At 69.3% G+C, this 56,885-nt stretch carries 47 protein-coding genes, 1 tRNA gene, 2 rRNA genes and 1 pseudogene (2 of these 51 only partly in view); 29 read left to right on the top strand and 22 right to left on the bottom strand.

All coding sequences use genetic code 11. The features are described 5' to 3' along the window. From OG254_RS35255 to OG254_RS35270, 4 genes are all read left to right on the top strand, one after another. Positions 1 to 2,905, top strand: a 23S ribosomal RNA gene (locus tag OG254_RS35255) (it extends 216 nt beyond the left edge of the window). Positions 2,906 to 2,992: 87 nt separating this feature from the next. Next, a 5S ribosomal RNA gene (gene rrf, locus OG254_RS35260) occupies positions 2,993 to 3,109 on the top strand. A gap of 113 nt (positions 3,110 to 3,222) precedes the next feature. Then, complete coding sequence (locus OG254_RS35265) at positions 3,223 to 3,885, top strand: DegT/DnrJ/EryC1/StrS family aminotransferase (RefSeq protein WP_351201483.1); 663 nt, start codon at positions 3,223 to 3,225, stop codon at positions 3,883 to 3,885. A gap of 76 nt (positions 3,886 to 3,961) precedes the next feature. Then, a tRNA-Thr gene (locus OG254_RS35270) sits at positions 3,962 to 4,037 on the top strand. Between the two features lie 58 nt (positions 4,038 to 4,095). Here the strand turns inward: OG254_RS35270 and OG254_RS35275 are convergent. Continuing rightward, complete coding sequence (locus OG254_RS35275) at positions 4,096 to 6,840, bottom strand: SpoIIE family protein phosphatase (protein WP_405589953.1); 2,745 nt, start codon at positions 6,838 to 6,840, stop codon at positions 4,096 to 4,098. A gap of 378 nt (positions 6,841 to 7,218) precedes the next feature. On the opposite strand from OG254_RS35275, the gene OG254_RS35280 reads away from it, so the two are divergent. The 9 genes from OG254_RS35280 (at position 7,219) to OG254_RS35320 (ending at position 21,624) form a co-directional block, all read left to right on the top strand. Then, the gene (locus tag OG254_RS35280) at positions 7,219 to 12,696 is read left to right on the top strand and encodes a HAMP domain-containing protein (protein ID WP_405589956.1); all 5,478 of its coding nucleotides are present in this window, start codon (positions 7,219 to 7,221) and stop codon (positions 12,694 to 12,696) included. 244 nt (positions 12,697 to 12,940) lie between these two features. Next, positions 12,941 to 13,624: a two-component system response regulator gene (locus OG254_RS35285; RefSeq protein ID WP_147994119.1), complete on the top strand. Its 684-nt coding sequence runs from the start codon at positions 12,941 to 12,943 to the stop codon at positions 13,622 to 13,624. Between the two features lie 161 nt (positions 13,625 to 13,785). Beyond that, a complete protein-coding gene (locus OG254_RS35290) occupies positions 13,786 to 16,524 on the top strand; it encodes a DNA translocase FtsK (protein WP_405589960.1) in 2,739 nt (912 codons plus the stop codon). A 284-nt stretch (positions 16,525 to 16,808) separates the two neighbouring features. Continuing rightward, positions 16,809 to 17,645, top strand: a complete 837-nt coding sequence (locus OG254_RS35295) for a RodZ domain-containing protein (protein WP_351201468.1) — start codon at positions 16,809 to 16,811, stop codon at positions 17,643 to 17,645. A 94-nt stretch (positions 17,646 to 17,739) separates the two neighbouring features. After that, on the top strand, positions 17,740 to 19,221 hold the full coding sequence (gene rimO / locus OG254_RS35300) for a 30S ribosomal protein S12 methylthiotransferase RimO (RefSeq protein ID WP_405589964.1): 1,482 nt from the start codon (positions 17,740 to 17,742) through the stop codon (positions 19,219 to 19,221). Then, entirely contained in the window at positions 19,218 to 20,024 is an 807-nt protein-coding gene (gene pgsA / locus OG254_RS35305) for a CDP-diacylglycerol--glycerol-3-phosphate 3-phosphatidyltransferase (RefSeq protein ID WP_405589967.1), read from the top strand. The genes rimO and pgsA overlap by 4 nt, the downstream gene beginning before the upstream one ends. Continuing rightward, positions 20,021 to 20,566 (top strand): CinA family protein, encoded by a 546-nt coding sequence (locus tag OG254_RS35310; protein WP_147994124.1) that lies wholly within the window; start codon positions 20,021 to 20,023, stop codon positions 20,564 to 20,566. The genes pgsA and OG254_RS35310 overlap by 4 nt, the downstream gene beginning before the upstream one ends. 109 nt (positions 20,567 to 20,675) lie before the next feature. Then, positions 20,676 to 21,056, top strand: coding sequence for a helix-turn-helix domain-containing protein (locus OG254_RS35315; RefSeq protein ID WP_030046881.1), 381 nt, complete (start codon positions 20,676 to 20,678; stop codon positions 21,054 to 21,056). Positions 21,057 to 21,333: 277 nt separating this feature from the next. Beyond that, positions 21,334 to 21,624, top strand: coding sequence for a hypothetical protein (locus OG254_RS35320; protein ID WP_147994125.1), 291 nt, complete (start codon positions 21,334 to 21,336; stop codon positions 21,622 to 21,624). Here OG254_RS35320 and OG254_RS35325 read toward each other — a convergent pair. From OG254_RS35325 to OG254_RS35335, 3 genes are all read right to left on the bottom strand, one after another. After that, positions 21,572 to 22,336, bottom strand: a complete 765-nt coding sequence (locus tag OG254_RS35325; RefSeq protein ID WP_405589970.1) for an SDR family NAD(P)-dependent oxidoreductase — start codon at positions 22,334 to 22,336, stop codon at positions 21,572 to 21,574. The genes OG254_RS35320 and OG254_RS35325 overlap by 53 nt on opposite strands. Before the next feature lie 32 nt (positions 22,337 to 22,368). After that, positions 22,369 to 23,277: a DNA-formamidopyrimidine glycosylase family protein gene (locus OG254_RS35330; protein ID WP_405589973.1), complete on the bottom strand. Its 909-nt coding sequence runs from the start codon at positions 23,275 to 23,277 to the stop codon at positions 22,369 to 22,371. Positions 23,278 to 23,341: 64 nt separating this feature from the next. Continuing rightward, positions 23,342 to 28,291 carry an ATP-dependent helicase gene (locus OG254_RS35335; RefSeq protein ID WP_405589976.1) on the bottom strand — a complete coding sequence of 1,650 codons (4,950 nt, stop codon included), beginning with the start codon at positions 28,289 to 28,291 and terminating at the stop codon, positions 23,342 to 23,344. Positions 28,292 to 28,609: 318 nt separating this feature from the next. Here OG254_RS35335 and OG254_RS35340 point away from each other — a divergent pair. The 3 genes and pseudogenes from OG254_RS35340 to OG254_RS35350 all read left to right on the top strand — a co-directional run. Continuing rightward, positions 28,610 to 29,440: pseudogene (locus OG254_RS35340) on the top strand (AraC family transcriptional regulator); the annotation flags it as partial. Between the two features lie 31 nt (positions 29,441 to 29,471). Continuing rightward, positions 29,472 to 30,194, top strand: a complete 723-nt coding sequence (locus tag OG254_RS35345; protein ID WP_405589979.1) for an AzlC family ABC transporter permease — start codon at positions 29,472 to 29,474, stop codon at positions 30,192 to 30,194. Next, positions 30,191 to 30,499: an AzlD domain-containing protein gene (locus OG254_RS35350; RefSeq protein ID WP_148000791.1), complete on the top strand. Its 309-nt coding sequence runs from the start codon at positions 30,191 to 30,193 to the stop codon at positions 30,497 to 30,499. Before OG254_RS35345 ends, OG254_RS35350 begins: the two co-directional genes overlap by 4 nt. 6 nt (positions 30,500 to 30,505) lie before the next feature. On the opposite strand, the gene OG254_RS35355 is transcribed toward OG254_RS35350, so the two are convergent. After that, positions 30,506 to 31,450: a hypothetical protein gene (locus OG254_RS35355; RefSeq protein WP_405589983.1), complete on the bottom strand. Its 945-nt coding sequence runs from the start codon at positions 31,448 to 31,450 to the stop codon at positions 30,506 to 30,508. Positions 31,451 to 31,530: 80 nt separating this feature from the next. Between OG254_RS35355 and OG254_RS35360 the strand changes: the two genes are divergently transcribed. Both OG254_RS35360 and OG254_RS35365 read left to right on the top strand, forming a co-directional pair. Further along, positions 31,531 to 31,725, top strand: a complete 195-nt coding sequence (locus OG254_RS35360) for a DUF3046 domain-containing protein (RefSeq protein WP_351200474.1) — start codon at positions 31,531 to 31,533, stop codon at positions 31,723 to 31,725. A gap of 60 nt (positions 31,726 to 31,785) precedes the next feature. Next, on the top strand, positions 31,786 to 33,066 hold the full coding sequence (locus OG254_RS35365) for an AI-2E family transporter (protein ID WP_405589986.1): 1,281 nt from the start codon (positions 31,786 to 31,788) through the stop codon (positions 33,064 to 33,066). A gap of 58 nt (positions 33,067 to 33,124) precedes the next feature. Here OG254_RS35365 and OG254_RS35370 read toward each other — a convergent pair whose 3' ends face one another. The 3 genes from OG254_RS35370 to OG254_RS35380 all read right to left on the bottom strand — a co-directional run bounded on the left by OG254_RS35370 (position 33,125) and on the right by OG254_RS35380 (position 35,707). Then, positions 33,125 to 33,838 carry an NADPH-dependent F420 reductase gene (locus OG254_RS35370; protein WP_405589989.1) on the bottom strand — a complete coding sequence of 238 codons (714 nt, stop codon included), beginning with the start codon at positions 33,836 to 33,838 and terminating at the stop codon, positions 33,125 to 33,127. Between the two features lie 127 nt (positions 33,839 to 33,965). Continuing rightward, complete coding sequence (locus tag OG254_RS35375; protein WP_405589992.1) at positions 33,966 to 35,120, bottom strand: MFS transporter; 1,155 nt, start codon at positions 35,118 to 35,120, stop codon at positions 33,966 to 33,968. Further along, entirely contained in the window at positions 35,117 to 35,707 is a 591-nt protein-coding gene (locus tag OG254_RS35380) for a helix-turn-helix domain-containing protein (protein ID WP_405589995.1), read from the bottom strand. The genes OG254_RS35375 and OG254_RS35380 overlap by 4 nt, the downstream gene beginning before the upstream one ends. Here OG254_RS35380 and OG254_RS35385 point away from each other — a divergent pair. The 3 genes from OG254_RS35385 (at position 35,706) to recX (ending at position 38,665) form a co-directional block, all read left to right on the top strand. Then, positions 35,706 to 36,227 carry a GNAT family N-acetyltransferase gene (locus tag OG254_RS35385; protein WP_405589998.1) on the top strand — a complete coding sequence of 174 codons (522 nt, stop codon included), beginning with the start codon at positions 35,706 to 35,708 and terminating at the stop codon, positions 36,225 to 36,227. The two genes, OG254_RS35380 and OG254_RS35385, sit on opposite strands and share 2 nt — an antisense overlap. Before the next feature lie 365 nt (positions 36,228 to 36,592). Further along, positions 36,593 to 37,720 carry a recombinase RecA gene (recA, locus tag OG254_RS35390; RefSeq protein ID WP_147994133.1) on the top strand — a complete coding sequence of 376 codons (1,128 nt, stop codon included), beginning with the start codon at positions 36,593 to 36,595 and terminating at the stop codon, positions 37,718 to 37,720. A gap of 3 nt (positions 37,721 to 37,723) precedes the next feature. After that, positions 37,724 to 38,665: a recombination regulator RecX gene (recX, locus tag OG254_RS35395; protein WP_405590000.1), complete on the top strand. Its 942-nt coding sequence runs from the start codon at positions 37,724 to 37,726 to the stop codon at positions 38,663 to 38,665. Between the two features lie 227 nt (positions 38,666 to 38,892). Here the strand turns inward: recX and OG254_RS35400 are convergent, their stop codons facing one another. The 3 genes from OG254_RS35400 to OG254_RS35410 all read right to left on the bottom strand — a co-directional run bounded on the left by OG254_RS35400 (position 38,893) and on the right by OG254_RS35410 (position 40,258). After that, on the bottom strand, positions 38,893 to 39,354 hold the full coding sequence (locus OG254_RS35400; RefSeq protein ID WP_405590003.1) for a rhodanese-like domain-containing protein: 462 nt from the start codon (positions 39,352 to 39,354) through the stop codon (positions 38,893 to 38,895). Between the two features lie 77 nt (positions 39,355 to 39,431). Further along, positions 39,432 to 40,004: a cysteine dioxygenase gene (locus OG254_RS35405; protein WP_405590005.1), complete on the bottom strand. Its 573-nt coding sequence runs from the start codon at positions 40,002 to 40,004 to the stop codon at positions 39,432 to 39,434. A gap of 89 nt (positions 40,005 to 40,093) precedes the next feature. Continuing rightward, entirely contained in the window at positions 40,094 to 40,258 is a 165-nt protein-coding gene (locus OG254_RS35410; RefSeq protein ID WP_405590008.1) for a putative leader peptide, read from the bottom strand. A gap of 239 nt (positions 40,259 to 40,497) precedes the next feature. Here OG254_RS35410 and OG254_RS35415 point away from each other — a divergent pair, with 239 nt between their 5' ends. After that, on the top strand, positions 40,498 to 41,712 hold the full coding sequence (locus tag OG254_RS35415; RefSeq protein ID WP_405590010.1) for an RNA-guided endonuclease InsQ/TnpB family protein: 1,215 nt from the start codon (positions 40,498 to 40,500) through the stop codon (positions 41,710 to 41,712). A 107-nt stretch (positions 41,713 to 41,819) separates the two neighbouring features. Here OG254_RS35415 and OG254_RS35420 read toward each other — a convergent pair whose 3' ends face one another. The 5 genes from OG254_RS35420 to OG254_RS35440 all read right to left on the bottom strand — a co-directional run bounded on the left by OG254_RS35420 (position 41,820) and on the right by OG254_RS35440 (position 47,073). After that, on the bottom strand, positions 41,820 to 43,469 hold the full coding sequence (locus OG254_RS35420) for an FAD-dependent monooxygenase (protein ID WP_405590013.1): 1,650 nt from the start codon (positions 43,467 to 43,469) through the stop codon (positions 41,820 to 41,822). Between the two features lie 176 nt (positions 43,470 to 43,645). Next, on the bottom strand, positions 43,646 to 44,554 hold the full coding sequence (locus tag OG254_RS35425) for an amino acid ABC transporter permease (protein WP_405590015.1): 909 nt from the start codon (positions 44,552 to 44,554) through the stop codon (positions 43,646 to 43,648). Then, a complete protein-coding gene (locus tag OG254_RS35430) occupies positions 44,551 to 45,225 on the bottom strand; it encodes an amino acid ABC transporter permease (RefSeq protein ID WP_405590018.1) in 675 nt (224 codons plus the stop codon). The genes OG254_RS35425 and OG254_RS35430 overlap by 4 nt, the downstream gene beginning before the upstream one ends. A gap of 96 nt (positions 45,226 to 45,321) precedes the next feature. Then, entirely contained in the window at positions 45,322 to 46,164 is an 843-nt protein-coding gene (locus OG254_RS35435; protein ID WP_405590021.1) for a glutamate ABC transporter substrate-binding protein, read from the bottom strand. A gap of 132 nt (positions 46,165 to 46,296) precedes the next feature. Continuing rightward, positions 46,297 to 47,073, bottom strand: coding sequence for an amino acid ABC transporter ATP-binding protein (locus tag OG254_RS35440; protein ID WP_405590024.1), 777 nt, complete (start codon positions 47,071 to 47,073; stop codon positions 46,297 to 46,299). 299 nt (positions 47,074 to 47,372) lie between these two features. On the opposite strand from OG254_RS35440, the gene OG254_RS35445 reads away from it, so the two are divergent. Both OG254_RS35445 and OG254_RS35450 read left to right on the top strand, forming a co-directional pair. Next, positions 47,373 to 48,059, top strand: a complete 687-nt coding sequence (locus OG254_RS35445) for a response regulator transcription factor (RefSeq protein WP_147994141.1) — start codon at positions 47,373 to 47,375, stop codon at positions 48,057 to 48,059. 9 nt (positions 48,060 to 48,068) lie between these two features. After that, on the top strand, positions 48,069 to 49,460 hold the full coding sequence (locus OG254_RS35450; RefSeq protein WP_405590027.1) for a sensor histidine kinase: 1,392 nt from the start codon (positions 48,069 to 48,071) through the stop codon (positions 49,458 to 49,460). A gap of 19 nt (positions 49,461 to 49,479) precedes the next feature. Here OG254_RS35450 and OG254_RS35455 read toward each other — a convergent pair whose 3' ends face one another. Beyond that, positions 49,480 to 50,475 (bottom strand): TAXI family TRAP transporter solute-binding subunit, encoded by a 996-nt coding sequence (locus OG254_RS35455; RefSeq protein ID WP_405590029.1) that lies wholly within the window; start codon positions 50,473 to 50,475, stop codon positions 49,480 to 49,482. Between the two features lie 119 nt (positions 50,476 to 50,594). Between OG254_RS35455 and OG254_RS35460 the strand changes: the two genes are divergently transcribed. After that, a complete protein-coding gene (locus OG254_RS35460; RefSeq protein ID WP_405590032.1) occupies positions 50,595 to 51,011 on the top strand; it encodes a MazG nucleotide pyrophosphohydrolase domain-containing protein in 417 nt (138 codons plus the stop codon). A 20-nt stretch (positions 51,012 to 51,031) separates the two neighbouring features. On the opposite strand, the gene OG254_RS35465 is transcribed toward OG254_RS35460, so the two are convergent. Genes OG254_RS35465 through ribA form a run of 3 tightly spaced genes read right to left on the bottom strand, consistent with a single transcriptional unit; the run spans position 51,032 to position 53,044 of the window. After that, entirely contained in the window at positions 51,032 to 51,979 is a 948-nt protein-coding gene (locus OG254_RS35465) for an NADP-dependent oxidoreductase (protein ID WP_405590035.1), read from the bottom strand. Between the two features lie 60 nt (positions 51,980 to 52,039). Continuing rightward, positions 52,040 to 52,336, bottom strand: a complete 297-nt coding sequence (locus OG254_RS35470; RefSeq protein ID WP_405590037.1) for a DUF2218 domain-containing protein — start codon at positions 52,334 to 52,336, stop codon at positions 52,040 to 52,042. 36 nt (positions 52,337 to 52,372) lie between these two features. Next, positions 52,373 to 53,044, bottom strand: coding sequence for a GTP cyclohydrolase II (gene ribA / locus OG254_RS35475; RefSeq protein WP_405590040.1), 672 nt, complete (start codon positions 53,042 to 53,044; stop codon positions 52,373 to 52,375). Positions 53,045 to 53,236: 192 nt separating this feature from the next. On the opposite strand from ribA, the gene OG254_RS35480 reads away from it, so the two are divergent. The 4 genes from OG254_RS35480 to OG254_RS35495 are packed head-to-tail and all read left to right on the top strand — an operon-like array spanning position 53,237 to position 56,328. Continuing rightward, positions 53,237 to 53,728, top strand: coding sequence for a MarR family transcriptional regulator (locus OG254_RS35480; RefSeq protein ID WP_351200435.1), 492 nt, complete (start codon positions 53,237 to 53,239; stop codon positions 53,726 to 53,728). Between the two features lie 4 nt (positions 53,729 to 53,732). Next, positions 53,733 to 55,259, top strand: coding sequence for a tRNA (N6-isopentenyl adenosine(37)-C2)-methylthiotransferase MiaB (gene miaB / locus OG254_RS35485; RefSeq protein ID WP_405590043.1), 1,527 nt, complete (start codon positions 53,733 to 53,735; stop codon positions 55,257 to 55,259). Between the two features lie 45 nt (positions 55,260 to 55,304). After that, on the top strand, positions 55,305 to 55,595 hold the full coding sequence (locus tag OG254_RS35490) for a hypothetical protein (RefSeq protein WP_405590046.1): 291 nt from the start codon (positions 55,305 to 55,307) through the stop codon (positions 55,593 to 55,595). Between the two features lie 10 nt (positions 55,596 to 55,605). Continuing rightward, positions 55,606 to 56,328, top strand: a complete 723-nt coding sequence (locus tag OG254_RS35495) for a class III extradiol dioxygenase subunit B-like domain-containing protein (protein WP_351200429.1) — start codon at positions 55,606 to 55,608, stop codon at positions 56,326 to 56,328. An 85-nt stretch (positions 56,329 to 56,413) separates the two neighbouring features. Here the strand turns inward: OG254_RS35495 and OG254_RS35500 are convergent, their stop codons facing one another. Further along, positions 56,414 to 56,683: an antitoxin gene (locus OG254_RS35500; protein ID WP_351200427.1), complete on the bottom strand. Its 270-nt coding sequence runs from the start codon at positions 56,681 to 56,683 to the stop codon at positions 56,414 to 56,416. Between the two features lie 24 nt (positions 56,684 to 56,707). Then, positions 56,708 to 56,885, bottom strand: partial view of a hypothetical protein gene (locus OG254_RS35505; RefSeq protein ID WP_405590050.1) — the 3' portion only. Its footprint extends 113 nt past the window's final position; the window shows 178 of its 291 coding nt (coding positions 114–291); the start codon falls outside the window, past its right edge; it ends in the stop codon at positions 56,708 to 56,710.

The following is a 56,885-nucleotide window of genomic DNA, read 5'->3' on the forward strand; positions in this document are numbered from 1 at the left end:
GGAAGAGAAAACAACCGTGATTCCGGGAGTAGTGGCGAGCGAAACTGGATGAGGCCAAACCGTATACGTGTGAGACCCGGCAGGGGTTGCGTGTGCGGGGTTGTGGGATCTCTCTTTCACAGTCTGCCGGCTGTGAGACGAGTCAGAAACCGTTGATGTAGGCGAAGGACATGCGAAAGGTCCGGCGTAGAGGGTAAGACCCCCGTAGTCGAAACATCAGCGGCTCGTTTGAGAGACACCCAAGTAGCACGGGGCCCGAGAAATCCCGTGTGAATCTGGCGGGACCACCCGCTAAGCCTAAATATTCCCTGGTGACCGATAGCGGATAGTACCGTGAGGGAATGGTGAAAAGTACCGCGGGAGCGGAGTGAAATAGTACCTGAAACCGTGTGCCTACAAGCCGTGGGAGCGTCGGATACGTGCTTGCACGTATCTCGTGACTGCGTGCCTTTTGAAGAATGAGCCTGCGAGTTTGCGGTGTGTTGCGAGGTTAACCCGTGTGGGGAAGCCGTAGCGAAAGCGAGTCCGAATAGGGCGATATAGTAGCGCGCTCAAGACCCGAAGCGGAGTGATCTAGCCATGGGCAGGTTGAAGCGGAGGTAAGACTTCGTGGAGGACCGAACCCACCAGGGTTGAAAACCTGGGGGATGACCTGTGGTTAGGGGTGAAAGGCCAATCAAACTCCGTGATAGCTGGTTCTCCCCGAAATGCATTTAGGTGCAGCGTCGTGTGTTTCTTGCCGGAGGTAGAGCACTGGATAGGCGATGGGCCCTACCGGGTTACTGACCTTAGCCAAACTCCGAATGCCGGTAAGTGAGAGCGCGGCAGTGAGACTGTGGGGGATAAGCTCCATGGTCGAGAGGGAAACAGCCCAGAGCATCGACTAAGGCCCCTAAGCGTACGCTAAGTGGGAAAGGATGTGGAGTCGCACAGACAACCAGGAGGTTGGCTTAGAAGCAGCCACCCTTGAAAGAGTGCGTAATAGCTCACTGGTCTAGTGATTCCGCGCCGACAATGTAGCGGGGCTCAAGCGTACCGCCGAAGTCGTGTCATTGCGATATATACCCCCAACGGGGATCGTGATGGGTAGGGGAGCGTCGTGTGCCGGGTGAAGCAGCCGCGGAAGCGAGTTGTGGACGGTTCACGAGTGAGAATGCAGGCATGAGTAGCGATACACACGTGAGAAACGTGTGCGCCGATTGACTAAGGGTTCCTGGGTCAAGCTGATCTGCCCAGGGTAAGTCGGGACCTAAGGCGAGGCCGACAGGCGTAGTCGATGGATAACCGGTTGATATTCCGGTACCCGCTGTGAAGCGTCAAACATTGAACCAGGCGATGCTAAGTCCGTGAAGCCGCCCTGGAGCCTTCGGGCAAAGGGGAGTGGTGGAGCCGACGGACCAGACCTGTAGTAGGTGAGTGATGGGGTGACGCAGGAAGGTAGTCCAGCCCGGGCGGTGGTTGTCCCGGGGTAAGGGTGTAGGCCGTGCGATAGGTAAATCCGTCGCACATGAGGCTGAGACCTGATGCCGAGCCGATTGTGGTGAAGTGGATGATCCTATGCTGTCGAGAAAAGCCTCTAGCGAGTTTCATGGCGGCCCGTACCCTAAACCGACTCAGGTGGTCAGGTAGAGAATACCGAGGCGTTCGGGTGAACTATGGTTAAGGAACTCGGCAAAATGCCCCCGTAACTTCGGGAGAAGGGGGGCCATGTCCGGTGATCCGATTTACTCGGTGAGCTGGGGGTGGCCGCAGAGACCAGCGAGAAGCGACTGTTTACTAAAAACACAGGTCCGTGCGAAGCCGTAAGGCGATGTATACGGACTGACGCCTGCCCGGTGCTGGAACGTTAAGGGGACCGGTTAGTCATGATTCGTCATGGCGAAGCTGAGAACTTAAGCGCCAGTAAACGGCGGTGGTAACTATAACCATCCTAAGGTAGCGAAATTCCTTGTCGGGTAAGTTCCGACCTGCACGAATGGCGTAACGACTTCTCGACTGTCTCAACCATAGGCCCGGTGAAATTGCACTACGAGTAAAGATGCTCGTTTCGCGCAGCAGGACGGAAAGACCCCGGGACCTTTACTACAGTTTGATATTGGTGTTCGGTTCGGCTTGTGTAGGATAGCTGGGAGACTGTGAACTCTGGACGCCAGTTCAGGGGGAGTCGTCGTTGAAATACCAGTCTGGTCGTGCTGGATGTCTAACCTGGGTCCGTGATCCGGATCAGGGACAGTGTCTGATGGGTAGTTTAACTGGGGCGGTTGCCTCCTAAAGAGTAACGGAGGCGCCCAAAGGTTCCCTCAGCCTGGTTGGCAATCAGGTGTTGAGTGTAAGTGCACAAGGGAGCTTGACTGTGAGACCGACGGGTCGAGCAGGGACGAAAGTCGGGACTAGTGATCCGGCGGTGGCTTGTGGAAGCGCCGTCGCTCAACGGATAAAAGGTACCCCGGGGATAACAGGCTGATCTTCCCCAAGAGTCCATATCGACGGGATGGTTTGGCACCTCGATGTCGGCTCGTCGCATCCTGGGGCTGGAGTCGGTCCCAAGGGTTGGGCTGTTCGCCCATTAAAGCGGTACGCGAGCTGGGTTTAGAACGTCGTGAGACAGTTCGGTCCCTATCCGCTGCGCGCGCAGGAATATTGAGAAGGGCTGTCCCTAGTACGAGAGGACCGGGACGGACGAACCTCTGGTGTGCCAGTTGTTCTGCCAAGGGCATGGCTGGTTGGCTACGTTCGGGAGGGATAACCGCTGAAAGCATCTAAGCGGGAAGCCTGCTTCGAGATGAGTATTCCCACCCACTAGATGGGGTAAGGCTCCCAGTAGACGACTGGGTTGATAGGCCGGATCTGGAAGCACGGTAACGTGTGGAGGTGACCGGTACTAATAGGCCGAGGGCTTGTCCATAGAGGCTCGCGTCCACTGTGTTGGTTCTGAAGCAACGACCGACGTCCCCCCAGGTTTGGGGGGTTTCCGGTCACAGTTTCATAGTGTTTCGGTGGTTATAGCGTGAGGGAAACGCCCGGTTACATTCCGAACCCGGAAGCTAAGCCTTACAGCGCCGATGGTACTGCAGGGGGGACCCTGTGGGAGAGTAGGACGCCGCCGAACAACTTTTATCGGGTTGGACCCGGAACTTCGGTTCTGGGTCCAACCCTTTTTTGTTGTGCGTCACCTGACGTTCACGTTCCGCAACCAACATCACCCACATGGGTACTGCTGCAATGCTCAGGGCTGCCGGCGTCGGAGTCGGTGACGAGGTTGTCGTACCGGCCTTCGGGAACGTCGAAGTCGCCGAGGCCGTGGTCCTGGCCGGAGCGCTGCCGGTGTTCGCCGACATAGACCCGGTGACGTACTGCCTGGACGCCGTCGCGGTCGAGGCGGTTGTCACTCAGCGCACGGCGGCCGTTGTCGCCGTACACCGCTTTGGGCGGTCGGCCGATATCGCGCGGTTGCACGAGATCGGGCAGCGGCACGGACTGCTGGTGCTGGAGCAGGGTGAGTCCGAGGTGCCGTACGACGAAATCGCTCAGCGCAGGCAGCGGGCCTCGTATCTGGACGCGAAGCTGAAGGGTGTGTACACGCCCGATGGCGGTGACGGGCACACCTACCAGCAGTACGTCGTGCGGGTGCCGGGGAATGGGCGGCCGGATCGGGACGCCTTCGCTCGGGCCGTGCGGGCCAGAGGAGTTGAATGCCGGGTGCCGGTGAAGACGCCCGTGCACAGGCTGCCCGAGTTCCGTCGGTGTGTGTCTCTGCCGGAGACCGAGCGGGCCGCTGATGAAACGTTGGCTCTGCCGGTTGACGCTTCTCTGACCAAGCGGGACATGCAGCGCATCGTGTCCGCCTGCAATGCGCTCGGAGGACTGCTCCAGCCCGCGTTCTGAGCGGGTTTGGGAGCACGGCGCGTTCAGGGTATGATCTATTCCGTTGCCGCGAGGGAAACTTCGCAAAGGGCAGCAGGCCCCTATAGCTCAGTCGGTAGAGCGTCTCCATGGTAAGGAGAAGGTCAACGGTTCGATTCCGTTTGGGGGCTCCACGGAGAAGGCCCCGCCCATTCGGGCGGGGCCTTTCTCATGCCCTTCTCACTGTCTCCCTCAGTCCTTGTGGATGCCGGGGACCCGCATCGCCAGGATCGCCATGTCGTCCGACGGGGCGTCAGAGGCGAAGCGTTCGACCGCGCGCATGATGCGAGCCGCCACAGCGCCTGCCGTAAGGCCGGTGCAGGTCGTGAGGACGTCGGTGAGGCCGTCGTCGCCCAGCATGCGGCTGCCTTCGCGGCGTTCGGTGACGCCGTCCGTGACGCAGAGCAGGACGTCGCCGGGGTCGAGCGTGACCGTCTGCTCGTAGAGCTCCAGGTCCTCCATGACGCCGAGCAGCGGCTGGGGTTCGGCGGCCGGTTCGACCGTGCCGTCCTGGCGCAGGCGGAGCGGGAGCGGGTGGCCGGCGCAGACCACCTTCAGCTCGGCGCTGCCGTCCTCCTGTGGCCTCAACTCGCCGTACAGGAGCGTCAGGAAGCGGCTGCGGGCGCCCTCGTCGAGGATCGCGGAGTTCAGGCGCTCCAGGACCGCAGGGCCGCTGAGGCCCTCGCGTGCGAGGAGCCGGAGGGCGTGCCGGGCGAGGCCCGTGACCGCCGCCGCGTTCGGGCCCGTACCGCAGACGTCGCCGATGGCGAAGCCGTAGGCGCCGTCGCTGATCGGGAAGAGGTCGTAGAAGTCGCCGCCGACCTCGTTGCCCTCGCCGGCCGCGCGGTAGATGACCTCGACCTCGACGCCGCCGATCTCGGGGAGCTCGGGCGGCAGGAGGCTGCGCTGGAGGGACTGGCTGATGGCGGTGCGCTCGGAGTAGAGGCGGGCGTTGTCCAGGGCCAGGGCGGCCCTGCGGCTCAAGTCCTCGGCCAGCTCCAGGATTTCCTGGCGGAAGTGTTCGTCCGTGGGCTTGCCCAGGGTCAGCATGCCGATGACGCGGTTGCGGGCCACCAGCGGAAGTACGACCGTCTCGCCGCCGACCGCGGAGGCCGTGGCCAGGGTGGGCCCGATGCCGGCGCTGATGCGGCCGATGGGCTCGCCCAGGCCCAGGCTGCGCATGGAGGTGCGCAGGGCCGCCTGGTGGGCGGACTCGGCGGGGGCCGACCAGACGCGGGCGCCGGGGGTGGGCACCGGGTCCGGCGGGGGGATCTTCGACAACAACGACTTAATGCCGTCGATGAGTTCCTCGTCCTCGTGCAGGACGTACGACAGGTACGGCTCCGAGGCCTGGTCGGCGATGGTGTAGACCGCGCACCAGGTGGCCAGGGTCGGGACCGTCATCTGGGCCATCAGCGCGAGGGTCTGGTCGCGGTCCAGGGTGCCGGCGAGGAGGTCGGAGGCCTCGACGAGGAAGCTGAGGGAACCTCGGCGCAGGCGTTCGAGTTCGCCCAGCCGGGCCGATTCCACCGCGAGGGCGATGCGGTCGGCGGCGAACTGCAGGCGCAGCGCCTCTTCGTTGGAGTATCTGCCGGGTCCCTCCGCGGCGACGCCGAGGGAGCCGGTGAGGCGGCCCTCGACCTTCAGGGGGACCGTGACGACCGAGCGCATCCCGGTGCCCCTCAGCAGGGGGACGGCGCCGGGGACCATCGTGAGGTCCTCGTGGACGGCCGGCATGCGGGCCGAGCCGTAGCGGCCTGGGCCTGCCTCGACGGGCACGCGTGCGAAGCGCTGGCGGGCGGAGGGCAGGCCGGTGGAGGCGCGGACCTCCAGCTCCGTCTCGTCGTCGGTCGCGAGGAGCAGGAAGGCGGAGTCGCCGTCGAGCATGTCGCGGGCGCGTTCCACCGTGCGCTGGAGGAGGCCGTCGAGGTCGTCAGGGGCCGGGGAGCCGATGAACACCTCGAAGGGGTCGGTGCTCTGGGACTCGGTGCCGGTGTCGGAGGCCGGGACGCGCAACGGGGTCTGCAGGACCGCGCGTTCGTGGTCGCGGACCAGGAGGCAGACCGTGGAGGGCTCGCCGCCCGTGTCGCGGACGCGGAGGTGGGAGGCGTACACCGGTGTGACGCGGCCGTTGGCGCCCCTTATGCCGTAGCTGCCTTCCCAGCGCGAGAGTTGGAGCGCCTCCGCGATGCCGGTGCTGGTGCCCGGGGTGTGCGGCCAGGCCGCGAGGTCGGTCAGGGGCTTGCCGGTGACCTGCTCCGCCGCGTAGCCGAAGAGTTCCTCCGCGTCCTCGCTCCACGACGAGATGGAGCCCGTGCGGTCGATCTGGACCACGGCGACGCGGACGCGGCCGTCGGCGAGCGGGAGGAGGTCGGAGGGCAGGGACGGGCCGGCGGCGCGGGTGCCCACCGGGCGCTCGGGGAGGTTGAGTTGGAACCAGACCTGCTTGTGCGTCGGGGTGTACTCGACGCCCCAGCGGCCGGCCAGGGCCGCGCACAACTGGAGTCCGCGGCCGCCCTCGCGGTCGGGGCTGCCCATGTTGACGGGTGAGCCCTGGAGCGGGATCTCGCGCTCCGGATACCGGTCGGCCACCTCGATCCGTACGCCCTCTTCACTTCGCAGACACAGGACGTCCGCGGAGGTGCCGGCGTGTACGACTGCGTTCGTCACCAGTTCGCTGGTGAGGACGACGGCGTCGTCGACGATGTCGGCGAAGCCCCAGCCCTGCAGGGTGTCGCGGACGAAGGAGCGGGCGCTCGCGACCGATCGCCCGACGGGATCGAAGCTGGCTGCCGCGCGCGCGGTGATCACTGAACTCCTCGTCCGGTTGTCGACGTGCAGGGCTTCCTTGCCGACCGGCTCGCTCCGCTGGTGCGGCATGTGCGCGCCCGTCGGCCGCTCCGGGGATTGTCCCCCCGGGATCAGTCCGGTGGTCATGTCCGGCTGCCCCTCCGATGCCCGCTCGTGCTCCTCCTGTCACCGCCCAGGCCGGACGGGACCGGCGCGGCTGGACAGCCGCATGCAAGGTTACTTACCTTCGCCGTCCATGCGGATGCCGGTCTGCAGTGTTTCCGCCCGGAGGGTGTGCGGACGATGTGCGAAGCTGCCGAACTGTTATGGCCGGGTTCAGGCAGGGTGAAACACTGGGCAAGCTTCTTGTGAAGGTCCGGGCAGGCTGGGTGTCATTCGCGTACCGCGGGCAGCAGCACGTGGTGTGGCCTGGTATATCCGGCAGGAATACCCAGCGGTAACGGGTACGCCGAACAGTAGAACCCGAGCACAGCAGTAACGGTCGACCCCTGCGGGAGGGACACAGTGGAGTCTGGCGCAGCGACGCGGGGCACTAAGACGCGCGCGAAAGGCGGACAGTCCCTGAGGAACGAGCGCAAGGCGCGTGGCGGGACCACTGCCGTGGATACGGCTGCCCTGAACCGGCTGCTGGCGGCGCTGGTGTCCATGCGCGACGGGAATTTCCGGAAGCGGCTCACGGTGTCCGGCGACGGCGTGATGTCGGAGATCGCCGCTGTCTTCAACGAGGTGGCCGACCGAAATCTCCACCTCACGGGTGAGCTGGCGCGCGTGCGTCGGATGGTCGGCCGTGAGGGCAAGCTCACGGAGCGGCTGGAGACGGGGGCCTGTGAGGGCTCCTGGGCGGCTGCCATCGACAACTCGAACTCCCTGGTCGACGACCTCGTACGGCCTGTCTCCGAGGTCGGCCGGGTGCTCACCGCGGTGGCCGAGGGTGATCTGTCGCCGCGTATGGAGCTGCGCACGCAGGCGCAGGACGGTGCCGGGCATCCGCTGCGGGGTGAGTTCCTCAAGGTCGGGCGGACTGTAAACAACCTTGTCGATCAGCTGTCCACGTTCACCGACGAGGTCACGCGTGTGGCCAGCGAGGTCGGTACCGAGGGCAAGCTCGGCGGGCAGGCACGCGTGCGTGGGATGTCGGGTTCGTGGAAGGACCTCACGGACTCCGTCAACACGATGGCGTACCGGCTGACGGCCCAGGTGAGGGACATCGCCCTGGTGACGACGGCGGTCGCCAAGGGTGATCTGTCCCGGAAGGTCACCGTCCATGTGGCCGGCGAGATGCTGGAGCTGAAGAACACCGTCAACACGATGGTGGACCAGCTGTCGTCCTTCTCCTCCGAGGTGACGCGAGTCGCGCGTGAGGTGGGCACCGAGGGCGAGCTCGGCGGGCAGGCGAAGGTGCCGGGTGTGGCCGGTGTGTGGAAGGACCTCACCGATTCGGTGAACCTCATGGCCGGCAACCTGACGGCCCAGGTGCGAGGAATCGCACAGGTGACGACCGCCGTCGCCAACGGTGATCTCTCGCAGAAGGTAACCGTTTCGGCACGCGGCGAGGTCGCTCAGCTCGCGGACACGATCAACCAGATGACCGAGACGCTGCGGATCTTCGCCGACGAGGTCACACGTGTGGCCAACGAGGTCGGCGCCGAGGGGCGGCTGGGCGGCCAGGCGAACGTGCCGGGCGCCGCGGGCACCTGGAAGGACCTGACGGATTCCGTCAACACCGTCTTCCGGAACCTCACCATTCAGGTGAGGGACATCGCCGCCGTGACGACGGCCGTGGCCAACGGTGACCTGTCGCAGACGGTCACGGTCGATGTGGCCGGCGAGATGCTGGAGCTGAAGAACACCGTCAACGGCATGGTCGACCAGCTGTCGTCGTTCGGTGCCGAGGTCACGCGTGTGGCGCGCGAGGTCGGTGTCGAGGGTGAACTCGGCGGGCAGGCGCAGGTGCCGGGGGCGGCCGGCACGTGGAAGGACCTGACGGACTCCGTCAACACGGCCTTCCGGAACCTCACCGGACAGGTGAGGAACATCGCCCAGGTCACGACGGCGGTGGCGAACGGTGACCTGTCGCAGAAGGTCACCGTGGACGTCTCCGGCGAGATGCTCCAGCTGAAGAACACCGTGAACACGATGGTGGACCAGCTGTCGTCCTTCGCCGACCAGGTCACGCGGATGGCCCGGGACGTGGGTACCGAGGGCCGGCTGGGCGGTCAGGCCGTCGTACCGGGTGTCGCCGGTACGTGGAAGGAGCTGACCGACTCCGTCAACGGAATGGCAGGGAACCTGACTGCCCAGGTGCGCAACATCGCCCAGGTCACCACGGCGGTCGCGCGCGGTGACCTGTCCCAGAAGATCGACGTCGACGCGCGCGGCGAGATCCTGGAGCTGAAGAACACCATCAACACGATGGTCGACCAGCTGTCGTCCTTCGCCGATCAGGTGACCCTGGTCGCGCGTGAGGTGGGTACCGAGGGCCGTCTGGGCGGACAGGCACAGGTGCCCGGCGTCGCCGGTGTGTGGCGTGACCTGACCGACTCCGTGAACGGCATGGCCTCCAACCTGACCGGCCAGGTGCGCAACATCGCGCAGGTCGCCACGGCGGTGGCCCGGGGTGACCTGTCCCAGAAGATCACCGTGGACGCGCGCGGGGAGATCCTGGAGCTGAAGAACACCCTGAACACGATGGTGGACCAGCTGTCGTCCTTCGCCGAAGAGGTCACGCGTGTGGCCCGTGAGGTGGGCACGGAAGGCATCCTCGGCGGGCAGGCCGAGGTGCAGGGTGTCTCCGGCACCTGGAAGGACCTCACGCAGTCCGTGAACTTCATGGCGAACAACCTGACCATCCAGGTGCGCAACATCGCCGAGGTCACGACCGCGGTCGCCAAGGGAGACCTGTCCAAGAAGATCACCGTCGACGCGAAGGGCGAGATCCTCGAGCTCGTCACCACCGTCAACACGATGGTGGACCAGCTGTCGTCCTTCGCGGAGCAGGTGACCCGGGTCGCCCGTGAGGTGGGTACCGAAGGCATCCTGGGCGGTCAGGCGCATGTGCCCGGCATCACGGGCATCTGGAAGGACCTCAGCGGCAACGTCAACCTGATGGCCAACAACCTGACCGTCCAGGTGCGGAACATCTCCCAGGTCGCGGCGGCCGTCGCCAACGGTGACCTGACGCGGACGGTGACGATCGAGGCGCGCGGCGAGGTCGCGCAGCTCGCCGACACCTTCAACACCATGGTGAAGACGCTGAGTTCGTTCGCCGACCAGGTCACCAAGGTGGCCCGCGAGGTGGGCACGGACGGGATCCTCGGCGGTCAGGCGCACGTACCGGGTGTGGCCGGTACGTGGAAGGACCTCACCGAGTCCGTGAACCAGATGGCGTCCAACCTGACCGGCCAGGTGCGCAACATCGCCATGGTCACCACCGCCATCGCCAAGGGTGACCTGACGAAGAAGATCGACATCGACGCCCGGGGCGAGATCCTCGAACTCAAGACGACGATCAACACGATGGTCGACCAGCTGTCGTCGTTCGCCGAGGAAGTCACCCGAGTCGCCCGCGAGGTGGGCACGGAGGGGCAGCTCGGCGGCCAGGCACGCGTGCGTGACGTCGACGGAACCTGGCGCGACCTCACCGAGTCCGTGAACGAAATGGCAGGAAACCTTACTCGCCAGGTGCGTGCCATCGCACGCGTGGCGACCGCGGTGACCCGTGGCGACCTGAACCTGAAGATCGACGTCGACGCGTCCGGCGAGATCCAGGAGCTCCAGGACTACATCAACAAGATGATCGCCAACCTGCGCGACACCACGATCGCCAACAAGGAGCAGGACTGGCTCAAGGGCAACCTCGCCCGGATCTCGGCGCTGATGCAGGGCCGCCGCGATCTGGAGGACGTGGCCTCGCTGATCATGAGCGAGCTGACGCCGGTCGTGACCGCGCAGCACGGCGCGTTCTTCGTCGCCATGCCGCTCCTCGACGGCAAGGATCTGGCCGCCGAGAACGACGACCAGTACGAGCTGCGGATGCTCGGGTCGTACGGCTACTCGATGGGATCCATGCCGACGTCCTTCAGGCCGGGTGAGGCGCTCATCGGTACGGCCGCCGAGGAAAAGCGCACGATCCTCGTGGAGAACGCGCCCAGCGGCTACCTGAAGATCTCTTCCGGGCTCGGAGAGGCGCCTCCCGCGCAGGTGATCGTCCTTCCGGTGCTGTTCGAGGGCAAGGTGCTCGGCGTCATCGAGCTGGCCTCCTTCACCCCCTTCACGCAGATCCAGAAGGACTTCCTCAACCAGATCGCCGAGATGATCGCGACCAGCGTCAACACCATCTCGGTCAACACCAAGACCGAGGTGCTGCTGAAGCAGTCGCAGGAGCTGACCGAGCAACTGCGTGAGCGTTCGGCCGAGTTGGAGAACCGGCAGAAGGCCCTCCAGGCGTCCAACGCCGAACTGGAGGAGAAGGCCGAGCTGCTGGCCCAGCAGAACCGCGACATCGAGGTGAAGAACACCGAGATCGAGGAGGCGCGGCAGGTCCTGGAGGAGCGCGCCGAGCAACTCGCCGTCTCCATGCGCTACAAGAGCGAGTTCCTCGCCAACATGTCGCACGAGCTGCGTACGCCGCTGAACTCGCTGCTGATCCTGGCCAAGCTGCTCGCCGACAACGCCGAGGGCAACCTCTCGCCGAAGCAGGTCGAGTTCGCCGAGACCATCCACGGCGCCGGCTCCGACCTGCTCCAGCTGATCAACGACATCCTGGACCTGTCGAAGGTCGAGGCGGGCAAGATGGACGTCTCCCCGACGCGCATCGCGCTCGTCCAGCTCGTCGACTACGTGGAGGCCACCTTCCGGCCACTGACCGCGGAGAAGGGCCTGGACCTGTCCGTACGGGTCTCGCCGGAGCTGCCGGCCACACTGCACACCGACGAGCAGCGGCTGCTTCAGGTGCTGCGGAACCTGCTGTCGAACGCGGTGAAGTTCACCGACTCCGGCTCGGTCGAGCTGGTGATCCGGCCCGCCGGGATGGATGTGCCGCAGGTGATCCGGGAGCAGCTGCTGGAGGCCGGTTCGCTGACCGAGGCGGACGCGCCGCTGATCGCGTTCTCCGTGACCGACACGGGCATCGGGATCGCGGCCAGCAAGATGCGGGTGATCTTCGAGGCGTTCAAGCAGGCGGACGGTACGACCAGCCGCAAGTACGGCGGTACCGGTCTGGGGCTGTCCATCTCGCGGGAGATCGCGCAACTGCTGGGTGGCGAGATCCACGCGCAGAGCGAGCCGGGACGCGGCTCGACGTTCACGCTGTATTTGCCGCTGCACCCCAGCGAACTGCCCCCGCACGGCTACCAGCAGCAGCTGCCGTCCCTCGACGCGGGCGATCTGGTGGCCTCGGCCGCCGATCTGGCGGAGCTGGCCGACGTCGAGATCGAGACGCCGGCCGAGGTGCGGTCCTACCGGGAGACCCAGAACGGCGCCGCCGCGCTCTTCAGGCGCCGCCGCAGGGCCGCCCACGAGCTGGAACAGCGCCCGGCGCAGTTGGAGCGGTGGTCCGCGACGGAGCAGCAGGACAGGACACCGCAGCCGCGCCGGGGCATCCGGTTCGGCGGCGAGAAGGTGCTGATCGTCGACGACGACATCCGTAACGTCTTCGCGCTCACCAGCGTCCTGGAGCAGCACGGCCTGTCCGTGCTGTACGCCGAGAACGGCCGCGAGGGAATCGAGGTCCTGGAGCAGCACGACGACGTGGCGGTCGTGCTCATGGACATCATGATGCCGGAGATGGACGGGTACGCGACGACCACGGCGATCCGCCGGATGCCGCAGTTCGCCGGGCTTCCGATCATCGCGCTGACCGCCAAGGCGATGAAGGGCGACCGGGAGAAGGCGATCGAGTCGGGGGCTTCCGATTACGTGACGAAGCCGGTCGATCCCGATCATCTTCTTGCGGTGATGGACCAGTGGATGAGGGACCAGTGACGACGGCTGAAAGTGTTCACACGGAGTTGCTGACTGAGTGTGCTCGAAGCCGTGTAGAAGTGCGGGATACGGGGAACCTTCTGGTCTCCTGCCGCGTTTCTGCTACGTGCACAGTGACATCGCGGTGACAGGGTGTGGCGACAGGCGGGGTGCGGCTACCATGACCGGCACGAGGGCGGGCGGCGTAAGGGAGTCGTCCCCTGGGGCGGAGCCCGGTGCACTGCCGGGGCGAGGAGGGCGGGCCATGGTGCAGAAGGCCAAGATCCTCCTGGTCGATGACCGGCCGGAGAATCTGCTGGCGCTGGAGGCGATCCTCTCTGCGCTCGATCAGACCCTGGTGCGGGCATCGTCCGGGGAGGAAGCGCTCAAAGCACTACTGACGGACGACTTCGCGGTCATTCTGCTGGACGTCCAGATGCCGGGAATGGACGGTTTCGAAACCGCCGCGCACATCAAGCGGCGGGAACGGACCAGGGACATCCCGATCATCTTCCTCACCGCGATCAACCACGGCCCGCATCACACCTTCCGCGGCTACGCGGCGGGCGCGGTGGACTACATCTCCAAGCCGTTCGACCCGTGGGTGCTGCGGGCGAAGGTCTCCGTGTTCGTCGAGCTGTACATGAAGAACTGTCAGCTCCGGGAGCAGGCGGCGCTGCTGCGGCTCCAGTTGGAGGGTGGCGGCGGCAAGGCCGCGGGCGCCGACTCCAAGGAGCCGGCGGGGCTGCTGGCCGAGCTGTCGGCGCGGCTCGCCGCGGTCGAGGAGCAGGCCGAGGCGCTGTCCAAGCAGCTCGACGACGAGTCGGCGGACGCTGCCGCGGTGGCCACGGCGGCCCATCTCGAACGCAAACTCACCGGATTGCGGCGGGCGCTGGACGCCCTGGAGCCGGGAACCGGGAGCGCGTCCTCCGTGCCTTCGCAGAACTGACGTCGTGAAGGCGCCGGTTGGCCGGCCAGCGACGCCCAATTGTCCTGTGTGTGACCGGTCCGTGAACCGGCGTCAGTTCGCCTCCTCCGCAAGGGCGACACGAACGGGTGAAGCAGTGGGCACACGTGTCCGCTGTCTTCTCCACCGGTAACCTCACACCCATGGCCTCACGTTCCTCCGCAGCCAAGAAGCCGCCCGCGAAGAAGGCGGCCGCTTCAGCGAAGGCTCCGGCGAAGAAGGCCGCCGCCAAGAAAGCCCCCGCGAAGAAGGCGCCGGCGAAGAAGGCCGCGGCCAGGAAAGCCGCGCCTCCGAAGCCCGCGCCGAACCCCACCGGGGGCGTGTACCGGCTCGTGCGCGCCATCTGGCTCGGGCTCGCGCACGCGGTCGGCGCGGTGTTCCGCGGCATAGGGCAGGGCGCGAAGAACCTCGACCCCGCCCATCGCAAGGACGGCATCGCGCTGCTGCTGCTCGGCCTCGCGCTGATCGTCGCCGCCGGCACCTGGTCGAATCTGCGCGGTCCCGTCGGCGACCTGGTCGAGATCATCGTGACCGGCGCCTTCGGCCGGCTCGACCTGCTCGTGCCGATACTGCTCGCGGTCATCGCCGTACGGTTCATCCGGCACCCCGAGCAGCCCGAGGCCAACGGCCGCATCGTCATCGGCCTGTCCGCGCTCGTCATCGGCGTGCTCGGCCAGGTCCACATCGCCGTCGGCTCGCCCGCCCGCAGCGACGGCATGCAGGCGATAAGGGACGCCGGCGGGCTGATCGGCTGGGGTGCGGCGACCCCGCTGACGCACACCATGGGCGAGGTCCTCGCCGTACCGCTGCTCGCGCTGCTCACGATCTTCGGGCTGCTGGTCGTCACCGCCACCCCGGTCAACGCCATCCCGCAGCGGCTGCGGCAGTTGGGCATCAAGCTCGGCATCCTGCCCGACCCCGACGAGGACGACGACTACACCGACGACGAGCAGCGCTACGACGAGCAGTGGCGTGACGCGGTGCCCGCGTCACGTTCGCGCAGGCGTGCGCCGGCGCGTGATGCGTACGACCCCGACGGCGCCGAGCAGGAGGCCCTCTCGCGGCGTCGCGGGCGTCCGAGGCGCTCCGCGGTGCCGCAGCCCGAGATGGACCGTCCCATGGACGCTGTGGACGTCGCGGCGGCCGCGGCTGCCGCGCTCGACGGTGCCGTCCTGCACGGGATGCCGCCCTCGCCGATCGTCGCCGACCTCACCCAGGGCGTCAGCGTGGGCGACCGCGCGGAGACCACCCCGGTGCCGACGCCCGTCCCCGCCGCGCGGCCCAAGCAGGAGAAGCTCCCCAAGTCCGAGATCCCGGACCTGACCAAGTCCGGGGTTCCCGACCTCACCAAGGCCGCGCCCGAGGAGATGCGCGACCTGCCGCCGCGCGCCGAACAGCTCCAGCTGTCCGGCGACATCACCTACTCCCTGCCGTCGCTGGACCTCCTCGAGCGCGGCGGGCCCGGCAAGTCGCGCAGCGCCGCAAACGACGCCATCGTCGAGTCGCTCACCACCGTCTTCTCCGAGTTCAAGGTCGACGCCCGGGTCACCGGCTTCACGCGCGGGCCGACGGTCACGCGCTACGAGGTCGAGCTCGGACCCGCCGTGAAGGTCGAGCGGATCACCGCGCTGACGAAGAACATCGCATACGCGGTCGCCAGCCCGGACGTGCGGATCATCAGCCCGATCCCCGGCAAGTCCGCGGTCGGCATCGAGATCCCCAACACCGACCGAGAGATGGTCAACCTCGGTGACGTGCTGCGCCTCGCGGCCGCCGCCGAGGACGACCACCCGATGCTGGTCGCGCTCGGCAAGGACGTCGAGGGCGGCTACGTGATGGCCAACATCGCGAAGATGCCGCATGTGCTGGTTGCCGGTGCGACCGGCTCCGGTAAGTCGTCGTGCATTAACTGCTTGATCACTTCGGTGATGATGCGGGCGACCCCGGAGGACGTCCGCATGGTCCTCGTCGACCCCAAGCGCGTCGAGCTGACCGCCTACGAGGGCATCCCGCACCTGATCACGCCGATCATCACCAACCCGAAGCGGGCCGCCGAGGCGCTCCAGTGGGTCGTACGGGAGATGGACCTTCGCTACGACGACCTCGCGGCGTTCGGATACCGGCACATCGACGACTTCAACCAGGCGATCCGTGACGGCAAGCTGAAGACGCCCGAGGGCAGTGAGCGCGAGCTCAAGACCTATCCGTATCTGCTGGTGATCGTCGACGAGCTCGCCGACCTGATGATGGTGGCGCCGCGCGACGTCGAGGACGCGATCGTGCGTATCACGCAGCTCGCGCGCGCGGCCGGCATCCACCTGGTGCTTGCCACGCAGCGGCCGTCCGTCGACGTCGTCACCGGTCTGATCAAGGCGAACGTGCCCTCGCGGCTCGCCTTCGCCACCTCCTCGCTCGCCGACTCGCGGGTCATCCTCGACCAGCCCGGCGCCGAGAAGCTGATCGGCAAGGGCGACGGGCTGTTCCTGCCGATGGGGGCCAACAAGCCGACCCGTATGCAGGGCGCCTTCGTGACCGAGGAAGAAGTCGCGGTCGTCGTCCAGCACTGCAAGGACCAGATGGCCCCCGTCTTCCGGGACGACGTCACCGTCGGGACCAAGCAGAAGAAGGAGATCGACGAGGAGATCGGCGACGACCTCGACCTGCTGTGCCAGGCGGCGGAGCTCGTGGTCTCCACGCAGTTCGGGTCGACGTCGATGCTCCAGCGCAAGCTGCGCGTCGGGTTCGCCAAGGCGGGGCGGCTGATGGACCTCATGGAGTCCCGCGGCATCGTGGGCCCGAGCGAGGGCTCGAAGGCTCGTGACGTTCTTGTGAAACCTGATGAGCTGGACGGAGTGCTCGCCGTGATCCGCGGGGAGGCATAAAGCGAGCCCGACGCGGAATACGGGAGGCAGTGGTCGCCTCGCGGGTGGGTGGGTGAGCGATGGGCCGATGTCCGATCGTGACTCACCCGTAAGGGATCATTGAGCAACCGTTCCCCTTCGGCGTACGTCAAGTTGAGGGAAGCGACAAACTCGTGCCCCACCATCGGTGTGTCCGGCCATACCGATGGCGTACAAAGTCCTACCGCCCGGTTGCCCCACCCTTTCGTTACCCCCCTAGACTGAACCTCCAGCACAGGTGGCTTAAACGCTCGAAAGGCGCCCCCGTGTCCATCGGCAACTCCCCTGAAAACGAGCGTCCGTTCGAAGACGTCCCCGAGGATTCCAGCCCCTCGATCGGCCGTGCCCTGAGGCAGGCGCGCCTCGATGCCGGGCTGACTGTCGAGGACGTCACCAACGCCACCCGGGTCCGCATCGCCATCGTGCAGGCCATCGAGGCTGACAATTTCGCCCCCTGCGGCGGAGACGTGTACGCCCGTGGCCACATCCGGACCCTGGCCAAGGCCGTCCACCTCGATCCGGCCCCGCTGCTCGCCCAGTACGACGCCTCGCACGGCGGACGACCGGCGCCGACCCCGGCCGCCCCCCTGTTCGAGGCGGAGCGCATCCGTCCCGAGCGGCGCGGGCCCAACTGGACCGCGGCCATGGTCGCCGCGATCGTCGCGGTGGTCGGGTTCGTCGGGTTCACCGCCTTCAAGGGCGGGGACGACGGCGGCAAGTCGGCCGTCGCCGAGGGCGGCTCGACTCCGACGTCCGACAAGACCACACCCACCCCGAAGACCGACAAGCCCAAGGACCCCAAGCCGGAGCCGTCGGACAGCGCCATCGCCGCCGTCCCGCAGGACAAGGTGACCGTCCAGGTCAGCGCCGCCGACGGACGCAGCTGGATCGCGGCCAAGGACCACAACGGCCGGTTCCTCTTCGACGGCCTCCTCAAGCAGGGCGACACCAAGACCTTCCAGGACAGCGAGAAGATCAACCTGGTCCTCGGTGACGCGGGCGCGATCGACCTCTACGTCAACGGCAAGAAGATCGAGGACGACTGGCAGCCCGGCGCCGTGGAGCGCCTCACGTACACGAAGGGCGACCCGCAGGCGGGATAAGTCCGGCTGAAGGGTCGAGGTGAGGACGGGGTTGGCCAAGATCGGCCAACCCCGTCGACGTGGGCTGTCAGTGAGACAAAGTAGTCTTGAGCCCATGCCTGAACGCCGTACCGTCGCACTCGTCACTCTTGGCTGCGCCCGTAACGAGGTGGACTCGGAGGAGCTCGCAGGCCGCTTGGAGGCGGACGGCTGGGACCTCGTGGAGGACGCCGCGGACGCGGATGTCGCGGTCGTCAACACCTGCGGCTTCGTCGACGCCGCCAAGAAGGACTCCGTCGACGCGCTCCTGGAGGCCAACGACCTCAAGGATCATGGAAGAACCCAGGCCGTCGTGGCGGTGGGCTGCATGGCCGAGCGGTACGGCAAGGACCTCGCCGAGGCCCTTCCCGAGGCCGACGGAGTGCTTGGCTTCGACGACTACGCGGACATCTCGGACCGCCTGCAGACCATCCTGTCCGGCGGTATCCACGCCGCCCACACCCCGCGCGACCGGCGCAAGCTGCTGCCGATCAGCCCTGCCGAGCGGCAGGAGTCGGCGGCCGACGTCGCGCTCCCCGGGCATGCGCCCGTCGACCTCCCGGACGGGCTCGCTCCGGCCTCCGGCCCGCGTGCGCCCCTGCGCCGCCGTCTCGACGGCACCCCGGTCGCCTCGGTGAAGCTGGCCTCCGGCTGCGACCGGCGCTGCTCCTTCTGCGCCATCCCGTCCTTCCGCGGCTCCTTCATCTCGCGCCGGCCCAGCGACGTGCTGAACGAGACGCGGTGGCTGGCCGAACAGGGTGTGAAGGAGATCATGCTGGTCTCCGAGAACAACACCTCCTACGGCAAGGACCTGGGCGACATCCGCCTGCTGGAGTCCCTCCTGCCGGAACTCGCCGAGGTCGACGGCATCGAGCGTGTCCGCGTCAGCTACCTCCAGCCGGCCGAGATGCGGCCCGGCCTGATCGACGTGCTGACCTCGACGCCGAAGGTCGCCCCGTACTTCGACCTGTCCTTCCAGCACTCCGCGCCCGACGTGCTGCGCGCGATGCGCCGCTTCGGCGACACCGACCGCTTCCTGGAGCTGCTGGACACCATCCGCAGCAAGGCCCCCCAGGCCGGCGTGCGCTCCAACTTCATCGTCGGCTTCCCCGGCGAGACCGAGGCCGACCTGGCGGAGCTGGAGCGCTTCCTGAACCACGCGCGGCTGGACGCCATCGGCGTCTTCGGCTACTCCGACGAGGACGGCACCGAGGCCGCGACGTACGACAACAAGCTCGACGAGGACGTCGTCGCCGAGCGGCTGGCACGTGTCTCCCGGCTGGCCGAGGAACTCGTCTCGCAGCGATCCGAGGAGCGCGTCGGGGAGAGCGTGTACGTGCTCGTCGAGTCGGTCGACTCCGAGGACTCGGCGGACGGCGCGCACGGCCGCGGGGCACACCAGGCGCCGGAGACGGACGGCCAGGTGCTGCTCACGAGCAGCGAGGGACTGAGCGTCGGTCGTATGGTCGAGGCGAAGGTGGTCGGTACGGAAGGTGTCGACCTGGTGGCCGAGCCGCTGCTCGGCACGCTCGCGTGTAGTGAGGAGGCGGACAGATGACCGGAGTTCCGGCGTCCGCCGCGGGTGGCTCCCCGGCGGGTGCGGCGGGCAAGGCGAGTGCGGTGGGCTCGTCGAAGGCGGGCGGCTCTAAAGCGGGCGGAGCGAAGGCCGGCGGAGCGAAGGCCGGCGGCTCCACGGCGAGCGATGCCGAGACCGGTGTCCAGGGCGGTGCGAAATCCCCGCGCGGCGGGAAGATCGCGGCCGCGGCCGTCAACCAGGCCAGCGTCTGGAACATCGCCAACCTCCTGACCATGCTCCGGCTGGTCCTCGTGCCGGCATTCGTCGCGCTGATGCTGGCCGACGGCGGATACGACCCGGCGTGGCGCTCACTCGCCTGGGCGGCCTTCGCCATCGCCATGATCACGGACCTGTTCGACGGTCATCTGGCGCGCACGTACGACCTCGTCACCGACTTCGGGAAGATCGCCGACCCCATCGCCGACAAGGCGATCATGGGGGCGGCGCTGATCTGTCTGTCGGCACTGGACGATCTGCCGTGGTGGGTGACGATCGTCATCCTCGGCCGGGAACTCGGGATCACGCTCCTGCGTTTCATCGTCATCCGGTACGGCGTGATCCCGGCGAGCCGCGGCGGCAAGCTCAAGACCCTCACGCAGGGCGTGGCAGTCGGGATGTACATCCTGGCGCTGACGGGGTGGCTGGCCACCCTGAGGTGGTGGGTGATGGCTGCGGCGGTCATCCTGACCGTGCTGACCGGGCTCGACTATGTGAGACAAGCCATTGTGCTGCGCAGGCAGGGAATCGCCGAGCGCAAGGCCGCGTTGGAGGAGACGGAAGCGTGAGTTCCCGGGCCGCCGACGTGGTGCGACTACTCACAGTGAAGGGTGAGACGCTCGCTGTCGCCGAGTCGCTGACAGGCGGACTGGTTGCGGCGGACATCACAACCGTCCCCGGGGCATCAAAGGTCTTCCGGGGTTCGGTAACCGCCTACGCCACCGAGCTGAAGCACCGGCTGCTCGGCGTCGACGCCACCTTGCTGGAGCAGCGCGGAGCGGTGAATCCGCAGGTCGCGGCCCAAATGGCGGTAGGCGTGCGGAAGGCCCTGGGGGCCGACTGGGGCATCGCCACGACCGGTGTGGCGGGGCCGGACATGCAGGACGGACACCCCGTCGGGACCGTTTTCGTCGCCCTGGACGGGCCCATCGGTCCTGGCTCCGGTTCTGCCGGTGGCGGAAAAGTGGAGGCCCTGCGGTTGAACGGCGGCCGCGAGGAAATTCGTATGGAGAGTGTACGGAGCGTACTCGCGCTCCTCCTGAAGGAGCTTGCGAGCGAACACACTGGGAATGAGCGGGCACAGGATACGGAACAGAACGGGGGGTTTTGATGTTTGCAGCCCTGAGTGAACACGACATCGCTCCCCGCACGGCCGCGGCGCAAGGCGGTACGGTGGGGCGTGAAGGATGCGGCTACGCGGTCCGAGGAGGGAGCCACCGATGATTCTGCTCCGTCGCCTGCTGGGTGACGTGCTGCGTCGGCAGCGCCAGCGCCAGGGCCGTACTCTGCGCGAAGTCTCCTCGTCCGCCCGAGTCTCACTCGGCTATCTCTCCGAGGTGGAGCGGGGGCAGAAGGAGGCTTCCTCCGAGCTGCTCGCCGCGATTTGCGACGCGCTGGACGTACGGATGTCCGAGCTCATGCGGGAAGTGAGCGACGAGCTCGCCCTCGCGGAGCTGGCCCAGTCTGCTGCGGCCACACCCAGCGAGCCTGTACCCGCGTCGGTCCGTCCGATGCTGGGTTCCGTGTCGGTGACCGGCGTGCCACCGGAACGGGTGACCATCAAGGCGCCTTCCGAGGCGGTGGACGTGGTCGCCGCGTGACAGCGACGCCGGTGCGCGTGGACTGACCACGCGCTGAGGAGTTGTACGAGGCCCCGGCCGGGGCTTCTCCAGGGAGACCTGGGGGAGCGCGGCCGGGGTTTCGTCTGTTACGGGGGCGCCCGGTCCGTTTGCCGGGGTGTGGCCCGGCGGTCATGGTGGAGGTTGTGACGGCGCCCGACGCGGAGTGAAGGCATTGGCCCGCGCCGGGTCCTCGTGCCGTTGCTGCGCCCTCCCGGCCGGTGAGCGGGCGGCCTAGCCTCGGGCTGGAGGTGAGTGGATGGCACGGCCGATAGCGCGCTGGGGGGTGGCTCTCGGGTTCGGGGCGCTGTGGTGGTGGGCCGTGCTGCGGCTCGCGCTGGCGCCGGACACGGGGGTGCTGGAGGCGGCCGTCGCCGCCGGAGGGTGGGGGCTGAGCCTGTTGCCGGTGCACTGTGTGCCCAAGGCGCGGGCCGTGGGAGCCGTCGATCCGCGACGCTGGGCGCGGGCCTGGCGGACCGGGCGGGCCGCCACGGCAGCTACCACGGCATCGCCACCCCACCGTTCGGACGCAGGATCTGCCCCGTGGTGAAGGACGACGCGTCGGACGCCAGGTGCAGCACCGCGTGCGCGACGTCCTCCGCCTCGCCGACCCGGCCCAGCGGCGACCTGCGGGCCATGAACGTCTCCGTGTGAGCCTGCGCCGCCGCGTCGTGGCGGTCCGTCATGGGGGTGCGGATCCAGCCCGGGGCGACCGCGTTGACGCGGATGCCGTGCGGACCCATCTCCGTGGCCAGCGTCTTCGTCAGCTGTACGACGGCCGCCTTGGCCGCGCCGTAGCAGAGCAGGCCGGGGCCGCCGGTGTCCACGGCGCCCGAGGCCATGGTGATGATGCTGCCCCGTACGCGCTGGTCGAGCATCGCGCGGGCCGCCTCCTGGCAGGCGTGCAGCACGCCCTTGAAGTTGACGTTCAGCACACGGTCGAGGTCCTCGTCGCGGGTCTCCAGGACCGGGCTGCTGTGCATGATCCCCGCGACCGCGGCCAGCACGTCCAGCCGCTCGCAGGAGGCGACCGCCTGGCGGAGCTGTTCGCGATCGGTGACGTCGAGGTGGTGGATGCGGGCGCTGCCGCCGCTCGATTTGATCAGGGTCTCTGTGCCGTGCAGACCCTGCGCGTCACGGTCGGCGCAGTGCACGGTGGCACCGGCCTCGGCGAGCAGCACGGCCGACGCGCGGCCGATGCCGCTGGCGGCGCCGGTGACGAATGCGGTGCGTCCGGTGAGGTCGTACGCCTTGACGGCCATGAAGGGACGGTACGAGTGAATCTGACGGGTCGTCAATTAGTCGTACGGTGTTGGGTTCTGCCGCGTGAGGCGGTGCCGGGCGTCGTGTGCGGGGCCGGGCCCGCCTGGCAGTTCGGGCACCAGTAGGTGGGGCGCTCGCGGGAACCGTCGCCCTGGTCGGCCGCGCGGATCGGGGTGGTGCAGCGCAGGCAGGGGCGGCGGGCGCGGCCGTACACGAAGAGGTCCTGGTCACGGCGGCCGGTCGTGCTGCGGACGAGGCGGTCGCGGTTGGCTTCCAGGAGCTTCTTGGCGAGGACGGGCAGTTGGGCGGTGTGCTCGGCGGGGAGTGCGCCGATGGGGAGCCAGGGGGTGACGCGGAGCAGGAAGCAGAGCTCGCTCTTGTAGACATTGCCGATGCCGGCGAGGTTGCGCTGGTCCAGCAGGGCCTCGCCGAGGGGGCGGGCGGGGTCCGCGAGGAGGTTGACGAGGGCGCGGTCGGGGTCCCAGTCCGGGCCCAGCAGGTCGGGGCCCAGGTGGCCGACGGCGCGGTCCTCCTCGGCGGTGTGCAGGAGGTCGAGGACGGGGAGGCGGTAGCCGACGGCCGTATGGGCGGGGCGGGTGGCCGCGGCGGTCGAGCCGTGGGTGGCGGCGTCCGGGGCGGTCGCGTCGGGGGCGACGGCGAGGATCACGCGGATCTGGTGGGCGGCGCCTCCTGTCCAGCGCTGCTGGTCGGCGAACACCTTCCAGGAGCCCTCCATGCCGAGATGCGAGTGGACCGTCAGGCCGCCCTCGATGCGGGCGAGGAGGTGTTTGCCACGGGGGGTGACGTCCAGCACGGTGCGGCCCGTGAGGTCGACCGTGGCGTACTTGGGCACCCTGAAGTCGCTACGGGTGAGCGTCCGGCCCGCGAGGGCGGTGTGGAGCCGCTTCGCGGTCTGCCAGACCGTGTCTCCTTCGGGCATGGGTCAAGGGTGGCACGGGGTGGGGCTCGCGCGGATGGGCGGCGGGGGCGGCGGCGGGCAGGGGTCAGGCGCGCAGGCGCAGGCCTCTGGGGGTCGCGATGAAGCCGGCTCCTTCCAGGAGGGTGCCCATGGGGGAGGTCAATGCGGAGGCGCCGTTCACGCGCTCCACGGTGACCGTGCCGAGGGAGCCCGCGCGGGCGGCCGAGGCGAGGGCGTCCATTGCCGTGTGCAGGCGGGGGTCGTCGGTGGGTTCGGTGTCCGGGGCGGAGGGCCAGGCCAGCAGGGTCTTGCCGCCGCGCTCCATGTAGAGGGTCAGCTCGCCGTCGACGAGGACCACCAGGGAGCCCGCTTTGCGGCCGGGCTTGTGCCCGGCCTCGGTGGGGGGATCGGGCCAGGCGAGGGCGGCTCCGTAGGCGTTCGCCGGATCGGCGGCGGCGAGGACGACGGCTCGGGTGTCGGGGGTGGGGCGGCGGTGGGGGGCGGAGCCGGGGCCCGGGCCTTGACCGTAGGGCGTGCCGCCGTTGTGCCATGCGGGGCCATGCGGGGTGCGTCGGCCGCTCTCGGGGGCGAGGTCGCGGGGCGAGACCCATTCGCTCGGTCCGAGGTGGGCGTCCAGGAAGTCGTGGTCGAGGTCGGGGATGTCGTACGCGGCGGTGCCGCCGGCGTCGTATGCCGGGGGGTCGCCCTGGTCAGCACCGGGGTTCCCTGGGCCGTCGTAGGAGACAGGTGAGCGGAAGGGGTCGGGGGCGGCCGGGCCCGGCAGGTCGTCGCCGCGGTCGCGGGCGTTGGACACCGCGCGCAGGCGGTCCACCGCGCCGTCCATCGCGAACTGGGCGGCGCCGAGTCCCTCGACCACGTAACCGCGCCGCGCCTGGCCGCTCTCCTCGAAGACGGACAGGATGCGGTACGTCGCCGAGAAGCCGCCCTCGACGCCCTCCGCGCTGACCGCTCCGCGGGTCACCACGCCGTGCCGGTCGAGGAGGGTGCGGGCCAGGGCGTGGGCGCGGACCGTGGGGTCGGGTTCGTGTGCCGGGAGCACGGACCAGCGGCCGGCCACGGTCGGCGGGCCAGTGCGGGAGGCGGGGCGGGCGGCGGCCGTGAGGGAGCCGTAGCGGCCTCGGGGGACGGTGCGCTTGGCGCGGTGGGCCGTGGAACCCGCGGTGCGGCCCGAGCCCAGCAGGGAGCGCATGGGGGCCAGCGTGTCGTTCGTCAGGCGGCCCGACCAGGCCAGCTCCCAAAGGGCGTCGGCGAGGTGAGGGTCGGCTGCGTCGGGGTGGGTGGTGGCGCGGACCTGGTCGGCGATCTGGCGGAAGAACAGGCCGTAGCCGCCGGAGAGGGCGTCCAGGACGGACTGGTGCAGTGCTGTCAGCTCCAGGGGGTGGGGCTGCGGCAGGAGCAGGGGGGCCGCGTCCGCCATAAAGAGGGAGACCCAGCCGTCCTTGCCGGGGAGTGAACCGGCTCCGGCCCAGACGACCTCGCCGGCCGAGGTGAGCTCGTCGAGCATCGCGGGCGTGTAGTTGGCCAGGCGTGACGGCAGGACGAGCTTCTCCAGGGCCGACGCCGGCACGGACGCGCCCTGCAACTGCTCGATGGCGCGGACCAGTCCGTCGATGCCGCGCAGGCCGTGGCCCTTGCCGATGTGCTGCCACTGGGGCAGGAACTGCGCGAGCGCGGCCGGCGGCACCGGCTCCAGTTCGTGCCGCAGCGCGGCGAGGGAGCGCCGGCGCAGACGGCGCAGGACCGTCGCGTCGCACCACTCCTGGCCGATGCCGGCCGGGTGGAACTCGCCCTGCACGACGCGCCCGCCGGCCGCCAGCCGCTGGAGAGCGCCGTCGGTGATCGCCGCGCCCAGCCCGAAGCGGGCCGCCGCCGTGGCCGAGGTGAAGGGGCCGTGGGTGCGGGCGTAGCGGGCGAGGAGGTCGCCGAGCGGGTCCTTCACCGGCTCGGTGAAGGCTTCGGGGACGCCGACCGGCAGCGCTGTGCCGAGCGCGTCGCGCAGGCGGCCCGCGTCCTCGATCGTCGCCCAGTGGTCGGTGCCGGCGATGCGGACCTTGATGGCGCGGCGGGCGCTGGCCAGATCCTGAGCCCAGTGCGGTTCCGCGCCCCGCTCGGCCAACTCGGCGTCGGTGAGCGGGCCGAGGAGGCGGAGGATGTCGGCGACGCCCTCGGCGTCCTTGACGCGGCGGTCCTCGGTGAGCCACTGGAGCTCGCGCTCCAGCTCCGTCAGCACCTCGGCGTCGAGCAGTTCGCGCAGCTCCGCCTGGCCGAGCAGCTCGGCCAGCAGCCGCGAGTCCAGCGACAGGGCGGCGGCGCGGCGCTCGGCGAGCGGGGAGTCTCCCTCGTACAGGAACTGGGCGACGTACCCGAAGAGCAGGGAGCGGGCGAAGGGGGACGGCTCGGCGGTGGTGACCTCGACGAGGCGCACCTTGCGGGATTCGAGGTCGCCCATGAGCTCTGTCAGGCCCGGGACGTCGAAAACGTCCTGGAGACATTCGCGGACCGCCTCAAGGACGATCGGGAACGAGCCGAACTCGCTGGCCACCTGGAGCAGTTGGGCGGCGCGCTGGCGCTGCTGCCACAACGGGGTGCGCTTGCCGGGGCTACGGCGCGGCAGCAGCAGTGCGCGGGCGGCGCACTCGCGGAAGCGAGACGCGAACAGGGCCGAGCCGCCGACCTGGTCGGTGACGATCTGGTCGACGTCACCCTTGTCGAAAACGACGTCCGCCGCGCCGACGGGCGCCTGGTCGGCGTCGTACTCCGTGCCGGCCTTTCGCGGTTCCTGGTCCAGCAGGTCCAGGTTCATCAGATCGGCGTCGGGCAGGCGCAGCACGATGCCGTCGTCCGCGTGCATGACCTGCGCGTCCATGCCGTACCGCTCGGACAGCTTCGCGCCGAGGGCCAGTGCCCAGGGGGCGTGGACCTGGGCACCGAAGGGGGAGTGGACGACGACGCGCCAGTCGCCGAGCTCGTCGCGGAAGCGCTCGACGACGATCGTGCGGTCGTCCGGGACGTGGCCGCAGGCCTCGCGCTGCTCGTCCAGGTACGACAGGACATTGTCGGCCGCCCAGGTGTCCAGGCCGGCGGTGACGAGGCGCAGACGGGCGTCGTCCTTGGGCAGTGAGCCGACCTCGCGCAGGAACGCGCCCACCGCGCGGCCCAGTTCGAGCGGGCGGCCCAGCTGGTCGCCCTTCCAGAAGGGCAGCCGGCCCGGTACGCCCGGGGCCGGGGAGACCAGGACGCGGTCGCGGGTGATGTCCTCGATGCGCCAGGAGCTCGTGCCGAGCGTGAAGACGTCGCCCACGCGGGACTCGTAGACCATCTCCTCGTCGAGCTCGCCGACCCTGCCGCCGCCCTTCTTCGGGTCCGCTCCGGCGAGGAAGACCCCGAAGAGGCCGCGGTCGGGGATCGTGCCGCCGGAGGTGACGGCGAGACGCTGTGCACCCGGGCGGCCGGTGATCGTGCCGGCGACCCGGTCCCAGACCACGCGCGGGCGCAGCTCCGCGAAGGCGTCGGACGGGTAGCGGCCGGCCAGCATGTCGAGGACCGCGGTGAAGGCGGACTCGGGGAGGGAGGCGAAGGGGGCGGCTCGGCGGACCATGGCGAGGAGGTCGTCGAACTGCCAGGTGTCCATGGCCGTCATGGCGACGATCTGCTGGGCCAGGACGTCCAGGGGGTTGGCCGGGACCCTGAGGGACTCGATGGAGCCGGTGCGCATGCGCTCGGTGACGACCGCTGCCTGGACCAGGTCGCCGCGGTACTTCGGGAACACCACGCCGGTGGAGACGGCGCCGACCTGGTGGCCCGCGCGGCCCACGCGCTGGAGACCGGAGGCCACGGACGGGGGTGACTCGACCTGGACCACGAGGTCCACCGCGCCCATGTCGATGCCCAGTTCAAGGCTGGACGTGGCGACGACCGCAGGGAGGCGGCCGGCTTTGAGGTCCTCCTCGACGAGCGCGCGTTGTTCCTTGGAGACCGAGCCGTGGTGGGCGCGGGCGATCACCTGGGGTGCGCCCTGGGCCGCGCCGGAGCCGCCCATGAGTTCGGCCGGGGCGTGGTGTTCGTCCAGGGTTTCGCCGGTGGCGCGCTCGTAGGCGATCTCGTTGAGGCGGTTGCAGAGGCGTTCCGCGAGGCGGCGGGAGTTGGCGAAGACGATGGTGGAGCGGTGGGACTGGACCAGGTCGGCGATGCGCTCCTCCACGTGCGGCCAGATCGAGGGGCGTTCGGTGCCCTCGGAGCTCTCTGCGACCGGGGAGCCGCCGAGCTCGCCGAGGTCCTCCACCGGGACCACGACCGAGAGGTCGAACTCCTTGCCCGACTTCGGCTGGACGATCTCCACCTTGCGGCGGGGGGAGAGGTAGCGGGCGATCTCGTCGACCGGGCGGACCGTCGCGGAGAGGCCGATGCGGCGGGCCGGCTTCGGGAGGAACTCGTCCAGGCGCTCCAGGGTGAGCGCCAGGTGGGCGCCGCGTTTGGTGCCCGCCACCGCGTGGACCTCGTCCAGGATCACCGTCTCGATGCCGGTCAGGGCGTCGCGTGTCGCTGACGTCAGCATCAGGAACAGGGACTCGGGGGTGGTGATGAGGATGTCCGGGGGGCGGGTGGCCAGGGCTCGGCGCTCTGCGGCGGGGGTGTCGCCCGAGCGGATGCCGACCTTTACCTCGGGCTCGGGGAGGCCCAGGCGTACGGATTCCTGGCGGATGCCCGTGAGCGGGCTGCGGAGGTTGCGCTCCACGTCTACGGCCAGGGCCTTGAGGGGGGAGACGTAGAGGACCCGGCAGCGCTTCCTGGGGTCGGCCGGTGGGGGTGTGGAGGCCAGCTGGTCGAGGGCGGCGAGGAAGGCGGCGAGGGTCTTGCCGGAGCCGGTGGGGGCTACGACCAGCACGTCCGAGCCCTCGTTGATGGCTTGCCACGCGCCTGCCTGGGCTGCTGTGGGCGCGGAGAAGGCACCCGTGAACCAGCCGCGGGTTGCGGGGGAGAAGCCGGCCAAGGCTTGGTGCGGGGTGCTGACCATGCGTCCATCCTGCACCTCGGGACTGACAATTGGGCTGAGCTGCGGGAATGCCCGGGTGGGGGGCGCGGTGATGCCTGCGGCGGCCCGTTGCTGTTCGGTGGGGGTGCGCGTAGCGCCAACGGTTGTGTGGTGGGTCGGGGCCGTGCCGGGGCGTGTCCGTCCTCGGTCGGGCGGTTGCTGTGCCTCAGAGGGTGCTGTTTCTTGACGCCCGCCGCTGCGGGCGGACACCCCCCGGCACGTCCCCTTGCCCCCGTGCGCGGGTGCCGCGCCGTAGGGGTGCGGCGGTTGCGGGTCGGCTCGTTCGCGGAGAATGGGGGTATGGCACGTTCTGGCGAGCTCGCGCGGCACTGGCAATACGCCGAGTTGCCCGGTGTCGATCTGCTGCGGGCCCAGTACATACGGAAGACCTTTGTGCGGCATACCCATGAGCACTTTGTGATCGCCGCGATCGCGGAGGGCGTGGAGGTCTTTCAACATCGGGGGGCCGATCAGTACGCGGGGGCCGGTGCGCTTGCGTTGGTCAATCCCGATACGCCGCATACGGGGCGGGCGGGGGTTCCCGAGGGGTGGCAGTACGGGGCCGTCTATCCGTCGCCGGAGGTGGTGGCCGAGATCGCGGCCGAGACCACTTCTGTTCGGGGGACGCCGGGGTTTGTCCGGCCTGTGCTCGATGATGCGTATGCGGTGGGGCTGGTGCATCAGGTGTTGCGGGCCGCTGATGAGGGCAATGCGCTGGCTGCCGACACCTTGCTTCGGGTTGCCGTGACGCGGCTGCTGCGGTTGAACGGTGGGGTGCTGCCGCAGCGGGAGGTGCGGACGGCGGGGGCTCAGGTCGCCGTACGCGCGCGTGAGGTGCTGGAGGGGCGGATGGCCGAACCGCCCAGTCTGGAGCGGTTGGCCGCCGATCTCGGTACCGGTCCGTTTGCCCTGCTGCGGGCCTTTCGGGACGTGTACGGGATGCCGCCGCATACCTGGCTGACCGATGCGCGGGTGCGGCGGGCCCGGCGGCTGCTGGACGCCGGGGTCTCCCCGGCCGAGGCCGCTGTCGCCGTGGGGTTCACCGATCAACCGCATCTGAATCGGCACTTCGCCCGGATCGTCGGGGTGCCTCCGGGGGCCTATCAGCGCGAGCGCAAGAACGTACAAGACCTGCGGTAGCGGGTTGCCTAGCGTCGTGGGCGTGGCAGAACAGAGAGTGCTGGCGGATCAGCAGGTCGACGGGGACAAACCCGACGCCGTCGTCGTACGGGACGCCCTGGGCGTCGGGGTCGCCGTCGGGCTGTCCGGGTTCGCCTTCGGGGTGACTTCGGCGGGCAGTGGGCTCACGCTCCTGCAGACCTGTGTGCTGAGCCTGCTGGTGTTCACGGGAGCGTCGCAGTTCGCGCTCGTGGGGGCGCTTGCGGCCGGTGGTAGCCCGCTCACTGCTGCTGCCGGGGCCTTCTTCCTGGGGGTGCGCAACGCCTTCTACGGACTGCGGCTGTCGCAGGTGCTGAAGCTCACGCGCGCTGTGCGGCCGTTCGCCGCCCAGTGGGTGATCGACGAGACGGCCGCCGTCGCGCTGGCACAGCCCACGCGGCGCAGTGCGCGGATCGGGTTCGTGGTGACCGGGCTCAGCCTGTATGTGCTGTGGAACCTCACGACCCTGCTGGGTGCCCTCGGGGCGGACGCCATCGGTGACACCGATGCCTGGGGGCTCGACGCGGCCGGGCCCGCTGTCTTTCTGGCGCTGCTCGCGCCGATGCTGACGTCCGCCACCGAGCGTGCTGTCGCCGGTCTTGCGGTGGTTCTGGGGCTCGGGTTGTTGCCTGTGCTGCCTGCCGGGGTGCCCGTACTGGTGGCCGCGCTCGCGGCGCCCGTGGTGCTGTGGGTGCAGGGGCGGCGTGCGGGGGAGGGGGCGCGATGAGTATCTGGATCGCCATCGGCGCCACCGTTGTCGGCTGCTATGCCGTCAAGCTCATCGGGCTGCTCGTGCCCGCGGGCGCGCTGGAGAGGCCTCTCGTGCGGCGTCTTGCCGCGCTGTTGCCCGTCGCCCTCCTTGCCGCCCTCACGGCTCAGCAGACGTTCGGCGACGGGCAGGCGCTGGTGCTGGACGCCAGGGCGGCAGGGGTCGCCGCGGCTGCCGTGGCGCTCGTCCTGCGGGCGCCGTTCCTGCTGGTCGTCGGGGCCGCCGTGGTGGTGACCGCCGGCGTGCGGGCCATGGGCGGGTGAGGTGGGTCAGCCGATGTGGCGGCCGTACGCGCGCAGCGTGCGCAGCGCCTGGATGGTCACCATCGGGCGGGCCTCCAGCGGGATGCCCGGTGCCCACTGGCGCCAGCGGATGGGCCAGCCGCCGTCCTCCTGCTGCTCGTCGGCGAGGTGGTCCAGGGAGCGGCTCATCTCGTCGTCCGTGAACCACGCGCGCGCCAGGGAGCGCGGCGTGCGCGCGTAGTCGTGCGGGAAGTGGTGCTCGCCGGGGGCGTAGCCGGGCGGGACCGGGTAGCTGTCGAGGCCGGCCGGCTCCAGTGCCGCCAGTTGCTGATCGCGCACCAGGCGGCCCAGTCGGTCGGCGGCCGCCTCCGCGCGCGGGCGGTCGGGAGCGGAGTCCAGGAAGGCCACGGCCGCCTCGATCTCGTACGGATGTGACTTCTCCAGGGACTCGACCGCCTGCCAGCAGAAGTCCGTGGCCCGGAACAGCCACGCGTGCCAGACCTCGTTGCGGTGCAGCAGTCCGACGACCGGCCCGGTGGCGAGGAGCGAGCTGGGCGGGTCGGCCATGATCGGCAGGAAGGGGGCCGCGGGGTAGTCGCGCTGGGCGGGGTGGATCGTGGGGAGGGCGCCGTCCGGGGTGGAGACCGACGTGAGGTAGCGGCACACGCGGTCCACTCGCTGCCCGCCGCAGCGCTCGATGGCGTCCAGGACGTGCAGGGCGTGACCGGTGTGCAGCGGCTGGCTCACCGGGCCGCGCAGATCCGGCTCCAGCGCGTGACCGTACCCGCCGTCCTCGTTGCGGTACGCGTCCAGCGCGGTCTCCACCGGGTCGGGGGCGCCGTTCAGGAAGTGGTACGCGAAGAGGCGCTGTTCCAGCACGCGTGCGGTGAGCCAGACGAACTGCTCGGCGCGGAAGAGCGGGGAGCGCGCCGGGGGCGTCGGGGGGAGTGGGGAGGCTCCGGTTTCGGGCATGCGTCAGACCGTAGGACGGAAAGCGGTCTCGACAAGTGGTCCCGGCGCAGGCCCACCCTCAGGGGCGGGATACTGGACGCATGCGGTTGACGGTCTTCTGGCAGCGGATGGCGGATCACTTCGGTCCGGGAAACGCCGACACCTTCGCGCGCGACCACGTGATGGCGGAGCTCGGCGGGCGCACGGTGCACGAGGCGCTGGACTCTGGCTGGGACACCAAGGACGTGTGGCGTGTGGTGTGTACGGTCATGAACGTTCCGGGTGAGAAGCGCTGACCGGTAACGAAGATCGCAGGACCGGGGCCGATTGTCAGTGGCGTAGGTGAGACTTGCTTCGTGGCACGCACTGACGAGACCGGGCAGTTCGCCCGGCAAGGGTCCCCGTTCGGCACGACGCCGCCCAACCCGCCTCCGGGTGCGGGCGACGCCGGGTCGGGCGCCCGCATGCCGCGCTGGCTGCCGCGCGCCATGGTGCTCGCGCTGGCGCTCGTCGGCGTGTTCCAGCTGGGCAGCTGGGCCTTTCACCAGCTCACCGGGCTGCTGATCAACATCCTCATCGCGTTCTTCCTGGCCCTTGCCATCGAACCCGCGGTGAGCTGGATGGCCTCGCGCGGCATGCGCCGGGGACTGGCCACCGCCGTTGTCTTCCTCGCCGTGATCATCGCGTCCGCCGGGTTCGTGACGCTGCTGGGGTCCATGCTCGCGGGCCAGATCATCAAGATCGTCGAGGATTTCCCGAACTACCTCGACTCCGTCATCAACTGGATCAACGCGCACTTCAACACCGACCTGCGCCGGGTCGACGTCCAGGAGGGCCTGCTCAGATCGGACTGGCTGCGCAACTACGTGCAGAACAGCGCGACCGGCGTCCTGGACGTGTCCGCGCAGGTGCTCGGCGGTCTGTTCCAGCTGCTGACGATCACGCTGTTCTCGTTCTACTTCGCCGCGGACGGACCCCGACTGCGCCGCGCGCTGTGCTCCGTACTGCCGCCCGCCAGGCAGGCCGAGGTGCTGCGGGCCTGGGAGATCGCCGTCAACAAGACCGGCGGTTATCTGTACTCGCGCGGCCTGATGGCGCTGATCTCCGGCATAGCCCACTACATCCTGCTGGAGAGCCTGGACGTGCCGTACGCGCCCGTGCTCGCCGTGTGGGTGGGTCTGGTGTCGCAGTTCATCCCCACCATCGGCACCTATCTCGCGGGCGCCCTGCCCATGCTGATCGCGTTCACGGTCGATCCCTGGTACGCGCTGTGGGTGCTGGTCTTCGTCGTGGTCTACCAGCAGTTCGAGAACTATGTGCTCCAGCCCAAGCTGACCGCCAAGACCGTCGACATCCACCCCGCGGTCGCCTTCGGTTCGGTCGTCGCGGGCACCGCACTCCTCGGCGCGGTGGGCGCGCTGATCGCGATCCCGGCCGTCGCCACCTTGCAGGCGTTCCTGGGGGCCTACGTCAAGCGGTACGACGTCACGGACGACCCCCGCGTCCATGGGCACCGGGAGCGGGGGACGGGGCGCAAGCTGTTCTCCCGCGCGCGTGAGCTGTGGATACGCCGGCCCGGGCGACCGGGACAACAGCCTCCGGAGGGAACAGGAGGGTCGGGGGAGGGCTCGGACTGAGACGGAGGGTTCGGATCGAGCCCTTGGCCTCGCCTCCGGGGGCGGTCGGCGGGGTGGGTCAGCGGACGACCTTGATGCCGAAGCGGCCTTCCTGTTGTCCGAGGCCGAAGCGGATGGCTTCGTGGAGAGGGGAGTGCATCTCCATGCCACGGGCGCAGACCAGGGCACCCAGGTCGAGGATGTCGCTCCAGCCGTAGGACTTCAGCAGGTCGATGGTCTGCTGCTTGGCGTCGGCGTGGTCGCCCGCGAGGAACATCGTGTGGTCGCCGTCGGCGACGGACCGGGGGTTGACCACGGTGGTCTGTTCCTGGGTGACGAAGGACTTCACGACCTTCGTGGCGGGCAGAGCGCGTTGGATCCGCTCGCCGAGGCTGTCGGTGTCGCAGGGGTCCAGCTTCGGCATGATGCCCCACGGCGTGGGCCAGGGGTGCTCCGCCTCGTGCTGGTAGATGAAGGGGACGGCGTAGTCGACGAGCGTCTTGCCGGCCAACTGGTCGGCGATGGCGGACAGCGCCTGGACCGCGTTGTGGCCGTCGATGCCGTTGATGACCAGCTCGCCTGCGGCCGCGGCGTCGCCGAAGGGCAGCAGCGTGACGCCGGGGTGATCCGCGAGGAACTCCTTGTAGGGCGGGTTGCCCATCATGTCCGGCTCGGTCCGAGCCAGTGTCGCGTCGACGTCGCGGGTACCGACGAACACTTCGTGACCCAGCTCCAGCAGCTTGACGACATGGGCGCGGGCACCGCCACCGGTACCGAGAACAGCGATCTTCATGGGGGGAATCTTCCGTTTTGCTCTGTGCGGACAGCGCTCACGGTAGGGGGGCTCTAGGCCAATTCGTGTCCTATTTGACGGGGTGGCGGCGGCGGGTGCCGATAGCCCCACGCAGACGGCGAACGGCCTAGCGGATGACGGCGGCCAGGAGCAGCGCGGCGATGGCGGTGAGGGCGGTGCCCTGCCAGCCGACGGTGTCGAGGAGGGGTGCGGCGAGGGCCGTGCCCAGGGCGCCGATGGTGAAGTAGAGCACCAGGTAGACGCTGCTGAGGCTGCCGGAGCGTCCGGGGTCCAGGGCGATGACACGGCTCTGGTTGGCGGCCTGGGCGGCGAAACAGCCCGCGTCGAACAGGGCGAGTCCGAGTGCTGTGGCGGGCGGGCTGTTCAGACCGGTGGCGAGCAGTGCGGTTCCGGCCGCCGCGGTCAGCATGCAGGCGACGATCACCGCTTGGGGCGTGTACCGGTCGGTGAGGCGTCCGGTGACGGGGAGCGCGGCGAAGCCGAGGAGTCCGGCCAGGCTGTACAGACCGATGGCGGTCGGCTTCAGTGAGTGGGGTGGCTGAGCCAGGGTGAGGGTGAGGGCGACCCAGACGAGGTTGAAGGCGAAATACCACAGGCCACCCCTGGCCACGGCGCGTCGCAGTTGCGGATGCTGGCGCAGGAGTGGGGGAAGTGAGGCGAGGGTGGCGCGGTAGCCGCGGTCGGGCCGGGGCAGGGGGCGGGGCCGTTGCCGGGGCAGGCGCGTGAAGGCGGCGATCGCGCCGAGCAGGGCGACGGCGGCGAAGACGAGCAGCATCCGCCGCCAACCGACCATGTCGGCGAGCGCCCCTCCCGCAAGACGGCTGAGCAGGATGCCGGCCGACATTCCGGCGGCGACGGTTGCGACGTCCGTTCCACGGCGCTCTGGCGGGGCGTGTCGGCCGGCGATGTTGCCGGCCTGCGCCGCGACGCCGGCGGCGGCCCCGATGAGCACATAGGCGGCCAGGAGCGGGACCGGGCCGGGCGCGGACGCGGCAAGGGCGAGGGCGAGGGCCAGTGCGCCGAGCTGCGCGGTGACCAGGCGACTCGGGGCGAGGTGGTCGGTGAGGGGCAGCAGTACGGCGAAGCCGATCATGCAGCCGACCAGTGCGGCGGTGGGGACGAGGCCGATCACGGAGGCGGGGACGCTCAGGTCGGCGGCGATGGCGGTGAGCGCGGGCTGGATGGCGTAGTTGTTCGCGATCGCCGTACCGGCTATGGAGGCCAGGAGGAGCGTGCCGCCCCGGGGGAGGGGCCGGGTCACGGCTGGGTGGCGCGGGCGAGGATGACGGCGTAACGACACGCGGTGTCGGTGGTGTTGGCGAAGGCGCGCTCGGTGGGCTCCCCGAGTTCGATGGTGTCGCCCGCGTCGAGTTCGTGGACCGTATCTCCGTCGTGGAAGGTCAGATGGCCGTCGAGGACCCAGACGACCTGCCGGACGAAGGCGAAGGCCGCGGCCGGGTACGGGACGCGGGCGCCGGCGGGCAGACGGATCTCGGCGATCTCCGCGGGGAAGTGCGGGCTGGTGATCTGGCGACGCCGGTAGCCGGTGGCGGGGTCGCGCCACTCGGCGGCTCCGGCCCGGCGGCGCACTTCTCCGAGTCCGTCCGCCGCGTCCTGCGTTCCCTCGGCGAGGGCGAGCAGAGAAGAGACGCTGAGCTGGAAGGCGGCCGACAGCTTGCCGAGGACGACGGCGGTGGGGCTGCTCTCGCCGCGCTCGATCCTGCTGATCATGGCCTGAGAGACGCCGGAGGCATCCGCGAGCTGGGCCAGGGTCCATCGACGGCGCTCCCGTTCGGTGCGGATGCGGGACGCGATCTGCCCCACCAGGGGATCTACTATGTTGGACATGAATCCAATATACGAGAAGGAGCGGGCGGTGGTGACCGTGCGCCCGGCGCACTCCGGTGACATGGAGGCCATCCGCGCGATCCGCAACCACGCGATCGAGCACTCGACGGCCCTGTGGACGCAGACTCCGCAGTCCCCCGCCGAAGGGGCGGCCTGGCTCGCCGCCCATCTGGAGCGCGGCTCGGCGTTCGTGGCCGACGTGGCCGGTGAGGTGGCGGGGTTCGCGGTCTACGGACCGTGGCGGGAGCTGGACGGTTATCGCCACACGGTGGAGGACTCGGTCTACGTCCGCGAAGGCCGACACGGGCTCGGGATCGGCGCCGCGCTGCTCGACGCGCTCATCGCCGCGGCGCGCGAGGCGGGTCACCATGTCGTGATCGCCGGCATCGAAGCGGAGAACGCCTCGTCGATCCGGCTGCACGAGCGATTCGGGTTCCAGTACGCCGGCACGATCCCGGAAGTGGGCACGAAGTTCGGTCGGTGGCTCGACCTGACGCTGATGAGGCTGGCGCTGGCCTGACCTGACCTGACCCGAGCCGATGGCGAAGACGCAGACTTGATGTGTGGCGGTGCTCAAGAGGCCGTCCGTGCGCGTCCAGTCGCGGTGCGCGCGCGTCCAGTGCGGGTGTGGGTGCACCCAGTCCGGCTGTGGGCGCGCCCAGTCCGGCTGTGAGCTGAGGTGCCGCGTGGTGCGCTTGACACGAAAATCGAACATCCATTCTTATGGAAGTGCCGGCGAGGCGCTCGGCAGGCATTTCGCCACGGTTTCGACGGAGAAGTGCCCGAGTTATCCACAGGCCGGACGGGCGTCGGGGCGCATTGTCAGTGGCAGGCGTTAGCGTCTTTGACGTGAAGCGATCGACTCAAGCAAACCGGGTGGAACCCATGGCAGGAACCGACCGCGAGAAGGCCCTGGATGCCGCGCTCGCACAGATTGAACGGCAGTTCGGCAAGGGCGCGGTCATGCGCCTGGGCGAGCGGCCGAACGAGCCCATCGAGGTCATCCCCACCGGGTCGACCGCGCTCGACGTCGCCCTCGGCGTCGGTGGCCTGCCGCGCGGCCGCGTGGTGGAGGTGTACGGACCGGAGTCCTCCGGTAAGACCACGCTGACCCTGCACGCAGTGGCCAACGCGCAGAAGGCCGGCGGTCAGGTCGCCTTCGTGGACGCGGAGCACGCCCTCGACCCCGAGTACGCGAAGAAGCTCGGCGTCGACATCGACAACCTGATCCTCTCCCAGCCCGACAACGGCGAGCAGGCTCTGGAGATCGTGGACATGCTGGTCCGCTCCGGCGCCCTCGACCTCATCGTCATCGACTCCGTCGCCGCGCTCGTCCCGCGCGCGGAGATCGAGGGCGAGATGGGCGACAGCCACGTCGGTCTGCAGGCCCGACTGATGAGCCAGGCCCTGCGGAAGATCACCAGCGCGCTCAACCAGTCGAAGACCACCGCGATCTTCATCAACCAGCTCCGCGAGAAGATCGGCGTGATGTTCGGCTCCCCGGAGACCACGACCGGTGGCCGGGCGCTGAAGTTCTACGCCTCGGTGCGGCTCGACATCCGTCGCATCGAGACGCTGAAGGACGGCACCGACGCGGTCGGCAACCGCACCCGCGTCAAGGTCGTCAAGAACAAGGTCGCGCCGCCCTTCAAGCAGGCCGAGTTCGACATCCTCTACGGGCAGGGCATCAGCCGCGAGGGCGGTCTGATCGACATGGGCGTGGAGAACGGCTTCGTGCGCAAGGCCGGCGCCTGGTACACGTACGAGGGCGACCAGCTCGGCCAGGGCAAGGAGAACGCGCGCAACTTCCTGAAGGACAACCCCGACCTGGCCAACGAGATCGAGAAGAAGATCAAGGAGAAGCTGGGCGTCGGAGTCCGTCCCGAGGAGCCGGCCGCCGAGCCGGGCGCGGACGCCGCGGTCTCCGCCACCCCGGACGACGCCGCGAAGACGGTGCCCGCCCCGGCGGCGGCCAAGGCAGCCAAGCCCAAGGCCGCGACCGCCAAGAGCTGACCTGTGACGCGGCGAACCGACTGGTCCGAGTACGCCGCCTACCCGGACGCCCCGCAGGGGCGGGGGAGAGGCGGCGACGAGGGCTCCTCCGGTAGGGGCGGACCCGCCTCCGGAGGAGACGCGAGCCATGACGCGGACGGGGGGAACGACGGCTCGGCGCTGTACGGCATGGGTGACTCGGGCTGGTACGGCACAGGCGACTCGCATGACGCCAGAGGCTCGTACGGGGGATACGGCGGTCATGGCGACTCCGGCTACGGCTACGGCGACGAGTCGGGCCCGGTGCACGACGCCGGTGCCTCCGGTGGGGGCTCGCGCCGTGGTCGTGGTGGGACTCGGGGCTCGGACGGCTCACGTGGGCGTCGTCGACGCGGTCGTACAGAGCCGTCCGGTGAGGACGGAGGTGCCTCTTCCTCGTCGAGGGCCGAGGAGAGGACGCCCCCAGCGGACCCGGTGGAGCAGGCGCGGGCGATCTGTCTGCGCCTGCTCACCGGGACCCCGCGCACGCGGAAGCAACTCGCGGACGCCCTGCGCAAGCGGGAGATCCCGGACGAGGCCGCCGAGGAGGTGTTGTCGAGGTTCGAGGAGGTGGGCCTCATCAACGACAGCGCGTTCGCGGACGCCTGGGTGGAGTCCCGGCACCACGGCCGAGGGCTGGCGCGGCGCGCGCTCGCCCAGGAACTGCGTACCAAGGGCGTCGACTCCACGCTGATCGACGCGGCCGTCGGCCAGCTCGACTCGGAGCAGGAAGAGGCGACGGCGCGTGAACTCGTCGCTCGGAAGCTGCGTTCCACGCGCGGCCTCGATCGCGACAAGCGGCTGCGCCGCCTCGCGGGCATGCTCGCCCGCAAGGGCTATCCGGAGGGGATGGCACTGCGGGTGGTCCGACAGGCGCTGGAGGAAGAGGGCGAGGATACGGAGTTTCTGGGGGACGAAGGGTTCTGAGTCCCGTAGGAACCAGGGATGCGAACCTGGTGGAGACGAGGGGTTCCGATACCAGCAGAGGGGCTCGGAATCAGCGGCGGCTTGGAGCCCTTCGAAGGCCCGTGTCGGACACGGTGGACGCGCGGGGGCGGCCATCACGTCCGGGGGCCGGAGCCAGGGGGGTGCGACTCTACCTCCGGACAGAGCCCGGGATAGCGCCTCCAAACGGCGGCGCCTGCGGACAGCCCCTAAGCCTCCGCCCCACCCCTCGACTGAACCGGCAACCCTTGCCCCCGCCATGCCTGGAACCCGCCGACGAGATCCGTGGCCCGGTGCAGCCCCAGCCGCCGTAGCGACTCGACCGCCAGGCTCGACGCGTACCCCTCGTTGCAGAGCAACACGACCCGCAGGTCATGGCTTGTCGCCTCGGGGGTGCGATGGCTGCCTTGTGGATCGAGCCGCCACTCCAACTCGTTGCGCTCGATGACGAGGGCACCGGGGATCAGGCCGTCCCGCTCGCGCAGGGCGGCGTACCGGATGTCGACCAGCAGCGCCTCTCCGCCCTGGGCGGCCTCGTACGCCTCCCGAGGATTGATCCGCTCGTAGCCCGCGCGCACCCGCTCCAGCAACTCGTCGATGCCGAGGGGCCGCTCATCCGTACCGCCGACGCTCACGCTCACCTCACCCCCGCCCACAGACTGCTCACTCATGCCGTCGGTCTTCAACTCCCGCCCGTCAACCGGCCGTTCGTCGAAATCATGTAGCAAGGGTCCGCCCTCAATCCCGCTCACTGCCAGTCCTCCGGACGCTCCACCTGCTCAAGGCGCAGGATGGGCCCGCTGCGGCTGAAGCGGCGGATCTGAGGTAGGGGCGGGTGGTAGGCGTGAACGGAGATCGCGTGCAGGTCGGTGGATGCGTTGAGGACCTCGTGCACATGGTGTCGGCCGAAGGAGCGGCCCTTGCCGGCCGGCAGACGGCGGGACCGGTCCACGTCCTCCGCCAGTTCCAACGTCTTCCAGCCGTCGGCAGGCAGTCGGACGGCGAGCGAGTTCTCCTTGAGCTCACCGGCCGCCGTGACGAAGGCCCCGACCGACTCGGCGTGGTCGTGCCAGCCGGTGCCCGTCCCGGGCGGCCAGCCGATCAGCCATGCCTCACTGCCTCCGGGGCCTTCGAGCCGTACCCAGGTACGGCCCTCCGGATCGAGCGGGAGCGAGGTGATCAACTCAGCGTCGGCCGCGGTACGCCGTACGAAGTCGAGAAGGTCCGCCTGCGTCGGGGCGGTGGCGGGGGAGGAAGCCGACGCGGAGTTCGGTGTGGGGACCGGCTCGGACGCGGTATCGGCGGCAGGGGGGACAGACACGGGCACCGTCCTGAAGAGAGTTCGCGAAGAGCCCGCGACGGCACCGGCAGGGCACGGCACGCGCGGGAAGAGGAAGGGGGGATGCGAATTCAGCAGGACGGGCGACACACGCAGCCCGCATAGCGGACGAGGTCCATATGGACCCTCCGCCACAGGCGCACACAGGTGTCGGTCATGGTCGGGAGTACACCATGACGGCGCGAACCGGTCAACTCGCCGTCATCTGGTTCTCGCGGAGACGCCTCGGTGTGCATCCCGGGGAGCGATCGCGTCCTGTGACTGCGGCGCGGATGCGTCGCCGTGTCCGGTCTCTGGGGTGCGGAGCGCCGGCAAGGCCGTCGATGGAGCCGAGAGGGGGGCGAACGTGTGTACGCATGTTAGCTGGTTGCGGTGACTATGGCGTGACTTGAGCATGGGTGTACGTCAATCGCACATACGGTCTTGTCAGGGAAGCCGGGGATGACGGGCGGAGCGGTGGGATGAGGGTGATGACGTGCCGGTGCTGAAGGAGGGAGGGCATGCCCGGTATACGTACCGGCTGCGTGTGTCGTCGACCGCCCGCACACAACTGCGTGCGGAGTGGGACCGCTGTCGGTGGGTGTGGAACGAGTGCGTGGCCAAGTCCAAGGCCGTGCACGCGCACAACAAGGCCCACCCGGAGGACAAGCAGACCTGTGGCCCGGCTCAGCTCGACAGGATGCTGACCGAGGCCCGGCGGGCGACTCCGTGGCTGCGGTCCGGCGCCAGCGTTCCGCAGCAGCAGACCATCCGGGATTTCGGCACGTCGCGCGCGAAGGCGCACAAGGACATCAAGGAACGCCTGCCCCTCAGGCAGCGAGCTGGGATGCCTGGTTGGAAGAAGAAGTGCGAAGCGGACCCGACGCTCAACTACACCAAGCGTGGCTTCCGGCTCCAAGACGGGCGCCTGCACCTGGCCGGGAACATCGTCCTAACCGTGGTGTGGTCCCGCGAGTTGCCCGCCGCCCCGTCTTCCGTGCGCGTGTACCGGGACAGCGTCGGCCACTGGTACGCCTCGTTCGTCGTGCCCCCTGTAGCCCAGCTACTCCCCGCCACCGGCGCGGTGATCGGGATCGACTGGGGCGTGAAGGAGACCGCAACCACCACTTCGAATGCGCACGACCTTCCCCATGCCCAGCACGGGACGAAGGCCCGGCAGAAGTTGTCGAGGTACGACCGGATGATGGCCCGCCGCAAACCTGCGAAGGGGCAGACCGCCTCGAAGGGGTACAGCGAGGCGAAGAAGCTGCGGGCGAAGTCCTGTCAGAAGGTCGCCCGGCAGCGGCAGGACACCGGGCGCAAGTGGGCGAAGAAGGTTGTGCGCGACCACGACGTCATCGCGGTTGAGGACTTCCGCCCGAAGTTCCTCGCCAGGACGTCGATGGCACACAAGGCTGCCGATGCCGCCATCGGCGCCACCAAACAGGCACTGTTGGAGATGGGCCGCAAGCACGGGCGGGACGTCCGCCTCGTGAACCCCGCGCACACCACCATGGACTGCGCATCGTGCGGAGCGAGAACCAAGCACGCACTGCCGCTGTCCGAACGTACCTACACGTGCACCGCGTGCGGGCTCGTGTCCCCGAGGGACAAGAACTCCGCCCGTGTGATGCTCCTCCGGGCTGGTCTGGACCCGGTTGGTGTCGAGGGCGTAAGACTCCCCGGAGCGCTGCTCCGGGAGGCAGCCTGAGCCAGGAATCGACTCCCCTAGAGGGAGTCGAGCAGTCAAGATCCGGAGTACACCACGACGACGCATGGCAAGCAGCGGCAGTGCGAGCCGGTCAACTCACCGCCATGTCAGCGTGAGCCTGCACCCGCCCCGGCTTCCGCCTCCGCCTTGACCGGTCCCCCCAATGCCGCCTCGGCCGCCGTGTACAGGTCGGCGGGCCGCACACCGCTCAACGCCGTCACCAGGTGACCGTCGGGCCGGATCAACAGGACCGAATGCGCGGCCGCCCCCGGATAGCTCTCCGAGACCAGCAGCTCCGCGGGATACGGCAGCGCGGTCACGGCGGCCGCCAGCCGGGGCATGATCCCGGCGGTCGCCCAGTGCTTGCGCTCCCACACACCCGTGCCCGGCGCGATCAGCAGGACCAGCAGCGCACCGCGCCCGAGCCGGTCCCGCAGCTGGACGAACGAGCCGTCCTCCGCGGTGACCCGCACGTCAACGACCGGCGCACCGCGCGGGGTGTCCACCGGGACCTCGCCCTCCAGCTGCCCGGGCGCGAGCGGCGAGTCCGCGTACGACCCCGGCGCGCCGATCGAGCCCTGCCCCAGGTGGCCGTCCATCAGCAGCGCGTCATGGCCCCGGGTGGAGCCGGGAACCACGGCGCGCAGCCCTCCACCTCCGCGCAGCAGCGGAAGCGCCTGGTCTGCGGCGCGCAGCCGGCCGGCGACGACCGCGCGCCGCTCGGTCTGGTAGCTGTCGAGCAGCGCCTCGTGCGGCCCGTGGTGCCAGGCCGACGCCAGCTTCCAGGCGAGGTTGTCGGCGTCTCGCAGGCCCTCGTCGAGCCCGTGCGTGCCGAGCGTGCCGAGGCAGTGCGCCGCGTCCCCGGCGAGGAAGACGCGGCCCACGCGCCAGCGGCGCGCCAGGCGGTGGTGGACCGTGTGAACCCCGGTGTCGAGGAGTTCGTACGACGGTGTCGGCCCGTCGGACCAGCCGGTGAGCGTCTCGCTGATGTGCCCCACGAGCAGCTCGGGCGTGATCAGGTCCTTGCCCGGCGGCAGCAGCCAGTCCAGGCGCCACACGCCGTCCGGGAGCGGCCGTCCGGTGACCTCCCCGCCCGAGGGCCCGGACGCCCGCCACGGCGGCATCCGATGGAGCAATGCTCGGCCCTCCCAGGGAAGTTCCACGCGCAGCGCGGCCACGGCGTGTCGCTCGACCGCCGTCCGGCCGGGGAAGCGGATGTCCATGAGTTTGCGCACGGTGGAGCGCGGGCCGTCGCAGCCGATCACGTAGCTGCCGCGCCACCAGGTGCCCTTGGGGCCGCGGGTGTGGACGGTGACGCCCGAGGTTTCCTGCTCGATGGCGTCCAGGCGGCTGTCCACGGCGACCTTGACGAGCGGCTCGCCGACGAGGGCCGTGCGCAGGGCGCCGGTCAGGGCGTGCTGGGCGATGTGCAGGGGGGCGGGGTTGTGCGGGACGGAGGGGGTCGTGCCGCCCTCGGGTCCTTCCGCGACGTCGCCGAACGTGACCTCGCGCATCACCTGCTTGCGCCGCATCGACCGCCATCCGGCCCAGCGTGCCCCGGCCGCGCCGAGCGGCAGACCGGACAGGCGCTCGATGAGGGCGGTGGTGTCCTCGCGCAGGACGACGGTGCGCGCGAGGCGGGGTTCGTCCTTGCCGGGACCCTCGTCCAGGACGACGCAGGGGACGTCCTGACGGGCCAGCGCCAGGGCGAGCGTGAGCCCGACGGGCCCCGCTCCGACGATGATCACCGGGTCCATGGCGCGGCGCCCCCTGCCCGCAGCGGTGTCCCCAGGAACGCGAGTGAACAGAAAGTTGGAGCAGGGTGCACGATCACAGAACGTATGCAACCCATTGCCGGTGCTTGCGTCAAGTGACGGAGGGCAGTGGCGATCATGCCACTGCCCTCCGTGCGCTCAAGCGATGTGACCAGGGGTCAGATCGACCCTCCGGCACCAGTCCCGAAGGAGCCGCGCACGGCCGCCGGGTTCAGCTCATCCACTTCATCGGCGCTGAGCACCGCACCCGTGCCCTTCTTGCTGCGCCGCAGCCTCTTCTCCAGCCAGCTCGCGAAGCTGGTGAGGATGAAGTTGAGGACGATGTAGATGATCGCCACCACGACGAAGCTGGGGATGGGGTTGCCGTAGTTGGCCGCCAGGGTGCCGCGCGCGTTGAGCAGCTCGGTGAACCCGATCATCACGCCGCCCAGCGCGGTGTCCTTCACGATGACCACGAGCTGGCTGACGATGGCCGGCAGCATGGCCGTGACGGCCTGCGGCAGCAGGATGGTCCGCATCGTCTGGTTCTTGCGCAGGCCGATCGCCTTCGCGGCCTCAGACTGCCCCTTGGGCAGGGCGAGGATGCCGGCCCGCACGATCTCGGCGAGGACGGACGCGTTGTAGAGCACCAGGCCCGTGACGACCGCGTAGATCGGCCGCTGCTCCGTCGTGACGTTCGTCCAGCGGTCGTAGAACTCGTTCGCGAACAGCATCAGCAGCAGGACCGGGATCGCCCGGAAGAACTCGACCACCCAGGCAGCTGGAATCCGCACCGACAGGTGGTCGGAAAGGCGTGAGATGCCAAAGACCGCGCCCAGCGGAAGGGCAATCAGCATGGCGAGTGCCGCGGCCATGAGAGTGTCGGCGAGTCCCGGCAGCAGATACGTCGTCCAGGCGTTGGACTCCGTGAACGGTTTCCACAGGGCCCACTCCAGCTGGCCCTTTCCGTCCATGGCGTCCCAGACGAACCACACGAGCAGGGCGAGCAGGGCGAAGAAGACCACCGAGAGGACCACATTGCGCCGTTTGGCGCGAGGGCCCGGGGCGTCGTAGAGAACGGATGTCATCGCTTCACCGCCAGTCGCTTGCTCAGCCAGCCCATGAAGAGGCCGGTGGGCAGAGTCAGTACCACGAAACCGAAGGCGAAGATCGCGCCGATGAGCAGCGTCTGAGCCTCGTTCTCGATCATTCCCTTCATCAGGTAGGCGGCTTCGGCCACACCGATCGCGGCCGCCACTGTGGTGTTCTTGGTGAGAGCGATCAACACGTTGGCCAGCGGGCCGATGACCGAGCGGAAGGCCTGCGGCAGGATGATGAGCCGGAGGGTCTGAGCGAACGTCAGCCCGATGGCACGGGCTGCCTCTGCCTGGCCGAGCGGCACGGTGTTGATGCCGGAGCGAATCGCCTCGCAGACGAAGGCCGCGGTGTAGCCGACGAGACCGAGGATCGCCAGGCGGAAGCCCTGGACCTTGAAGTCGGTGGCGCCCAACGTCACGCCGAAGACATCGGCGAGGCCGAGCGAGGTGAAGATGATGATGACCGTCAGCGGGATGTTCCGGACGATGTTCACATAGGCCGTGCCGAACCCACGCATGAGCGGGACTGGGCTGACCCGCATCGCGGCCAGCAGAGTGCCCCAGATCAGGGAACCGAGGCCGGAGACGGCGGTGAGTTTCACCGTCATCCAGAAGGCACCCAACAGGGTTGGGTCTTTATAGTCAGAAAGAAAGTCGAACACGATCTCCCGCGCTTCCGGGTGGGTGGCGTTTGTGGATAGCGCGACGCGCCGCCGCCCTGATCGCGGTGGACGGCGGCGCGCCGGTCAGGCACTGCGCTACTCGACGATGACGCCGATCTTCGGCGCCGGCTCGTTCTTGTAGTTGGCCGGACCGAGGTTGTCGGCGACCGCCTTGTCCCAGGCCTTCGAGCTGACCATCTTCTCGAGGGCGGCGTTGACCTTGTTCACGGTTTCGGTGTCACCCTTCTTCACACCGATGCCGTAGTTCTCGTTGCTCAGCTTGAGGCCGGCGAGCTTGAACTTGCCCTTGTACTGCTCCTGCGCCGCGTAACCGGCGAGGATCGAGTCGTCCGTGGTCAGGGCGTCCACGGTGCCATTCTGCAGCGAGGAGATGCACTCCGAGTAGGTGCTGTTCTCCTTCAGGTTGGCCTCCGGGGCGAAGTCCTCCCTGACGTTCTGTGCCGAGGTGGAGCCGACCACCGAGCACAGGTTCTTGCCGTTGAGGTCGGTGGCCTCGGTGATGTCCGAGTCGGTCTTGACCAGCAGGTCCTGGTGGGCCAGCAGGTACGGGCCGGCGAAGTCGACCTTCTCCTTGCGCTCGTCGGTGATCGAGTAGGTCGCCGCGATGAGCTTCACGTCGCCACGGGCGAGCGCGTTCTCACGGTCGGCGCTCTTCGTCTCGACGAACTCGATCTGGTTGGGCTCGTAGCCGAGCTCCTTCGCGACATACGTGGCGACGTCGACGTCGAAGCCGGAGAAGGTGCCGTCGGGCTCCTTCAGGCCCAGACCGGGCTGGTCGTACTTGATGCCGATCTTGATCTTGTCGCCGCCCCCGGAGCCCGACCCACTGTCGCTGTCGCCGTCGCCACCACACGCGGTGGCGGTGAGAGCGAGGACGACTGCAGCGGCCGCCGCGGCGGAGACCTTGCGGAGCTTCATGGTGAACATCCTTTGCGTGGAGAACAGATGCGTGCCGTCAGAAGGCGGCGGTGACGCAGGTCGTCGGCTGCGAGACGCAGTCCGTCAGTAGTGCGGGAACTCGGTCCGTCAGCGGTGCAGGAACGCAGTCCGTCAGTGGTGCAGGATCTTGGACAGGAAGTCCTTCGCGCGGTCGCTGCGCGGGTTGCTGAAGAACTGGTCCGGAACAGCCTCCTCGACGATCTTGCCGTCCGCCATGAAAACCACACGGTTCGCGGCCGAACGGGCAAAGCCCATCTCATGGGTGACGACGATCATGGTCATGCCATCGCGGGCGAGCTGCTGCATGACCTCCAGGACCTCGTTGATCATCTCCGGGTCGAGAGCCGACGTCGGCTCGTCGAAGAGCATGACCTTGGGGTCCATTGCGAGTGCACGGGCGATGGCCACTCGCTGCTGCTGACCGCCGGACAGCTGCGCGGGGTACTTGTCGGCCTGGTTGGCCACCCCGACCCGATCGAGCAGCGCGCGGGCCTTCTCCTCGGCCTTCTTCTTTTCGGCCTTGCGGACCTTGATCTGGCCCAGCATCACGTTCTCGAGCACGGTCTTGTGCGCGAAGAGGTTGAAGGACTGGAAGACCATGCCGACGTCGGCGCGCAGCCGGGCCAGCTCCTTGCCCTCCGCGGGCAGCGGCTTTCCGTCGATGGCGATCGCACCCGAGTCGATCGTCTCGAGGCGGTTGATGGCGCGGCACAGGGTCGACTTCCCGGACCCGGAGGGTCCGATGACCACGACGACTTCACCGCGGGCGATCGTCAGATCGATGTCCTGGAGCACGTGCAACGCGCCGAAATGCTTGTTGACGCTCTTCAGGACGACCAGGTCGCCGGTCGCGGCCACATCTTCCTTGGCCACCGATACTTTGGTCATCGCTCTCAGGCTCCGTCCTCCTCGGTTTCGGAGGACAGTAATAACCGTACTCGACCTGCGTCTCTACATCTGAGGGGAATCTGAGCATCACGATCCGATAGCAATCGGACACATGTCGTAGCTCTGGCGACGCTCTGGCGACCAGCGCGCGTACCGGCTGGGTAACGGAAGCCGCCCGCACCCGGAACCCTCTTGACGGGGTCTGCGTCCATCAGCGTGACTCTCATGGTGCACGCGCGCGTGCGCACACACTGTGTATCTATCGGAATCGTACGGCCGGTGAACTGAGGGAGGCCGGGGTGAGACTCCTCCTCGTCGAGGACGACAACCATGTCGCTGCCGCGCTGTCCGCGGTCCTGGCGCGGCATGGTTTCGACGTCACGCACGCGCGCAGCGGCGAGGAGGCCCTTCAGGCGCTCGTCCCGGAGGGCAACGGCTTCGGTGTCGTCCTCCTCGATCTCGGCCTGCCCGACCAGGACGGATACGAGGTCTGCGGCAAGATCCGCAAGCGCACCAGCACCCCGGTGATCATGGTCACCGCGCGCTCCGACGTCCGCTCCCGCATCCACGGCCTCAACCTCGGGGCCGACGACTACGTCGTGAAGCCGTACGACACCGGGGAACTGCTCGCCCGGATCCATGCCGTCAGCCGGCGCACCGCGCCCGAGGACCCCGGGACGGGCGGCGAGGGCGTGCTGCGCCTCGGCTCGGTCCATATCGAGTTGCCCACCCGTCAGGTCAGCGTCGACGGTTCGGTCGTCCAGCTGACCCGCAAGGAGTTCGACCTGCTCGCCCTGCTCGCCCAGCGTCCCGGGGTGGTCTTCCGCAGGGAGCAGATCATCAGCGAAGTGTGGCGCACGAGCTGGGAGGGGACCGGGCGCACCCTTGAGGTGCATGTGGCGTCCCTGCGCGCCAAGCTGCGTATGCCGGCGCTGATCGAGACCGTACGCGGCGTCGGCTACCGGCTCGTCGCCCCGGCCTCGTAGCGGGCACGGGTGCGCACTCGACTCCTTCCGCTGCTCATCGTCCTGATGGCGGCCGTGCTGCTCGCGCTCGGCGTACCGCTCGGCATCAGCCTGGCCTCGGCCCAGCAGCAGGACGTGGTCGTCGACCGGATCGACGACACGGCGTACTTCGCGGCCATCGCCCGCCCCGCCGCCGACCCCGCCACCGGCTCCCGCGACGACCTGCGCATCCTGAGTCAGGAACTGGAGAGCTACTACGACGTCTACGGCATCCGGGCCGGCGTCTTCCTGCCCAACGACACGCCGCTCGCCAACGGGCCGACGACGTGGTTCCTGCCCGAGACCGGCGAGGTGCGCGACGCCTTCGAGGAGTCGCTGCTCAGCCGGCGCAGCCACGACCCCAAGCAGGTGTGGCCCTGGCAGCAGGGCCGCCTCGTCGTCGCCTCGCCGGTCATCCGGGACGGGGACGTCGTCGCCGTCGTCGTCACCGACTCGCCCACCGGGCAGATGCGCTCGCGGATCCTGCGCGGCTGGCTGATCATCGGCGCGGGGCTGACGGCCGCGATGCTGGTGGCCGTCGGTGCCGCCCTGAGGCTGACCGGCTGGGTGCTCAGGCCGGTGCGCGTGCTGGACGTGACCACGCACGAGATCGCGAGCGGTGCGCTGAAGTCACGGGTCGCGGTCGCCAGTGGTCCGCCGGAACTGAGGCGCCTGGCCCGGTCGTTCAATGAGATGGCGGACAACGTCGAGGACGTGCTGGAGCAGCAGCGCGCCTTCGTCGCCGATGCCTCGCACCAGCTGCGCAACCCGCTCGCGGCGCTGCTGCTGCGCATCGAGCTGCTCGCCTTCGAGCTCCCCGAGGGCAATGAAGAGATCGCCTCGGTGCAGGCCGAGGGCAAGCGCCTCGCGCAGGTCCTGGACGACCTGCTCGACCTCGCCCTGGCCGAACACACCGCGGCCGACCTCCGGCTGACCGATGTGGGCCAGCTGGCCGCCGAGCGCGTCGCGGCCTGGTCGCCGACCGCCGACGCCAAGGGCGTCCGGCTGGTCGGGAACTGCCCGCCCACCACCGCCTGGGCCGACCCGGTCGCACTGTCCAGCGCCCTGGACGCCGTGATCGACAACGCGGTCAAGTTCACGCCGAAGGACGAGCGCGTCGAGGTGACCGTCACCTCGAACGGCGGCATGTCCACGATCGAGGTGTCCGACAACGGCCCCGGCCTCAGCGACGAGGAGCTCGCCCGCATCGGCGACCGCTTCTGGCGCAGCGGCCGCCACCAGAACGTCAAGGGCTCGGGCCTGGGCCTGTCGATCTCCCGCGCGCTGCTCGCGGCGGGCGGCGGCTCGATCTCGTACGGCCGTCACGAGCCGCACGGGTTGCGGGTGACGGTGACCGTGCCGAGGTCGGGGCCGTCGGCGTAGGTGCCGGCCGCCGTTGTCCTCAGGGCTTGACCGAGCGGTAGTACCGCCGGGCCCCGTCGTGCAGCGTCAGCGGGTCGGTGTAGATCGCCGTGCGCAGGTCGACGAGCTGCGCCGAGTGGACGTGGGCGCCGATGCCGTCGCGGCTCTTGATCACCGTACGGGTGAGCCATTCGGTGAGGCGGGGGTCCATGTCCTCGCGGGTGATCAGCAGGTTGGAGACGGCGATCGTCGGCACCGTGTCGCCGTTCTGCACGGTCGGATACGCCGACTCCGGCACGTTGGTCGCGCGGTAGAAGTGCGCCGTGTCGCCCTGGGCGTGCACCTTGGCGACCAGGTCGGCGTCGATCGGCACGAACCGGAACGCGGAGGACTCGGCGATCTTCTGCAGCCCGTCCGTCGGCAGGCCGCCCGACCAGAAGAACGCGTCGAGCTCGTGCCCCAGCCGCTTGGGCCCGGTGTCGATGCCGTCGGCCCTGGGCGTGATGTCCTTCTCCGGGTCGATGCCGGCGGCTTCCAGCACGCGCGTGGCGATCAGCCGTACGCCGGAATTGGGCAGCCCTATGGCCACCCGCTTGCCCTTCAGATCCGCCACGGATCGGATGTCCGAGTCCGGCGGGACGACGAGCTGCACGTAGTCGTCGTACAGGCGGGCGACGCCGCGCAGCTGGTTGGTGACGGGCCGGCCGCCCATCTTGTACTTGTCCACCGCATCGGCGGCGGCGATCGTGAAGTCGGCCTTGCCGGTCGCCACGCGCGCGACGTTCTCCTGCGACCCTGCGCTCGTCAGCAGCTTCACCTTCAGCTGCGGCATGTCCTTGGCCAGCTCGCCCCGCAGGAGCTCGCCGTACTCCTGGTAGACCCCCGCGCGCGTGCCGGTGCTGAACGTGATCGTCCCGCTCGGCGGCTCCTCGCCCAGCGGCAGCAGCCACCACAGCAGCAACCCGAGGGTGACGACCCCGGCGGCCGCGGCCTGTACGGCCCGGTGCCTGCTGAAGCGGGTGAGTGCCTTGGACATGGCGGCGATCCTGCCAGCCGGGACGCGGTGCTGACCAGGGCCGGGGTCACATGGGGAGGGCGCCGGAGCCGGGCGCATCCGAGATCGGGACTGTCAGACCCGGCCACTACAGTCGCGGCATGAGTTCCTCTCCCGCTTCCTCCCCCGCCGACCTGGTCCGTGAATTCCACCGCGCCTTCGGGCTCGACACCCGCAGTACGCCGACGGAGGTCTCGCCGGAACTCGCCGCCCACCGGGGAGAGCTGCTCGCCGAGGAGGCCGCGGAGGTCGCCGAGGTCTCCGTCACCGGCCCGCTCGACCAGCTCGCGCACGAGCTGGCGGACGTCGTCTATGTCGCCTACGGCACGGCCCTGGTGCACGGCATCGACCTCGACGCCGTCCTGGCCGAGATCCACCGCTCGAACATGACCAAGCTGGGGCCCGACGGCCAGGTCGCCCGCCGCGCCGACGGCAAGGTCCTCAAGGGCAAGCACTACGAGGCACCGAACGTCTCGGGAGTCCTGCGCCGCCAGGGGTGGGCGACCGACGGGGTGTGAAGGGTCCTCGGCCGGCGGGGTCAGAGCAGGATGACCGTCTTGCCGCGCGAGCCACCGGCACGCGCGCGGGCCACGGCGGCCGGGGCGTCGGCCAGCGGGACCTCCGAGTCGATGGTGATGCGGAGCTTGCCCGCGTCGGCGAGCGCGGCGAGGGACTCCAGCTCCTTGCGGCTGGGGTCGTTGACGAGGTTGACGCCATGGATCTCACGGGCGGCCAGGGCGTCGGGGTCGGCGGCCCGGTTGGTGCTCACGAAGGTGCCGCCCGGCTTGAGCAGCCCCGCCAGCGAGTCGACGTCGCCACCGGGCACGGTGACGAGGTCGAGGATCGCGTCGATGCCGTCGGGGTGGGCGGCCAGGACCTGCTCGGCGGTGGGCGCGGCCGTGAAGTCGACGGTCTCGTCGGCACCGAGATCCCGGAGATGGCCGGCGATCTCGCCGGTGGCGGTGGCCAGCACCCTGGCCCCCTGGAGCGCGGCGAACTGGATCGCGGACTGGCCCACTCCGCCGGACGCGCCGTTGATCAGGATCACGTGCCCGGTGTCGAGGCGGGCGGCCTCGATGGCCTGGTAGGCGGTCACGCTGGCGGTGGGCAGCGCCGCCGCTATGGGGAACGGCAGGTCATCGGGCATCCGGGCGATCGTGCCGTTCTCGGCGGCCAGGGCGTACTCCGCGTACGAGCCGCGGCCGTGCGCGAGGTTCATGAACTGGCCGTAGACGGTGTCGCCGGGCCGGAAGTGGATCACGCCGGGGCCGATGCGCTCGACCACGCCGGCGCCGTCCGAGCCCATGACGAGGGGGAAGTCGTGCTCGACCATGCCCTTGAGGGCTCCGTCGGCGACCTTCCAGTCGAAAGGGTTGAGCGCGGCGGCGTGCAGCCGGACCAGCAGCTCGCCCGGGCCCGGGTCCGGCACGGGCAGATCGGTGAGGAGCGGGTCGGCCCCGAAGTCGGTGATCGTGACGGCCTTCATCGCGGTGCCTTTCTCTCGGGCGCCGGGCGGGCGCCTGCGATGCGTGTCGTGGCGGGCGGGTCAGTCCTGGGCGGGCTCGTCCCAGACGACGCTCAGCTCGCGCCGCCGGCCGAAGCGTTCGAGGTGGCTGGCCACGACGTCCCGGATGGCGGTGAGCGCGGCGGCGTCGGGCGCGGTGACGCGGATCAGCAGGTGGTCGTCGAGGGGTTCGAGGACGACGTCGGTGTTCTGGAAGGTGAGGCGGTGGCCGCCGTCGGGGGTCTCCTCGACGGGGATCTTCCGGCCGAAGTGCGAGGCGAACTGTTTGGCGTAGCGCGGGGCGGCGTCGGTGGCGACGCGGGCGAGGGAGGAAGGCATGGCGGTACTCCGCTGGAGGTGAGGGCGGGGGCGGGGTCAGACGGCCAGCGCGGCCAGAGAGGACGGCTCGGGCAGCGTGATGGTGTGGTGGGTGTGCTGGACCTTGGCGTGCAGATAGCGGACGTTGCTGTCGGTGGCGAAGACGCCCGTCGGCCGTACGAAGCGCACGCGGACGCCCAGGTCGCGCAACTGCCCTGCCTTGTCGGGGTTGTTGGTGAGCAGGTCCAGCTCCTCGATGCCGAGGGCGGTGAGCATCTGGGCGGCGGCGGTGTAGTCGCGGCCGTCCTCGGGCAGGCCCAGCGCGGTGTTGGCCTCGTAGGTGTCCAGGCCGGCGTCCTGGAGGGCGTAGGCGTCCAGCTTGTTGTAGAGCCCGATGCCGCGGCCCTCCTGGCGGAGGTAGAGCAGGACGCCGCCGGTGGTCGCGATGCGCTCCACGGCCTCGCGCAGCTGCGGTCCGCAGTCGCAGCGCGCCGAGCCGAACACGTCCCCGGTCAGGCACTCGGAGTGCAGCCTCACCAGCGGCGCGGGCGATGCCGCGGGGTCGCCGAGGACCAGCGCCACGTGCTCCTTGCCGTCGGCCAGGCCGTGGAAGGTGACCGCGTCGACGGTGACCTCGTATCCGTCGGCGAAGCGGAGCGGGATGGTCACGCGGGTGCGTACGGAAGCGCCGGAGGAGCGGTTGTGACCTGCGGAAGGGGCGGCGTCCATGAGTACTCCTTCGAGGGCTGGACGAACCGGCAGGTTCAAATTTGAACCTCGATGCCTCGACGGTAGCGTGAAGTTTCAAGTTTTGAACATCCCGATGACTGTTGCGCCGGTCACATCGAAGTGCGCCGGTCACATCGAACGGCGATCCTCGGCCCCTGGTTCGAATTTGAACCATCGCGCTAACGTTGACGCATGGCCGAACCCCAGTGGTTGAACGAGGAAGAGCTGCGCGCCTGGTACGCCTTCGTGGCCGCCGGGTCGCTGGTCAATCGCCGTCTGGACCAGCAGCTCAAGGACGACGTGGGGATCACGCACCTCCAGTACGAGATCCTGGTGCGCCTGAACGCCGCCAAGGACCGCGAGATGCGCATGAGCGGCCTGGCCGACGCGCTCCTCAACTCCAAGAGCGGCCTGACCTACCAGATCACCCAGCTGGAGAAGGCCGGCCTGGTCACCCGCCGCTCATGCCCGAGCGATGTCCGCGCGGTCTACGCCGTCCTCACCGACGCCGGCCGCAGCATGCTGGAGCGGGCGGCCCCCGGCCACGTCGCACTCGTCCGCGAGCTGCTCATCGACGTCCTGACACCACAGCAGCTCGCGACCCTCGCCGACGGGCTGGGGGAGGTCGCCGAACGCATGCAGGAGAACGCGGACAAGGCGCCGCCGAGGACCACATACCCTTGAACGCATGACCAGCAGCAGTGACCGGAGCCCGGCAGTGGAAGCCCGAGGAAATCTCACCTATGAGGTTCGCACCTACGGGTGTCAGATGAACGTCCACGATTCCGAGCGATTGTCCGGGCTGCTCGAAGACGCCGGTTACGTGCGCGCGCCCGAGGGGTCGGACGGCGACGCGGACATCGTCGTCTTCAACACCTGCGCGGTCCGCGAGAACGCCGACAACAAGCTGTACGGCAACCTCGGCCACCTCGCCCCGAAGAAGGCGAGCCGCCCCGGCATGCAGATCGCGGTCGGCGGCTGTCTCGCGCAGAAGGACCGCGACACCATCGTGAAGCGGGCGCCCTGGGTGGACGTCGTCTTCGGCACGCACAACATCGGCAAGCTGCCGGTCCTGCTGGAGCGCGCGCGTGTGCAGGAAGAGGCGCAGGTCGAGATCGCCGAGTCGCTGGAGGCGTTCCCCTCCACGCTGCCGACGCGGCGCGAGAGCGCCTACGCGGCCTGGGTCTCGATCTCCGTCGGCTGCAACAACACCTGCACCTTCTGCATCGTCCCGGCCCTGCGCGGCAAGGAGAAGGACCGCCGCACAGGCGACATCCTCGCCGAGATCGAGGCCCTGGTCGCCGAGGGCGTCAGCGAGATCACGCTGCTCGGTCAGAACGTCAACGCCTACGGTTCCGACATCGGCGACCGCGAGGCGTTCAGCAAGCTGCTGCGGGCCTGCGGGAACATCGACGGCCTGGAGCGCGTCCGGTTCACCTCTCCGCACCCCCGTGACTTCACCGACGACGTGATCGCCGCGATGGCCGAGACGCCGAACGTGATGCCGCAGCTGCACATGCCGATGCAGTCCGGCTCGGACACGGTCCTGAAGGCGATGCGCCGCTCCTACCGGCAGGACCGTTACCTCGGGATCATCGAGAAGGTGCGCGCCGCCATGCCGGACGCCGCGATCTCGACCGACATCATCGTGGGCTTCCCCGGCGAGACCGAGGAGGACTTCGAGCAGACCATGCACGTCGTGCGTGAGGCCCGCTTCGCGAACGCCTTCACCTTCCAGTACTCCAAGCGCCCCGGCACCCCGGCCGCGACCATGGAGAACCAGATCCCCAAGAAGGTCGTCCAGGAGCGCTACGAGCGTCTCGTCGCCCTCCAGGAGGAGATCTCCTGGGAGGAGAACAAGAAGCAGGTCGGCCGCACGCTGGAGCTGATGGTCGCCGAGGGCGAGGGCCGCAAGGACGGCACCACTCACCGCCTGTCCGGCCGCGCCCCCGACAACCGCCTCGTCCACTTCACCAAGCCGGACCAGGAGGTCCGCCCCGGCGACGTGGTCACCGTCGAGATCACCTACGCCGCCCCGCACCACCTCCTCGCCGAGGGCGCCGCCCTCGACGTACGCCGCACGCGCGCGGGGGACGCCTGGGAGAAGCGCAACGCCGCCGAGGCCGCCCAGCCGGCCGGTGTCATGCTCGGCCTGCCGAGCATCGGCGTCCCCGAGCCGCTGCCGGCGGCGACGGGCGGCTGCGCGGCACACTGAGCGTGCGCGACAGGGGCGGGGCGAGCAGGAAAGGGGGGGCGGGGCATGCCGCGATGGGTCGTGATCGTGCAGTCCGGTTACGGCGACCAGTACCAGTGCGATGAGGCGGCCCGCTTCGAGGGAACCCTGGAACAGGCCCGCGCCCGCCTGTACGAGATCGCCTGCACCCACAAACACCGCAGCGGGCTGCGCCAGCAGCGGCGCGAGGTGTTCCGGGTCGGTGCCGGGGACGCGTACTACGCGCACGTCGAGGGACTGATGTCGACCCATCGCGTCCTGTTCCAACTGGCTGAACGGGTGTGGAGCACCGACCCGGAGCCGAACCCCTGGCAGTAGGCTCCCGATCATGCTTGCCGCCGCCGCAGTCTGCCCCTGTCCGCCGCTCCTCGTGCCCGACGTCTCAGCGGGCGCCGCGCCCGAGCTGGACGCCGCGCGTACCGCCTGCACGGATGCGCTCGGACTGCTCGCGGCGGCCCGGCCGGACCTGCTGGTGGTCGTCGGGCCCGGCGAGGAGCGCGACCACGGGGCGTACGTCGCGGGAGCGCTGGGGTCGTTCCGGGGCTTCGGCGTGGACGTCGACGTATGGCTGGGGCGGGCCGATGGTGACGCCCCCGTGCCCTCGGCACGCCGGCTTCCGACGTCGCTCGCCGTCGCCGCGTGGCTGCTCGGGCGGACCGAGTGGTCGGACGCCCCGATCGAGGGACTCGTCGTGGGGGAACCGCTGACGCCCGAGCGGTGTATCCAGATCGGGAGGGAAGTCGCCGTCCGGGCCGAGCGGGTGGCGCTGCTGGTGATGGGCGACGCCAGCGCCTGTCGCACGCTCAAGGCGCCCGGCTATCTGGACGACCGGGCGGCACCTTTCGACGCGTCCGTCGCGCGTGCCCTGGGCGAGGCGGACGTGGCAGCCCTCAAGACGCTGGACACCGAGCTCGCGCACGAGCTGATGGCCTCGGGGCGGGCGCCCTGGCAGGTCCTCGCCGGCGCCGCCGAGGAGGCGGGCCTGTCGGGCGCCCTGCTGTACGAGGACGCGCCGTACGGCGTGGGCTACCTGGTCGCGACCTGGTCGTAGACGCCGTTCGGGAGCCGCACCGGAAGGACAAACGGCGGACGGCCGGGAGCCGTGAAGCTCCGCGGCCGTCCGTCGATGTGCCGTTTCAGGTGGTCGGCGGGGGTGAGTCCGACGGCGGCCTGCTGTCGCCGGTCGCCGTGTCGTCGCCCTTGTGCGCGAGTCGGTCCATGGCGCCCTTGGCCTTGCCCGTGCCCGTGTGGATCTTGTCGCTGTACTTGCCCTTGGTCCGCTGGTCGACGGCCTTCGCGGCCCGCTCGATGCCGTGGTGGACCTTGCCCTCGTGCCGTTGCGCGAAGTCGGAGACCTTGCCCTTGGCCGGGGCGAGTTTGGCTTTCAAATTATCCTTCAGACCCATCGTTCACCTTCCCGCGCGGGGCAGTTACGTCCGGGCGCCCTCACCGGCCTCGCTGTCGGCGGCATCGTCGGCGGACTGCTGCTTGGGGATCTCGACCCCGTCCTCACCGTCGGCCTCGACGGACTCCGCCGCAGCCGCAGGAGCCGCCTCCGCAGCCTCGGTCTCGGCCTCAACCTTGGCCTCGGCCGACCCCGTCACCTCT

Origin of the sequence: Streptomyces sp. NBC_01092 (assembly GCF_045039535.1) — a bacterium.
Lineage (GTDB): Bacteria > Actinomycetota > Actinomycetes > Streptomycetales > Streptomycetaceae > Streptomyces.

Excerpts from the sequence above, each read along its gene's own strand:
- OG254_RS35265 (WP_351201483.1), top strand. The coding sequence starts at position 3,223 with ATGCTCAGGGCTGCCGGCGTCGGAGTCGGTGACGAGGTTGTCGTACCG.
- OG254_RS35275 (WP_405589953.1), bottom strand. The coding sequence starts at position 6,840 with ATGACCACCGGACTGATCCCGGGGGGACAATCCCCGGAGCGGCCGACG.
- OG254_RS35285 (WP_147994119.1), top strand. The coding sequence starts at position 12,941 with ATGGTGCAGAAGGCCAAGATCCTCCTGGTCGATGACCGGCCGGAGAAT.
- OG254_RS35290 (WP_405589960.1), top strand. The coding sequence starts at position 13,786 with ATGGCCTCACGTTCCTCCGCAGCCAAGAAGCCGCCCGCGAAGAAGGCG.
- rimO (WP_405589964.1), top strand. The coding sequence starts at position 17,740 with ATGCCTGAACGCCGTACCGTCGCACTCGTCACTCTTGGCTGCGCCCGT.
- pgsA (WP_405589967.1), top strand. The coding sequence starts at position 19,218 with ATGACCGGAGTTCCGGCGTCCGCCGCGGGTGGCTCCCCGGCGGGTGCG.
- OG254_RS35315 (WP_030046881.1), top strand. The coding sequence starts at position 20,676 with ATGATTCTGCTCCGTCGCCTGCTGGGTGACGTGCTGCGTCGGCAGCGC.
- OG254_RS35320 (WP_147994125.1), top strand. The coding sequence starts at position 21,334 with ATGGCACGGCCGATAGCGCGCTGGGGGGTGGCTCTCGGGTTCGGGGCG.
- OG254_RS35325 (WP_405589970.1), bottom strand. The coding sequence starts at position 22,336 with ATGGCCGTCAAGGCGTACGACCTCACCGGACGCACCGCATTCGTCACC.
- OG254_RS35330 (WP_405589973.1), bottom strand. The coding sequence starts at position 23,277 with ATGCCCGAAGGAGACACGGTCTGGCAGACCGCGAAGCGGCTCCACACC.
- OG254_RS35335 (WP_405589976.1), bottom strand. The coding sequence starts at position 28,291 with ATGGTCAGCACCCCGCACCAAGCCTTGGCCGGCTTCTCCCCCGCAACC.
- OG254_RS35350 (WP_148000791.1), top strand. The coding sequence starts at position 30,191 with ATGAGTATCTGGATCGCCATCGGCGCCACCGTTGTCGGCTGCTATGCC.
- OG254_RS35355 (WP_405589983.1), bottom strand. The coding sequence starts at position 31,450 with ATGCCCGAAACCGGAGCCTCCCCACTCCCCCCGACGCCCCCGGCGCGC.
- OG254_RS35360 (WP_351200474.1), top strand. The coding sequence starts at position 31,531 with ATGCGGTTGACGGTCTTCTGGCAGCGGATGGCGGATCACTTCGGTCCG.
- OG254_RS35370 (WP_405589989.1), bottom strand. The coding sequence starts at position 33,838 with ATGAAGATCGCTGTTCTCGGTACCGGTGGCGGTGCCCGCGCCCATGTC.
- OG254_RS35385 (WP_405589998.1), top strand. The coding sequence starts at position 35,706 with ATGAATCCAATATACGAGAAGGAGCGGGCGGTGGTGACCGTGCGCCCG.
- OG254_RS35380 (WP_405589995.1), bottom strand. The coding sequence starts at position 35,707 with ATGTCCAACATAGTAGATCCCCTGGTGGGGCAGATCGCGTCCCGCATC.
- recA (WP_147994133.1), top strand. The coding sequence starts at position 36,593 with ATGGCAGGAACCGACCGCGAGAAGGCCCTGGATGCCGCGCTCGCACAG.
- OG254_RS35400 (WP_405590003.1), bottom strand. The coding sequence starts at position 39,354 with ATGAGTGAGCAGTCTGTGGGCGGGGGTGAGGTGAGCGTGAGCGTCGGC.
- OG254_RS35410 (WP_405590008.1), bottom strand. The coding sequence starts at position 40,258 with ATGCACACCGAGGCGTCTCCGCGAGAACCAGATGACGGCGAGTTGACC.
- OG254_RS35420 (WP_405590013.1), bottom strand. The coding sequence starts at position 43,469 with ATGGACCCGGTGATCATCGTCGGAGCGGGGCCCGTCGGGCTCACGCTC.
- OG254_RS35425 (WP_405590015.1), bottom strand. The coding sequence starts at position 44,554 with ATGACATCCGTTCTCTACGACGCCCCGGGCCCTCGCGCCAAACGGCGC.
- OG254_RS35435 (WP_405590021.1), bottom strand. The coding sequence starts at position 46,164 with ATGAAGCTCCGCAAGGTCTCCGCCGCGGCGGCCGCTGCAGTCGTCCTC.
- OG254_RS35440 (WP_405590024.1), bottom strand. The coding sequence starts at position 47,073 with ATGACCAAAGTATCGGTGGCCAAGGAAGATGTGGCCGCGACCGGCGAC.
- OG254_RS35455 (WP_405590029.1), bottom strand. The coding sequence starts at position 50,475 with ATGTCCAAGGCACTCACCCGCTTCAGCAGGCACCGGGCCGTACAGGCC.
- OG254_RS35460 (WP_405590032.1), top strand. The coding sequence starts at position 50,595 with ATGAGTTCCTCTCCCGCTTCCTCCCCCGCCGACCTGGTCCGTGAATTC.
- OG254_RS35465 (WP_405590035.1), bottom strand. The coding sequence starts at position 51,979 with ATGAAGGCCGTCACGATCACCGACTTCGGGGCCGACCCGCTCCTCACC.
- OG254_RS35470 (WP_405590037.1), bottom strand. The coding sequence starts at position 52,336 with ATGCCTTCCTCCCTCGCCCGCGTCGCCACCGACGCCGCCCCGCGCTAC.
- ribA (WP_405590040.1), bottom strand. The coding sequence starts at position 53,044 with ATGGACGCCGCCCCTTCCGCAGGTCACAACCGCTCCTCCGGCGCTTCC.
- OG254_RS35480 (WP_351200435.1), top strand. The coding sequence starts at position 53,237 with ATGGCCGAACCCCAGTGGTTGAACGAGGAAGAGCTGCGCGCCTGGTAC.
- miaB (WP_405590043.1), top strand. The coding sequence starts at position 53,733 with ATGACCAGCAGCAGTGACCGGAGCCCGGCAGTGGAAGCCCGAGGAAAT.
- OG254_RS35490 (WP_405590046.1), top strand. The coding sequence starts at position 55,305 with ATGCCGCGATGGGTCGTGATCGTGCAGTCCGGTTACGGCGACCAGTAC.
- OG254_RS35495 (WP_351200429.1), top strand. The coding sequence starts at position 55,606 with ATGCTTGCCGCCGCCGCAGTCTGCCCCTGTCCGCCGCTCCTCGTGCCC.
- OG254_RS35500 (WP_351200427.1), bottom strand. The coding sequence starts at position 56,683 with ATGGGTCTGAAGGATAATTTGAAAGCCAAACTCGCCCCGGCCAAGGGC.